At 40.4% G+C, this 57,671-nt stretch carries 49 protein-coding genes and 1 pseudogene (1 of these 50 running past the window's edge); 11 read left to right on the forward strand and 39 right to left on the reverse strand.

The features are described 5' to 3' along the window. The first annotated feature begins 294 nt into the window (after positions 1 to 294). Together EP737_RS18075 and EP737_RS18080 are read left to right on the forward strand one after the other, a co-directional pair. Complete coding sequence (locus EP737_RS18075) at positions 295 to 474, forward strand: H-type small acid-soluble spore protein (protein WP_129729543.1); 180 nt, start codon at positions 295 to 297, stop codon at positions 472 to 474. Positions 475 to 649: 175 nt separating this feature from the next. Then, positions 650 to 1,405, forward strand: coding sequence for a (S)-benzoin forming benzil reductase (locus tag EP737_RS18080; protein WP_129729545.1), 756 nt, complete (start codon positions 650 to 652; stop codon positions 1,403 to 1,405). 410 nt (positions 1,406 to 1,815) lie between these two features. On the opposite strand, the gene EP737_RS18085 is transcribed toward EP737_RS18080, so the two are convergent. The 4 genes from EP737_RS18085 to EP737_RS18100 form a co-directional block, all read right to left on the reverse strand. Further along, on the reverse strand, positions 1,816 to 1,998 hold the full coding sequence (locus EP737_RS18085) for a hypothetical protein (RefSeq protein ID WP_129729547.1): 183 nt from the start codon (positions 1,996 to 1,998) through the stop codon (positions 1,816 to 1,818). A 630-nt stretch (positions 1,999 to 2,628) separates the two neighbouring features. Then, the gene (locus tag EP737_RS18090; protein WP_129729549.1) at positions 2,629 to 2,862 is read right to left on the reverse strand and encodes a hypothetical protein; all 234 of its coding nucleotides are present in this window, start codon (positions 2,860 to 2,862) and stop codon (positions 2,629 to 2,631) included. 27 nt (positions 2,863 to 2,889) lie between these two features. Further along, positions 2,890 to 3,159, reverse strand: coding sequence for a DUF5132 domain-containing protein (locus EP737_RS18095; RefSeq protein ID WP_129729551.1), 270 nt, complete (start codon positions 3,157 to 3,159; stop codon positions 2,890 to 2,892). Positions 3,160 to 3,219: 60 nt separating this feature from the next. Then, complete coding sequence (locus tag EP737_RS18100) at positions 3,220 to 7,449, reverse strand: cation-translocating P-type ATPase (protein WP_129729553.1); 4,230 nt, start codon at positions 7,447 to 7,449, stop codon at positions 3,220 to 3,222. 162 nt (positions 7,450 to 7,611) lie between these two features. Here EP737_RS18100 and EP737_RS26060 point away from each other — a divergent pair, with 162 nt between their 5' ends. Next, positions 7,612 to 8,163, forward strand: coding sequence for a hypothetical protein (locus EP737_RS26060; protein WP_205650970.1), 552 nt, complete (start codon positions 7,612 to 7,614; stop codon positions 8,161 to 8,163). Between the two features lie 170 nt (positions 8,164 to 8,333). On the opposite strand, the gene EP737_RS18110 is transcribed toward EP737_RS26060, so the two are convergent. Both EP737_RS18110 and EP737_RS18115 read right to left on the reverse strand, forming a co-directional pair. Next, positions 8,334 to 8,651, reverse strand: coding sequence for a hypothetical protein (locus tag EP737_RS18110; protein WP_129729555.1), 318 nt, complete (start codon positions 8,649 to 8,651; stop codon positions 8,334 to 8,336). A gap of 185 nt (positions 8,652 to 8,836) precedes the next feature. Continuing rightward, positions 8,837 to 10,999, reverse strand: a complete 2,163-nt coding sequence (locus tag EP737_RS18115; RefSeq protein ID WP_129729557.1) for an RNA degradosome polyphosphate kinase — start codon at positions 10,997 to 10,999, stop codon at positions 8,837 to 8,839. Positions 11,000 to 11,252: 253 nt separating this feature from the next. On the opposite strand from EP737_RS18115, the gene ytaF reads away from it, so the two are divergent. After that, positions 11,253 to 11,924, forward strand: a complete 672-nt coding sequence (gene ytaF, locus EP737_RS18120; RefSeq protein ID WP_165350852.1) for a sporulation membrane protein YtaF — start codon at positions 11,253 to 11,255, stop codon at positions 11,922 to 11,924. Positions 11,925 to 12,593: 669 nt separating this feature from the next. Here ytaF and EP737_RS18125 read toward each other — a convergent pair. The 10 genes and pseudogenes from EP737_RS18125 to EP737_RS18175 form a co-directional block, all read right to left on the reverse strand. Then, a complete protein-coding gene (locus EP737_RS18125; protein WP_129729561.1) occupies positions 12,594 to 13,535 on the reverse strand; it encodes a tetratricopeptide repeat protein in 942 nt (313 codons plus the stop codon). A 25-nt stretch (positions 13,536 to 13,560) separates the two neighbouring features. Continuing rightward, complete coding sequence (locus tag EP737_RS18130; RefSeq protein ID WP_129729563.1) at positions 13,561 to 14,283, reverse strand: glycerophosphodiester phosphodiesterase; 723 nt, start codon at positions 14,281 to 14,283, stop codon at positions 13,561 to 13,563. Positions 14,284 to 14,299: 16 nt separating this feature from the next. Beyond that, complete coding sequence (locus tag EP737_RS18135) at positions 14,300 to 15,121, reverse strand: inositol monophosphatase family protein (protein WP_165350853.1); 822 nt, start codon at positions 15,119 to 15,121, stop codon at positions 14,300 to 14,302. A 28-nt stretch (positions 15,122 to 15,149) separates the two neighbouring features. Continuing rightward, positions 15,150 to 16,265 (reverse strand): ABC transporter ATP-binding protein, encoded by a 1,116-nt coding sequence (locus tag EP737_RS18140; protein ID WP_129729567.1) that lies wholly within the window; start codon positions 16,263 to 16,265, stop codon positions 15,150 to 15,152. Further along, on the reverse strand, positions 16,262 to 17,158 hold the full coding sequence (locus EP737_RS18145) for a carbohydrate ABC transporter permease (protein ID WP_129729569.1): 897 nt from the start codon (positions 17,156 to 17,158) through the stop codon (positions 16,262 to 16,264). Before EP737_RS18145 ends, EP737_RS18140 begins: the two co-directional genes overlap by 4 nt. Positions 17,159 to 17,174: 16 nt before the next feature. Beyond that, complete coding sequence (locus EP737_RS18150; RefSeq protein WP_129729571.1) at positions 17,175 to 18,071, reverse strand: carbohydrate ABC transporter permease; 897 nt, start codon at positions 18,069 to 18,071, stop codon at positions 17,175 to 17,177. 141 nt (positions 18,072 to 18,212) lie between these two features. Further along, positions 18,213 to 19,598, reverse strand: a complete 1,386-nt coding sequence (locus tag EP737_RS18155; protein WP_129729573.1) for a sugar ABC transporter substrate-binding protein — start codon at positions 19,596 to 19,598, stop codon at positions 18,213 to 18,215. 331 nt (positions 19,599 to 19,929) lie between these two features. Continuing rightward, a complete protein-coding gene (locus EP737_RS18160) occupies positions 19,930 to 20,955 on the reverse strand; it encodes a LacI family DNA-binding transcriptional regulator (RefSeq protein ID WP_129729575.1) in 1,026 nt (341 codons plus the stop codon). 168 nt (positions 20,956 to 21,123) lie between these two features. Further along, positions 21,124 to 21,671: pseudogene (locus EP737_RS18170) on the reverse strand (alpha-amylase family glycosyl hydrolase); the annotation flags it as partial. 151 nt (positions 21,672 to 21,822) lie between these two features. After that, on the reverse strand, positions 21,823 to 21,954 hold the full coding sequence (locus EP737_RS18175) for a YuzL family protein (RefSeq protein WP_129729577.1): 132 nt from the start codon (positions 21,952 to 21,954) through the stop codon (positions 21,823 to 21,825). A 168-nt stretch (positions 21,955 to 22,122) separates the two neighbouring features. Here EP737_RS18175 and EP737_RS18180 point away from each other — a divergent pair, with 168 nt between their 5' ends. Continuing rightward, on the forward strand, positions 22,123 to 22,278 hold the full coding sequence (locus EP737_RS18180; RefSeq protein WP_129729668.1) for a YfhD family protein: 156 nt from the start codon (positions 22,123 to 22,125) through the stop codon (positions 22,276 to 22,278). 51 nt (positions 22,279 to 22,329) lie between these two features. Here the strand turns inward: EP737_RS18180 and EP737_RS18185 are convergent, their stop codons facing one another. The 4 genes from EP737_RS18185 to EP737_RS18200 form a co-directional block, all read right to left on the reverse strand. After that, complete coding sequence (locus EP737_RS18185; RefSeq protein ID WP_129729579.1) at positions 22,330 to 22,752, reverse strand: divergent PAP2 family protein; 423 nt, start codon at positions 22,750 to 22,752, stop codon at positions 22,330 to 22,332. Positions 22,753 to 22,935: 183 nt separating this feature from the next. After that, a complete protein-coding gene (gene rarD, locus EP737_RS18190; RefSeq protein ID WP_129729581.1) occupies positions 22,936 to 23,856 on the reverse strand; it encodes an EamA family transporter RarD in 921 nt (306 codons plus the stop codon). A 363-nt stretch (positions 23,857 to 24,219) separates the two neighbouring features. Then, the gene (gene msrB / locus EP737_RS18195) at positions 24,220 to 24,657 is read right to left on the reverse strand and encodes a peptide-methionine (R)-S-oxide reductase MsrB (RefSeq protein ID WP_205650971.1); all 438 of its coding nucleotides are present in this window, start codon (positions 24,655 to 24,657) and stop codon (positions 24,220 to 24,222) included. Positions 24,658 to 24,726: 69 nt separating this feature from the next. Next, complete coding sequence (locus EP737_RS18200) at positions 24,727 to 24,972, reverse strand: DUF1294 domain-containing protein (RefSeq protein WP_379949284.1); 246 nt, start codon at positions 24,970 to 24,972, stop codon at positions 24,727 to 24,729. A 333-nt stretch (positions 24,973 to 25,305) separates the two neighbouring features. On the opposite strand from EP737_RS18200, the gene EP737_RS18205 reads away from it, so the two are divergent. Then, positions 25,306 to 25,959, forward strand: a complete 654-nt coding sequence (locus EP737_RS18205; protein ID WP_205650972.1) for a hypothetical protein — start codon at positions 25,306 to 25,308, stop codon at positions 25,957 to 25,959. 449 nt (positions 25,960 to 26,408) lie between these two features. Here the strand turns inward: EP737_RS18205 and EP737_RS18210 are convergent, their stop codons facing one another. From EP737_RS18210 to EP737_RS18225, 4 genes are all read right to left on the reverse strand, one after another. Then, positions 26,409 to 29,774 carry a tubulin-like doman-containing protein gene (locus EP737_RS18210; RefSeq protein ID WP_129729584.1) on the reverse strand — a complete coding sequence of 1,122 codons (3,366 nt, stop codon included), beginning with the start codon at positions 29,772 to 29,774 and terminating at the stop codon, positions 26,409 to 26,411. A gap of 16 nt (positions 29,775 to 29,790) precedes the next feature. Next, positions 29,791 to 31,917, reverse strand: coding sequence for a vWA domain-containing protein (locus EP737_RS18215; protein ID WP_129729586.1), 2,127 nt, complete (start codon positions 31,915 to 31,917; stop codon positions 29,791 to 29,793). A 592-nt stretch (positions 31,918 to 32,509) separates the two neighbouring features. Then, a complete protein-coding gene (locus EP737_RS18220; RefSeq protein ID WP_129729588.1) occupies positions 32,510 to 32,836 on the reverse strand; it encodes an AzlD domain-containing protein in 327 nt (108 codons plus the stop codon). Continuing rightward, entirely contained in the window at positions 32,833 to 33,540 is a 708-nt protein-coding gene (locus EP737_RS18225; protein WP_129729672.1) for an AzlC family ABC transporter permease, read from the reverse strand. The genes EP737_RS18220 and EP737_RS18225 overlap by 4 nt, the downstream gene beginning before the upstream one ends. Before the next feature lie 134 nt (positions 33,541 to 33,674). Here EP737_RS18225 and EP737_RS18230 point away from each other — a divergent pair, with 134 nt between their 5' ends. Then, positions 33,675 to 34,229, forward strand: coding sequence for a helix-turn-helix domain-containing protein (locus tag EP737_RS18230; protein WP_129729590.1), 555 nt, complete (start codon positions 33,675 to 33,677; stop codon positions 34,227 to 34,229). Between the two features lie 472 nt (positions 34,230 to 34,701). On the opposite strand, the gene EP737_RS18235 is transcribed toward EP737_RS18230, so the two are convergent. Next, positions 34,702 to 35,037 carry a hypothetical protein gene (locus EP737_RS18235; protein WP_129729592.1) on the reverse strand — a complete coding sequence of 112 codons (336 nt, stop codon included), beginning with the start codon at positions 35,035 to 35,037 and terminating at the stop codon, positions 34,702 to 34,704. A gap of 196 nt (positions 35,038 to 35,233) precedes the next feature. On the opposite strand from EP737_RS18235, the gene EP737_RS18240 reads away from it, so the two are divergent. Next, the gene (locus EP737_RS18240) at positions 35,234 to 35,530 is read left to right on the forward strand and encodes a hypothetical protein (RefSeq protein WP_129729594.1); all 297 of its coding nucleotides are present in this window, start codon (positions 35,234 to 35,236) and stop codon (positions 35,528 to 35,530) included. Positions 35,531 to 35,615: 85 nt separating this feature from the next. Here the strand turns inward: EP737_RS18240 and EP737_RS18245 are convergent, their stop codons facing one another. The 3 genes from EP737_RS18245 to EP737_RS18255 all read right to left on the reverse strand — a co-directional run bounded on the left by EP737_RS18245 (position 35,616) and on the right by EP737_RS18255 (position 38,653). Further along, entirely contained in the window at positions 35,616 to 36,329 is a 714-nt protein-coding gene (locus EP737_RS18245) for a class I SAM-dependent methyltransferase (protein WP_129729596.1), read from the reverse strand. 141 nt (positions 36,330 to 36,470) lie between these two features. Then, positions 36,471 to 38,138, reverse strand: a complete 1,668-nt coding sequence (locus EP737_RS18250; protein ID WP_129729598.1) for a peptide ABC transporter substrate-binding protein — start codon at positions 38,136 to 38,138, stop codon at positions 36,471 to 36,473. A gap of 299 nt (positions 38,139 to 38,437) precedes the next feature. After that, positions 38,438 to 38,653, reverse strand: a complete 216-nt coding sequence (locus tag EP737_RS18255; protein WP_205650973.1) for a hypothetical protein — start codon at positions 38,651 to 38,653, stop codon at positions 38,438 to 38,440. A 648-nt stretch (positions 38,654 to 39,301) separates the two neighbouring features. On the opposite strand from EP737_RS18255, the gene EP737_RS18260 reads away from it, so the two are divergent. From EP737_RS18260 to EP737_RS18270, 3 genes are all read left to right on the forward strand, one after another. After that, positions 39,302 to 39,733 carry a DUF1641 domain-containing protein gene (locus tag EP737_RS18260; protein WP_246040301.1) on the forward strand — a complete coding sequence of 144 codons (432 nt, stop codon included), beginning with the start codon at positions 39,302 to 39,304 and terminating at the stop codon, positions 39,731 to 39,733. Positions 39,734 to 39,772: 39 nt separating this feature from the next. Continuing rightward, positions 39,773 to 40,951, forward strand: a complete 1,179-nt coding sequence (locus EP737_RS18265; RefSeq protein WP_129729604.1) for an NAD(P)/FAD-dependent oxidoreductase — start codon at positions 39,773 to 39,775, stop codon at positions 40,949 to 40,951. Between the two features lie 199 nt (positions 40,952 to 41,150). After that, complete coding sequence (locus EP737_RS18270) at positions 41,151 to 41,318, forward strand: DUF4021 domain-containing protein (protein WP_129729606.1); 168 nt, start codon at positions 41,151 to 41,153, stop codon at positions 41,316 to 41,318. 49 nt (positions 41,319 to 41,367) lie between these two features. On the opposite strand, the gene shc is transcribed toward EP737_RS18270, so the two are convergent. From shc to parE, 11 genes are all read right to left on the reverse strand, one after another. Further along, positions 41,368 to 43,260 (reverse strand): squalene--hopene cyclase, encoded by a 1,893-nt coding sequence (gene shc / locus EP737_RS18275; RefSeq protein WP_129729608.1) that lies wholly within the window; start codon positions 43,258 to 43,260, stop codon positions 41,368 to 41,370. A 364-nt stretch (positions 43,261 to 43,624) separates the two neighbouring features. Beyond that, a complete protein-coding gene (locus EP737_RS18280) occupies positions 43,625 to 45,244 on the reverse strand; it encodes an ABC-F family ATP-binding cassette domain-containing protein (RefSeq protein ID WP_129729610.1) in 1,620 nt (539 codons plus the stop codon). 409 nt (positions 45,245 to 45,653) lie between these two features. After that, on the reverse strand, positions 45,654 to 46,826 hold the full coding sequence (locus EP737_RS18285) for a Gfo/Idh/MocA family protein (protein WP_129729612.1): 1,173 nt from the start codon (positions 46,824 to 46,826) through the stop codon (positions 45,654 to 45,656). Positions 46,827 to 47,233: 407 nt separating this feature from the next. Continuing rightward, on the reverse strand, positions 47,234 to 47,626 hold the full coding sequence (locus EP737_RS18290) for a gamma-glutamylcyclotransferase family protein (RefSeq protein ID WP_129729614.1): 393 nt from the start codon (positions 47,624 to 47,626) through the stop codon (positions 47,234 to 47,236). Positions 47,627 to 47,741: 115 nt separating this feature from the next. Next, a complete protein-coding gene (locus EP737_RS18295; protein ID WP_129729616.1) occupies positions 47,742 to 48,443 on the reverse strand; it encodes an ABC transporter ATP-binding protein in 702 nt (233 codons plus the stop codon). Positions 48,444 to 48,460: 17 nt separating this feature from the next. Continuing rightward, positions 48,461 to 49,234: an ABC transporter ATP-binding protein gene (locus EP737_RS18300; protein ID WP_129729618.1), complete on the reverse strand. Its 774-nt coding sequence runs from the start codon at positions 49,232 to 49,234 to the stop codon at positions 48,461 to 48,463. A gap of 16 nt (positions 49,235 to 49,250) precedes the next feature. Then, positions 49,251 to 50,531: a branched-chain amino acid ABC transporter permease gene (locus tag EP737_RS18305; RefSeq protein WP_129729620.1), complete on the reverse strand. Its 1,281-nt coding sequence runs from the start codon at positions 50,529 to 50,531 to the stop codon at positions 49,251 to 49,253. 10 nt (positions 50,532 to 50,541) lie between these two features. After that, entirely contained in the window at positions 50,542 to 51,528 is a 987-nt protein-coding gene (locus EP737_RS18310) for a branched-chain amino acid ABC transporter permease (RefSeq protein ID WP_129729622.1), read from the reverse strand. 109 nt (positions 51,529 to 51,637) lie between these two features. Next, positions 51,638 to 52,846, reverse strand: a complete 1,209-nt coding sequence (locus EP737_RS18315; RefSeq protein ID WP_129729624.1) for a branched-chain amino acid ABC transporter substrate-binding protein — start codon at positions 52,844 to 52,846, stop codon at positions 51,638 to 51,640. A gap of 447 nt (positions 52,847 to 53,293) precedes the next feature. Beyond that, the gene (gene parC / locus EP737_RS18320; protein ID WP_129729626.1) at positions 53,294 to 55,720 is read right to left on the reverse strand and encodes a DNA topoisomerase IV subunit A; all 2,427 of its coding nucleotides are present in this window, start codon (positions 55,718 to 55,720) and stop codon (positions 53,294 to 53,296) included. Then, a protein-coding gene (gene parE / locus EP737_RS18325) for a DNA topoisomerase IV subunit B (RefSeq protein WP_129729628.1) crosses the window boundary here: on the reverse strand, positions 55,698 to 57,671 show its 3' portion. Its footprint extends 9 nt past the window's final position; only the last 1,974 of its 1,983 coding nucleotides appear in the window; its start codon lies off the right edge, out of view; it ends in the stop codon at positions 55,698 to 55,700. The genes parC and parE overlap by 23 nt, the downstream gene beginning before the upstream one ends.

Raw genomic sequence — 57,671 nt, forward strand, 5'->3', positions numbered from 1 at the left:
GACAGAGGCGTAGTTGCACTTACACTGTATTCCTAAAATTTCCGGCTACGTCGAATGACCTTCTAGCTGGAAATTTATATTTTCCTCCAGTGTAAAGAAAACTCGCCGACTGGCAAGCCCCGCCCTTGGGCGAAGACAGAGATGTACTTGCATCTATATTATATTCCTAAAATTTCCAACTGTGTCAAATTCACTTCCGGCTGAAAAGTTATCGTTTTTTACAGTGCAGAATAAGCATAACATACTGGTTTCTATGCCATGCTAAGAAAAATAACTTAGCAGGAGGACAGGTTCATGAATATTGCACGCGCAAAAGAAATTGCTGAAACGGGAAAAACTGTTTACGTTACATTTCAAGGGACGCCGGTCATGATTCAACATGTAAATGAGCAGGATGGGACAGCACGTATTTATCCTATCTCTCATCCAGAGCAGGAGCAGACAGTTACTGTTAACAGCCTCCAAGAACAATAAGAAGGTCAGCCTCAAACGGCTGACCTTCTTATTGCCATAAAATTTATGCGCCTTTCTCTTATTTCAAGGCCTCCATTCCTCACTAAATTTAAACCGTTCATTTGCTTATAGAATATTCCGAATTTACACTTCATTCGTTTAATGTTATGTTTGTGTATAGAGGAGGTGATTTTTGATGAAATATGCAATTGTTACGGGAACATCCCGCGGTCTAGGGGAGGCTATTGCGAAACAGCTGCTGGAAAAGGGTGTCATTGTGTTTTCAGTCGCTCGTCATCGAAATGCGTTGTTGGAAGAAACAGCAAAGCAAGCAGGGGTGTTATTTTATCCGCTTAGCTTTGATTTACATAATCTGCAAGATGTAGAAGAAGTAATGAAGGAAATTTTTGCTGCTATGGATTTAGATAGTGCATCTGATCTTTATCTCGTGAACAATGCTGGTATGCTCGACCCGATAAAACCGGTAGAGCGTGCCGAGAATGAACTGCTTGTTCAAAATGTTGAAGTAAATCTCCTTGCACCAATGCTGCTTATTTCCGAGTTTTTAAAACGCACAAAGGATGCGCCATTAGAAAAACGCATCATTAACATTTCATCAGGAGCTGGTAAAAATCCTTATTCTGGTTGGAGTGCATATTGTACAACAAAAGCTGGCATTGATATGTTTACTCGCTGCGTCGCACTTGAAGAGGAAGGAAAAACCTATCCGACCAAAATCCTATCCTTTGCTCCTGGCGTTGTAGACACAAGTATGCAAGAACAAATTCGGAATACAGACAAGGAAGACTTTATCCATATCGATCGCTTCCTTTCTCTAAAGAAAGAAGGAAAATTGCTCTCCCCTTCCTATGTAGCACGCGTAATTGTTGATTTGCTAGAAGCAGATCATTTTGAACAAGGCGGCGTAGTCCGCATCAATACCCAACAATAAAAAGCAAGGAGACCCCCTTGCTTTTTATTTAGACCATATACATACGTTCATACGGTCTTAAGTCGAATGAAACCATAGATTCACGCTCTTCTATCAGATAGTTTTGAAGTACTAGATTATCAGAGGAGAGTATAATTCCCTCGTATTGATACGTTGCTGTACGATTTGTCAAATTGGCGATAATGACCGCTCACTTGCTCTCCAGCGCTCTAATCATAAATTTGCTTATAATCTGGCAAAATCCGCTCATACACTCCATAGGTAAGACAGCTCATTGCCCTTACACAGATGAATCATTCATTTAGAAAAGTTTAAAATGGATTTTGGCTCAAACCACTTCCATAAATTCCTCATAAGGCGTGACCTTTTCACTTTCAATCAAAAAAATGAGACGCCCAATCTGTGAATATTTAGAGTTTTTTTGTGAGTTTCTTCTTTCTCCGAACGATGTGCTCAATCTTTACAATTGGAACAATTTCAACTGATAACCAATTATCGAGCTCAGGAATTCCAATTTCTACAAATCCATTATCAAATATGTGAACAACTATATAGTGTTTGCCATTATAAAAAACAGTATCACCTTTCCTCATGTTTCTCCCCCCTATTATTCTGTACCTACTTCATTTCACAACGAATCATAAGGAATACCTAATATTACGAATCATTATACTATATAATAAATCCAGTTCAAAAGCTGTTACTTTGGTCACGAACGTATTGAAAAGGAATTCATTTATATATAGGAGCTTTCAGAAGGATTGCTGTATGTGGTGTAACGAGACGAGCTATAAACGGAGGGGAATCGGATAAAACCTCTTGCTCCATAGCTGACCTTAAGACTCAACTTCGTAAGTGTACGATCATTTTGACACTCTGGCAGATACCCTTTGTGTTCTAACGTAATTAGCTGATTGACATGTCTCGCTTGAAGATACAAAATATTGAATGTTTCATCTCTCATCCTATTTTTTCGCTACTTTTAAAGTATTCAGAAAAAAGAGGAAATATTAACAATTTTTGGAGTAAAGCAATTAAAAATATCTATAAACTAAAAGCCGATACTTACTTCTTTTTTATGTTAAGTTAAAAAGGGTAGAAACCTTAATTATTCAGAAGTGGGGCAAGGGATTTTGAGTTGATAGACACATTCCCAAATCCTTTTAAAAGAGAAGACTGACTCCAAAAGGCCACATTTTTTGACCATTTGAGTCAGTCTTAAATTAAAATCTCCTTAATTTTGGAAACGAAATGAGACTTAACAGATTGATGTTATTCTCCTTCCCTTTTGCCCGAACCTTTCCAAAAAATGTTCCTAAGAATTCTTCCCAAATAGCGCCCGCGCTCTTTTTAAATTCTGGACGTTCACGCAGTGATTGAATAGTCATATTCAGCGCTTGGTCCAAATGAGAAAGTGCTTGTCTTAAATGATAAATCATGTCATTTTGTTCGTTCATACGATTCCTCCTCTCGAATATACGATTTTAACGAAACATCGCTTCGTTTCTTTCTACTATTTCTACCTCGCAATCGATAAACATATCCTTATCGAGTTGTGCCTTCATTCGTTCAAATTTAACCTCGGCAACGACATCTTCAATCCCTTCTTTTGCTGATACAAGAAGAAACTTCATTTGTCTTGATAAATCTCTTGCAACAGGTCTTAACACTTCTTTAGCTATCGGTAACAAGGCTGATGTAGCGATGACAAGAGCAGATCCTACGATCACTCTCTGTATACCTCTTTGTACCATTATATTCCTCCTACAAAAAACGTTATTATTTTAGTCTGGTCAAATTTTTCCTTTTTATACCTATGCAGCTGCCTGAAGTGCAATCCTATTTGTTTTTTTACGAGTTAACATATTTACAACCGGCTTTGCTACAATTGCGGCACTGCTCGCAACCGCTAATATTGGAACCCATGAAATAATCGGTAAAGAAACTGTGCTAAATACACCATGCAACGGGCCGATATAAATAGTCGCCAACAATGCGAGCCAAGAAACTCCTAACGCGCCTACCAAGAAACGATCTTTTGACCAATCACGAATATTTTCTCTGGACCCTGTTTGTCTCCATGAGAAAGTTTGGATTAATTGGCCTGCTACTAACGTTGCAAATGCAGTTGTTCGAGCTACAGCTAGAGAAGATCCGCGACTTAAGCTTAATGCAAACAGACCTAATGATCCCGCACCTAATAGAACTCCGCGTGTAACAACTTGCTTATATAGGGACGAATCCACAATTTCTTGACGTTTTGTCTGTTTTGTTTTATTGCCCGGATTAACAGCCAGCACCATCGCAGGGAGCGCATCTGTTAAAAGATTCATTACCAGGATTTGAATCGGCACAATCGGAAGCGGCAGTCCTGCAATTACAGCAGCACCCGTGACAATAATTTCAGCCAGATTTCCGCTTAATAAGCACCCGAGCGCTTTACGAATGTTTCCGATGATAGTTCTTCCTTCTTTTACTCCGTCTACAATAGATCCAAAATGGTCTTCCTTTAGAACCATATCTGCTGTTTCCTTTGTTACTTGTGAACCGGTTTGCCCCATTGCAATTCCTATATCTGCCCTTTTTATAGCAGGAGAGTCATTTACGCCGTCTCCTGTCATCGCCACAACATGTCCTTGTTGTTGTAACATCGTGACAATGCGAAGCTTATGTTCAGGAGTGACCCTTGCAAAGATACAAATATCGTTGATGATGTTTCTTAACTCCTCATCCGACATCCGGTCTAGCTCGTTGCCGACGACAACTTTCTTTCCTCCGTTGCAAATTCCTATTTGCTTTGCAATGGCCAATGCAGTAACAGGATGGTCGCCTGTAATCATAATTGGTTTAATTCCTAATTCTAGAGCTTCACGGATACTCTTTTCTACATCAGGCTTTGGAGGATCTATCATACCGACCATGCCAACATAGATTAATCTATCATTCATATCATCGAAGCAAGTATCTTCGCCGTTATGATCAATTGGACGATACGCAAACGCTAAAACACGGAGAGACTGCTCAGCATATTTTTCATTTTGCTGTAAAATTGCCTCCTTTATTTCATCTGTCAACACGTATCTTTGTCCATGTTGCTGATAATGGGTACAACAGTTCAAAATCTTTTCCACTGAACCTTTTGACATAACAAAACATTTTCTTTTGTCTTCTTCACTCTTGCAAGCAACTGTCATCATGCCTGAACTTGAATCAAAAGGAATTTCGTGAATACGCTTCCAATGTTTGTGATTTTCCAAATGGAAATTGCGTTTTGCAGCCAATGTCACAACGGCACCCTCAGTCGGGTCTCCTTTGATTCCCCAGCGTTCATTTTCAAAGTGCAATGAAGTGTTACTGCACAATAATCCAATTTCCAAAAGCTTATCCAGTTCCTTAGATTTTTTTTCTACTCCATTTTTATCAATAATCTTTCCTTCTGGAGCATATCCATCTCCAGTTGCATGGAATTCAGTATCAATCGTTGCTATTTTCTTGACGGTCATTTCATTTTTCGTTAGTGTTCCTGTTTTATCCGAACAAATAACCGTTGTTCTTCCTAACGTCTCTAAAGAAGATAAATTTTGGACTAAAGTTTGTTTCTTTGCCATGCGGAATATACCAGCAGTTAAAGCAATCGTAATCGTCATCGGAAGTCCTTCAGGAATCGCCGATGCCGTCAAAGCCAAAGAAGTAGTAACCATTTGTGAAATTGGGTTTCCTCTAAGCAAACCCACAACAAATACAACAGCACCTGCTGCTAAAGCACCCTTCATAAATGTTTTACTAATGGAAGTTACTTGTTTTTGCAATGGTGTCTCTGTATCATTTTCCTCACTTAATAGCGACATAAGATGACCTATCTCAGTATCTCTTCCTGTTTGTACAACAACCGCGAGAGCTTTCCCCCTCGTTACATGCGTTCCCATATACAGCATGTTTATCCGGTCAGAAAGAGCCTCTTCTTTCGAAAGCTTTCCAGCAGTCTTTCTAACAGGCAGCGATTCACCTGATAGAGAAGACTCATTCACTTCCAGATTCCATCCTTGAATTAATCTCAAATCGGCAGGAACACGGTCTCCTGCTTCGAGCACTACAACATCGCCTGGAACGAGGTCTTCTGCAGGTATTTCTGCTTTCTCTCCCTTTCGAATTACATGACAATTTGGCGGTACGAAGCGGGTCATCGCTTCAACAGCACCTTCCGCTTTCCGTTCTTGCATCGTCGAAATCGCAGCATTTAACAAAAGAATCGAGCCCATTGCGGCTCCATCAAATACATGTCCAGAAACGATGCTTAATAAAGCGGTTGTCCCTAAAATAATCGTCGTAAACTCCTTGAATTGGGCTAGATAGCTTTTTATCCAATGAGGTCGTTGCTTTGTCTGGATTTTATTCGAACCATAGGTATGCATAGCTGTTTTGATTTGCTGTTCACCTAAACCATATAGTTCATCCGTTTTCAGAAGATGAAGAATTTCCTTCTCATCCATTGCATGCCAAGGATGGCCATCCGCCTTTCCTTCGCCATTCCCTCTTGCTTGCCCTTTCGCTTGTTTTCCTGCCCCGATATGCTGCTCCGTCCATTTTTTTATTTTTGTTAAGAAGCTTAGCGTTAACGTGTCCGCAATCAAATTAACTACCGGCGCAGCTACAAATAGCGGTGCAGCAATTGCTGTTCCAATCAAATTCCATAAAGATGTTATTTTTGCATTTGTATGGACAAGATTATCCAGCTGTTCGGCATGCTGATAACTTTTTGCAAGTTCTGGCAATTGCCCGATTCTTATAGAAGGGTAAAAAGACAAGATATTTTCTGTTCCATTTGATACATCATCTGTAACAAATAAGATTTCATCCCTTTGGGCTGGGAAAGGTCTGGTTATTTCTCTAAATTCCAGATTAAAATGTTTTGCTAAAAAGCTTGATAAGTCTTCTAGATTTACATCATTCTGATTGGTTTTAGCATCTATTATAGTTCCAGGACGCAATCGCTTAAATAACGCTGCCGCTTCTTGTCTTATTGTTCCGTTATCAGCAATTAAAGAAGCATCTTCAAATACAACCGCTTTTGTTTGTGATAACTGATACATCGATCCGTTCTCCGGGATACACTGTTCATGTTCCCTTGCAACATGCTCTGCTTGCTTCCAAGCATACTCGGTAGAGGTTAAAACTGGACGAGGATTAGCTGCCAATAAAACACCTAGTGCAGCCATAGGATTTCTTGTCAACGCAAAACTAGCCCCAGCCGCGACTAAACCAAATCTGCTTGCGCGTCGGCTGTAAGCTTCAATCTGAGGCGATACGCATGGCTGGTCTAATAGATCTGTTTTCACCTGTCTGCGTTTCCAGTTTAAATATTGGAGAATACTAATGCCAGCTAAAACAACTAAGTTTTCCCGAACGAGCGCCAATCCTAACGAACTGACACCAAGTAATAAATCTACATTCAGCTTTTTCTTTTGTTGCATATTATGCAACCCTTTTTTCAAAAAGGGGTATCCAGTACCAATTGCTATCGCACTGCTAAGGAAAAAAGGAAGAGGATGTCTTGCCAAAGCAGACCTTCCCCAAAATAACTGCTTAACTCCTAAAATCCCCAGTCCCGCTATCGATAAAGTAAGCGGCAAGGGAACTCTTTCTTCATCTATAGCCGTATTTTTTGTATACGGAATAGATTCAAAATAAGAAGGTGCGATTGCACTTTCAGCGGTTGCAGCAACTTCACTGTATATAACAGCATGTTCTTCTTCATTTCCAAGTGCAGTCTCTTCCTCAGTTATGTGTCGTTTCTTAAACAAAACTTCTTCAAATTTTTTGATAAATAACAAAAGAACGTTTAGACTTACTTTATTTTCATTAAACACTAACAATACTTTCCCTGAATCGCTATTTGCACAAACAGATGTGACCCCTTTAATAGAAGAGAAAATTTCTTCAAACTTCTCAGCTATCTCAGGGTTATGTTGTAATCCAAATAGTTCAAATCTAGCTCTGCCAGGGAGAATATGAAAAGATCGCGGTTTAAACGATATTTCATGCATTCTCTTGCCACCTCCCTTCTTGCTATCCTAATTTTTTATACAAATAATATTTTGGACGGATTTTTTGTATTATATTCATGATTAAAAACACACTTTTTGTAGATAATGAAAATAAATATAACCAAATTTGGGTAAAATTCGCATTATCAAGGAGGTTGAATTATGCTTAAAAAGTTTTTTTCTTTTAGTAATCCAGTTGGTCTAATTATCAGTTCTGCAGCGCTTATATTAACGGTATCTCCAGAGGCAAGAAAAGGAACTAGAAAGCTGCTGGTTAAAGGGGCAGGCGCAGCGATAGCACTGGGAGATCAAATGAAAGGGCTCACGACTGGCCTACAACAGCAGTTAGGGACGTTTGTAGAAGAAGCAAAAGCAGAAAGGAAAACGATGATGCTGCCTGATATGACTCAAATGGTCAAAAAAGGAGGCAATATGGTTAAACACAGTTTTGAAGAGGGAGTTGCAAAAACGGAACAGGTAATGGATACTGCAAAAGATTCTGTTAGAGGTTTATTTGATGATGAAACGGTCAATTACAGTTTCGAAGAAAGAGATACAAAAAAACTGGCAATGGAAACTCCAAAGGAAGCTGTTGCTACAGGCTTATTTGACGATATAGAGCCGGCTCCTAACCAAGAGTTTACTGCCTATAATGTTTTAGACGATCATTCTATTCAAATGAAATTACATGAGATTGAACAAAAATTATATTAAAGAGACTGACTCAAAGTTAGTCTCTTTCTTTTATGCTTACAACTGCAACGTTTGTCTTCTCATTTTTCAGTTTAATGAACGATTAGCTTTTTTATAATCACTAGACATACAGAAAAAGGAACTCCTCACAAGAAACACACTCTACTTTTGGAGTTCCCTGTTTGAATTATTTATTGTTCTTGCTGTTCAGGGTTTCTGTTAAATAGTAAATTTCCAGCCGTAGCTCCAATCGAGCTTCCGATTCGATTTCCGACCATATATCCGGCAATTGAGCCAATAACTGTACCGATTCCGGGAAGAATCATCGATCCTGCTATTGCGCCATATTCTACCCCGGCCATAATTCCTGCTGCTCCTGTTACATTTTTTACTGTACTGGCAGCCAGGTATTTACCATCTCTCTCCCCTTGTATATAAGATTGGACATCTTCAACCTGCGAAATTCCGCCGGCTACAACTCCTGACCATAATGGTGCACCTTTAAGCATAACAATTCCTCCTTTAGTTTTTGTTTAGTATGTCCAAAGAAAAAAATGCTAGTACAGCTGTACTAATTTACTATGTGCAAACGTTTAATACGTGACCGTTCTTTTTCAACTGTTTTGACATATATCTTTTAAAGAAATGAAAAAACTACCCCCAGGAGTCTCTCACTTCGAAAGATTTAATGGTATCAGCATTTTCCTCGCAGGCACTTTTTTATCCGCTTTTTCTGATGAGATCGTGTAGCATTGTATATCATGTTATATATTTCCAATTGACTATTAACTATTGTATCTTCTGCACGCTTTACATAATGATAATTTCCTTCGGAATCTTGCTCACGGGCTTTTACATTATCCGCTAACATCAGCGATAGCCAATTTTGAATTCGTTTCTTTAAACGTGAATCTAAAATGGGAAATAAAATTTCTACACGGTTTTCCATGTTTCGCGTCATCATATCAGCTGATGATAAAAAAATTTTTTCCTCACCATTATGATGAAAATAATACATACGGCCATGCTCTAAAAAGCGGCCAACAATACTGCGAACTTTAATATTTTCGCTAACTCCTTTGATGCCTGGTCTTAAACAACAAATGCCTCGTATAATTAAATCAATTTTCACACCAGCCTTTGAAGCTTCATATAGCTTCATGATTAACGATTTATCTGTTAACGCATTCATTTTCGCAATAATGTGACCATTTTTATGCTTTTTATGAAAAGTAATTTCTTCATTAATTAATGCAATAAAATCTTTACGAATATTAAATGGTCCCACTGATAAATGATGGTATTCCGGTTTTTCAGTAAATACACTTAAATAATTAAAGAAGTTTGTAGCATCAATACCAAATTTTTCATCCGATGTAATCAATCCTAGATCTGTATAAATTTTTGCTGTTGCATCATTATAGTTTCCTGTTCCTAAATGGACAAAGCGTTCAATCCGTCCGTTTTTCCGACGTACAACAAGAGTAATTTTACTATGTGTTTTTAAATGAGTCATTCCATAAATAACATGGCAGCCTGCTTGTTCAAGCTCTTTTGCCCAATGGACATTATTCTCCTCATCAAATCGAGCCTTTAACTCAACAAGAACTGTAACTTGCTTTCCGTTTTCTGCCGCACATTTTAATGCTTTAATAATTGGGGAGTCACCACTGACACGATACAATGTTTGTTTAATAGCTAGAACATCCGGATCTTCCGCAGCCTCAGATATAAAATCGACTACTGGCCGAAACGATTCGTATGGATGATGAAATAATATATCCCGTTTTAAAGCTTTCTCAAAAATATCTTCATCGGATGCTAAATCTTTCGGTCGCTGCGGAATCAGTCTTTCATCGACAAGGTATTCATGTGTTGCTTCAATACATTTATAAAAAGAGAACAAAAATGTTAAATCAAGCGGACCATCAATGATATAAGTATCTTTCTCATGAATTTCCAGTTCTGTTTGTAAATATTCCAATACATTTTGATCATAATTCCGGCCATCTATTTCCACTCGAATTTCAGTACCCCATTTTCGTTTCTTTAGCTCTTTTTCAATCTCCCGAAGTAAATCGCGTGCTCCCTCTTCATGAATGGTCATATCAGCGTTTCTCGTAATGCGAAATGGTGTAACGCTTTTGACCGTATACCCTTTCAAAAATTTATAGATAAAAGCAGCAATGACGTCTTCAAGCAGGACAAACGTTCTTGTTTCAGACTGAGTTGGCAATTCAACATAACGCTGTAATACTCCTGGAACTTGTATAATTACTAACTTACTGCTTGACTGCCTGATTTGACTGTCCTCTTCTGTAGTTTTTTCAATACTAATCGCTAGGTTTAGACTTTTATTCAGCAACATTGGAAAAGGGTGGTACGCGTCAATAGCCATTGGAGTTAACACAGGGAAAATCTCTTCTTTAAAATATGTTTCCAAAAATGAAAATTGGTCTGCACTTGCTTGTCTAATCGTGATGATTGAAACACCTTCACTTTCTAGCTTAGGCAGAAGAGATTGTTTATAAGTGTTGTATTGTAATTTAACCAACTCATGTGTTGTTTTGGATATAAGCGATAATTGTTCCTTTGGAGTCAAGCCAGCTTTATTTTCCGGTTTGTTAAATCCTGCTTCGACTTGATCTTTTAAGCCGGCCACACGGACCATAAAAAATTCATCTAAATTTGAACTAAAGATCGCAAGAAACTTAAATCGTTCTAATAAACGATTGTGTCCATCGATCGCTTCTTCTAATACACGTTGATTAAACGCCAACCAGCTTAACTCACGATTGTTATAGTTTACAGGATCTTCTAGATGTTTTATTTTTGCCGTTGCACTCGTTGTTTCCACTGTAAACGCCCACCTTAAAAGAAAATGTCATAATTAAAATTTGTCCAAAACGCTCTAATTTAAACATTGTTCTACATACTACACGTTTTTTAATCATGTTTATATAAAAATTTACAAATTAAGAACTAATATGAAATTTCCGCACCAGAATCATTTGTTAGAACAGGTGATTCTAGAGGGAGTACACGCATATACCTTGTGAAGTTTTCATAAGATGGATATCAGCCGTTATTTGACAAAAGGAGGGATACTTATGTTATCTCTGCTTGTATTAATTATTTTCTTAGGGTTTGTATTGAGTATCGATAGTTTTGGGGTAGGCTTCACGTATGGTGTTAGAAAAATTTTAATTCCTACACGTTCGCTCTTTACAATTATGATTATTACCGGAGCAGTTCTCTTTATATCCATGAGCATCGGCCACGGAATATCTCGCTTTATTTCTCCACATTTTGCACAAATGCTGGGAGGATTATTATTAATCGTTCTAGGTTTTTGGACTCTTTATAATTTTTATAAAACAAACAATGAGGATATAAACGAAACCATTGCAGCTTCGCTTTCTCAGATAACTAGAAAGCAACCTGCCAAAAAAACCATTCAACTCAAAAACTTGAGAATTATAATTGAAATCTTGGAAACACCGATGAAAGCAGATGTTGACCAATCAGGATGGATTTCTATTAGGGAAGCGGCTATGCTAGGCACAGCACTCTCACTAGATGCTTTTGGTGCAGGGATTGGAGCTGCCTTCTTGGGTTATCCTATTTCATTAACACCAATCATCATTGCCATAATGAGTGGAACTTTTGTTTATTTAGGAGTATTAGCAGGAGCTAAGTTTGCAAATCTAAAATGGGTGCACCAACTGCGTTTTCTCCCGAGTTGCTTATTAATCATAATAGGTATATATAAATTCTTCTAAGGGGGATGAGGTAACTCCAACAAAATATGTACTACCATTACTACATTAATATATTTGATTATACTTTACTTTTTATTTATGAATTATCATTCAAACAAACTAAATTAAATTCCTAGAAAACCTAAGCATATATACCATGGCTAATCATGTAGGCTATCTTCTCCTCTCCCTTGTTGCCCCTTCTGCGTCTGGTTAGGTAATAAATAAAAGCAATCTAAAAATCCAAGTTTCTTCCATCAAGCTTCTATCATCTTGTCCCACTACTCCGAAAGTTTACAACCTTCCTGAAAACGGACCTTTTTATTCTAAGAAAAACTAAACATGGGTAGCATGATATTTTTAGCCTGTGATGGAGTTTGCTGTAACATACATTAACGTTAGCAGCTCTAAAACCATTCCCATAAAAACCTATACTCTTGCTAAAACTAATTAGCAGGAACATTCAATATTTTTGGAATCGCTCCTGCTGATTAGGACTATCTAAAAGAATTATTTAGCATCATGTAAGCTCTTTAACTGAAAATGTTTCCACCAACCGCTTCCTTGGTTCTATGTAAACCAAATTCTTATTGTTGGAGCAAATGTTTAAATCCGAAAACTGCACACAAAACATTTCAAAAACTATCGGAATTGATTTACTAAATGGTTACTTACTTAATCCTACTTATACTATAGTCCTGTATCACTTTGGAGTTCTTGTGCTATGGACTGATAAAATCGATCTGGCCACTCCATTTTAGGATGAAAATTGTAAAGTAATGCATGGGTAAATATAGCTGCGTTTACCCATCTTGTCTTGAAAAGAAGAGGCTTTTTCCGCAATAATTCCAATGGATCTATTAAAACTGAAAAGTCAATGTATTCCTCAAAAGTCCCGTCAAATCCTTTAGGCCAGAATTTCTTTAACGGATGATCAGATACCCTACCTCCACTTTTCACATGATCATAAGTTTCTCTTAACCATGTTGGTAAAAATACCCCTGTTAACGGTTCTTGCATACTTTCCCACCCGCAAAGTAATGACCCATGCTTGCCCCATTCAATACGAATGATCGCCCGCTGCTGATTGGCCTGTGCTTCTTCTACTGCTGCCTCCGATTCCAGTACACGGGAATGAAACCAACACATAACATTTGTCACTTCTTCTTTTTCCTGGTCATACTCCACCCAAACCTCTTCATGATCGCATGGTTCATAGTCATCTGGAAAATCATAGTCATCTTCCCAAAACAAATGATAGCCAATCAATGGTTTTACTGGATGATGCACTGCGACTATATCCTTGAGCGGGAAACATTCTTTGGGGGTAATGAAGAAAATAGGACAAAATTTTTCAATTAGTCTCTCTTCATCTTTTGTAAGAGGGAGAAGCGGGTCCATCTCCAGCACCTCATTGTATCGCAGTCCAGCTCTACGTAAATTGCCATCTAAATGATAGAATTCCGCTTGACGTGATACATAAGAAGGATGATTCGGATCCGCTTTTTTTAATAGCTCAAGCTGCATAATCGCCAACTGGTACAAATCAATTCCAGAAAGTTTATTTCCCTTTACGAAATCAGTGATTTTTTCGTTTCCTTGTTTAAATTCATACAAAAATGTATCAATCAATGCCTGTCCCCCCTAACGATTCCACTTATATGCGCATATCTCTTAGCTCCGTCAATATTCTTACTTCTTGCGTAGTAATAGAGTGCACTCCCATGTCTAGAAACTTTTCCATTACATGCGAATCATCCACGGTCCACACTAAAACAGGAAGGCAGCGTCTAGCGGCAACATTCAATAATTCTTCTTGACATAAGTGATAATTAATATTAATTCCACAGCATGAAGCGGCTATTGCATCCTGATACGTTTCTTTTACGAAATCGGCATAATTCTCTTTCCTTTGGTTAAACAAGCTCATACTTGCATTCAATAATACTTGATAGGTTGGGTAATGTTTCTTTAGGTGCAATGCCCTATCTTTCTCACATCCAGTAATGATGGAATAGTCCTTCATGTTATATTCTTCAATAATTTTGATCATAGGATCGATAGCAAGATCTTCTTTCACATCTAAATTTATGATTCGATGACTTTCACGAATAAACGTTAAAACTTCCTGTAGCTTGATGATAGGGGCATCCTTTGTAAAACTATTCAATTCCTCAACAGACAAATCAGCTATTCTTTTAACACCATGTTCTGTACTTATATGCTCATCATGTGCTAGAACGATAACCCCATCTTTTGTTGCTCGAATATCTACTTCAATAATATCTGCCCCTGCCTTTATTCCCTCTATCACGGACTCGATTGAATTCGGCCTCGTATTCATACATCCAGTATGAGCTGTTATCAATGGTCTTTTCAACTGTACCACCTATCCTTCAAGGCTTTATTGTCTTTAGGAATTCATCATGTATTTTACCGTTAGACGCGACTAAGGAATCATGGAACAGGCAATATGGGTTCCCTTCCTTATCTGTACTATTTCCACCTGCTTCAGCTAGAATTAATATTCCCGCAGCTGTATCCCAAGGATTAAGACCCTCATGCCAGAATCCAGTTATCCTGCCAGACGCAATGAAGCATAAATCTAAGCTTGCTGCTCCTAGCATACGAATGTTCCTGCTTTTTCCAGCCAATGCATCGATTTGTTTGACTACCCGCGACCCTGCTTTAAAATCGCTCGCTTGAAACCCTGTTGCCACAACCGCCTCGGCTAATACAGATTCGTCTCCTACGTGGATACGCTGCCCATTTCTATAGGCTCCAAATGATTTCCTTGCACTATATAACTCATCCGTCATTGGATTATATACAACGCCAATGATAGGCTCTCCATCCTTCACAACCGCTATGGATACCGCAAAATGCGGAATCCCGTGAATAAAATTAGTCGTGCCGTCAATTGGGTCAACAATCCAGCCATACCCTGTTTTATGACTTTTAAAAGTTTCATAGGAATCCGCCTGACCACAGTCTTCCTCTGACAAAATCCAATGCTTGGGATACTCCGTTTGAATCTTATGACGGATATAATCCTCACTCAACTTGTCAACCTCCGTTACAAGATCAGAAGCATTCTTTTTCTGTTCAACCTTTCCCATATTTCCCAAACGATCCTCAATTAGCACACCCGCGTGCTTAGCATATTCAATCGCGGAGTTACATAAACTCTGCTCTAAACTATGTTGTACTACCTCCATATTCACCCTATCCTTTATTTCTGTTCTGTTAATTGTAGATGAATGTCTCAACATTATGCTTCTTTAAGCTTTCCCCTGTAGCTGCATCGAACAAATGAATAGCTTCAATGTTAGCAGTCAACATAATTGCACTTCCATATTCCAATTTAATATTTGGTTCAACAAAACAACGAATATATTCATTACCAACCTTCACATTAACCATTTGAGAATGTCCGATAGATTCGATTAAGCTTACAGTACCCTCAATACAAATATCGCCATCATTCTCTAGCTTCAAATCATGAGGTCGAATCCCTACATTTACGTCCTGCGATTTTTCTCCTGCATAGGAATCTAATAATGTATCAGTTACATCAATTATTAACTCATTTATACGAACGTTGGATTTCTTATCCACTGAAGATAGCGTTCCTCTTAAGAAGTTCATCGGAGGCGTACCTACAAACTGAGCAACAAAATAATTTTTAGGCTTATTATATAGCTCCATAGGATTACTATATTGAATTAAATGTCCTTCCTTCATAACAGCAATACGATGTGCCATTGTCATGGCTTCTTCCTGGTCATGGGTAACTAAAATAGTCGTGATGCCTAATTCCCTCTGAATGCGGGAAATCTCTTCTCTCATTTCAATTTTCAGCCTGGCATCCAAATTGGATAATGGTTCATCCAACAGAAGCACCTTTGGTTTTTTTACAATTGCACGCGCTAAGGCAACACGCTGCTGCTGCCCCCCTGATAATTGACCTGGCTTGCGATCTAATAGATGTCCCAGCTGAACCATTTCAGCAGCCTGTTTCGCCTGTTCATACCGTTCTTCTTTCGCTACTTTCTGCTGCTTTAAAGGAAAAGCGATATTATCTAAAACAGTCATATGCGGATACAAAGCATAACTTTGGAACACCATTCCAATATTTCGGTCTTTTGGCTCTAAATCATTTACTATTTGGCCGTCAAAATATACTTCACCGCTATTTGGCTTATAAATACCTGCTATCATTAGCATGGTTGTAGATTTTCCACAACCACTTGGTCCAAGTAAAGCAACAAATTCACCATCTTCAATTGTTAAATTCAAATTGTTAATCGTATTGCTTTTGTTATTAAATGATTTAGTAAGATTCCTTAGCTCTATTTTCATACCCGCTTTCCTCCCCCGGCACTTACCTGCATTAACGATTTTTGTGTGAAAATGAAAAACACTAAGACTGGCAGCATATAAAATAGTGACACTGCACTTAATAATCCGTAATTAATCATATTAGGATCACTAATTAATTTTTGGAGATAAGAAGCCAATGTAACGTTATTATCACTAACAGTAAACGTATATAATAATAGAAATTCAGACCATCCCGATAAAAAAGAAAAAATGCTGATTGCTGCAATGCCAGGCTTAATAAGCGGGATCACAATGGTGTACCATACTTGGAAGCGACTGCAGCCATCAATCATTCCCGCCCATTCTACGTCCCAAGGCACGTCATCAAAAAATCCTTTTACAATCCAAGCTGTCATTGGAATTTGCAAAGCCGTTTTTACGAGAACAACTCCCCAAATAGAATCAAACAATCCCATAAAATTAAGGATGTAAAATACAGCAATAAGCAAAGCCACACTAGGAAAAGCATGTAAAAGTAACGTCATTTTCATTATCGTCTGACGTCCAGTGAACTCAATTCGAGCTAACGCGTACCCAGCCATAATTCCGATAATTACTTCCAATATGGTAAGAGAACCGGCGAACACAAAAGAATTCCATGTAGCTGTCCAAATACTCGGAAGCTCGCTTCCTCCATGCTCCACATTGGACCATAAGAAGCTCCAGTTCTCCACTGTAAATGAAGTAGGAATAAAACCAAATTTCATTTTCTTAGAAAATGAGCTTAATAACAGCCATACGTACATAAGAATGATTGGCAAAGTTGTAATCCCTAATATTCCATAAGCAACCAAATAAGGAATTCGCTTTTTCCATTTGGATACGGGATGTATTGTGGGTATTGTTAGCTTTTGATAACCTGTTGCCTCCATTTTAGCAACTCCCTCTCTACTCAATTTTTGATGAACCGAGCATTTTTTCCATTCTAAAAAATTTCCACATAACAAAAGAGAACAGCAAAGCAACTATAACAAGAACAAGGGAAACGGCTGCCCCATAACCAAATTCAAAATTTTTGAAGGCGCTGTGGAAGGAGTATAATGCCAATACTTCACTGTCAAACAACGGTCCTCCTTTTGTCAAAAGGAGAATATATTCATACGATGTAAGCAATGACAAAAATTGCCACAACGTTACAAACATCAACGGCCAACGGACAGCTGGGACAATAATATCCCTGATAATTGCCCAGTGAGACGCTCCATCCACCATCGCAGCCTGAAATAAATCACGTGGAATAGATTTAATAGCAGATGAAAAAATAATCATTCCATAAGAGGCCCCGATGACCCCATTTGCTAAAATAATTGCTGTCATCGGATGGGTTGTTAACCAATCAACAGGTGACATATGAACAAGAGCCCTTAAACTGTTTAACACACCATAGGCGCTTGGATCAAAAAACCATAACCAAAGCAATGCATATACAACTGGCGGAGAGATCCTTGGCAACATCCAAATTGTTCGAAAAACTAGACCGACAGATTCTTTTTGGACGAAATAAGTAGTAAGAATGCCTAGGGCCAAACCAAAACCTACATTGATTAATAGCGTAAAACCGAGATATAAAACAGTGTTCTTAATAATTTGAACAATATTAGGGTCAGTCACAAGCTTATGAAAATTTGTTAAACCATTAAAGGTCCAATTCATGGCTGAATCCATATTCGTAAACGCTATAATTGCTATTAATATGACGGGAAGAAAAAAGAACAGGAAAATCAAAATCACAAACGGACCTAACATAATGGCAGGCAATTTCCACCTTTTTAAAACAGTACCCACTATTAGACCTCCTTGAAAAGTTGATACCTAGCATAAAATTGCTAGGTATCACTTCTTTAAAGAATTTATACATTTTGAGCATATCCAGCTCCAGCGCCCAGCCCCTCACAGACTAAGCAGGCTGTTTTCACGTTTCTTAACTTATTCAATAATTTGCAATTGATCTCCTAAATCATTTTTCAGCTGTACTTCTAAATCTTTTAAAGCTTCCTCAGGCTTCTTCTTGCCCAGTTCTACAGCTTGAATCGCACTGAAAACAGCTTTTGAATATTTTGGGAAACCATTGCTATTTGGAAGGAACGTCGTATAATCAGACATGTATGCCACATTCCCTAATGTTATATCCGCCTTAAAGTCCGGATTTTCTTCGCCGCTCTTTGTTACAGGCAAGTGGGCTGTTTTTATAGCATGATCAGCCTGAAGTTCCGGATCAGCTACAAGCTCCAATAAACGCTTTACTAAATCTGGGTGCTTTGTATGTGCTGAAACTGTATAAACAAACGGATGAGAAAGAGTAAGTGGTTTTCCACCCTTCTCCGCTGCAGGGATAAGCATCATACCGAAGTGTTCGTTAACCCATTTAGCATCAACTTTTCCTAATTGATCATGGAAATTACCTTGGCTCCAGTTAAATACGTTCCAAATTCCTCCATAATAGAATAATGTTTGTCCATTCACAACCATTTTATGGATATTATCCCACTGAATTGAAGTTAAATTATCTGGGATTAATTGCTCTTGTGCAATTTCATAGTAGTAGTTCAATTGCTTTGCAACAGCCTTCTTATCGAATACAATCTTATTTGCAGAAGCATCGTATACTTTTCCTCCAAAATCATAAGCCAATGCTTGAAAATCCGGACCCTCTACCGGGCGGTGAACAATACCGAATTGCGCTGCTCCTTTAGACTTTGCCTCTTCAGCCAAATTTGTCATATCCTCAAGTGTAAATTCTCCCTGCTTAACTTTTTCTGGAAGACTATTAATCTGTTCATCGCTCCAGCCAAGTTTCTTTAAAATATCTTTATTGTAAAAAACAGGACGTGCTTCAGTATCTTGCAGGGCACCCCATATATGGTTTTTATACTCTGCTGCCTTCCAAAGAGTTGGGACTACATCTTTATATTCCTTTGATTTTTTCAAATCATCTAAAGAGAGAATATAATGTCCATCAGCTAACCACCCAATATTTTCATGTCCTGTCGCATAAATATCCGGCTCCTTTTTCGCCTGGAAGGCTAGCATAAATTGCTTTGCATAATCGTCCCAACTACCAGAAAAACTATTTGTTTCAACCTTAACTTCGATATTTTCCCCTTGATCTTGTAACTCTTTATTTAACTTTTCAGAAGCTGCTACTAGATTATCTACCCTAGTTATTTCCGCCCCAGCTGTTTGAGCTTTAATCGTAACAACTTCAGGCTCCTTTGCTTGACTTGCTGCGGACTCATTTCCATTTGTACATCCAGCTAAAATACCCATTCCCAGAACTACCGTGGACAATACACCTGCTGTAACCTTCTTCATTTTTCCACCTCTATCATTTTGTTTATATAGCCTAAGAAAATGTGGGAACGTTCCCAGATAAGAACCACCTATGTGGAAGCTTTAATATTTCTACTAAAGTCTAAATTTCGTTCCCTCTCTATCTGGTTATTAATATACATGCCCAATGTTTAGTATTTATTGTGAGAGTCTTAAGTTAATGTAAAAGGGTTTTTAACTCAACTTTACAATACAATCATTTGCACTGACTTCACTGAGTAATAACCCCCTATAATTACACCTGCTATAATAGGCTTAATAGGCTTAATAGGCTGCATAAATGATACACCAATAATCACGGTCTATCGTCCAGTCACTTTTCATAGTTCAGTCCTTTAGTAGATTCTCTAATGATAAGCTTTGGTTCATATTCCATATATAGAGGATTAATATCTTCTTTCCTGATTAAACCATCCAATAAAACAACCGCCTCTTCTCCCATCCTTACCTTGTCAACATGTACTGTTGTTAAAGGAGGATAAGACATCTTGGCATAATCGATATTATCAAATCCAACTACTGCTATATCGTTCGGGATTTTCCATCCCTTCCCTAGCAGAAACTGCATAGCACCTAAAGCCAGCATGTCATTTGTAGCAAAAATAGCCGTTAGTTTCTTGGCAGAAAAACGATCCCAATTGGCAGCTATACTCTTATAACCGTCATCAAATGCTGAAGTAGGAGAAAAATATACATCTTCCTCTGAAATTTCTCCTCCCAATTCAAGTATACGTTCACAAAAACCTTGAAGACGCAATTTATGACTGCGATGCTCCTGGGGACCCGCAATAACTCCAATTCGATGATGGCCCAATTGACTTAAATGATCCGCTACAAGCTGTCCTCCCTGATGGTCCTGATTCACTATTTGAATGATGTCATCCTTATCTGTTGTACCATTTACAATCAAATAAGGAACATTAAATTTATCAATATAACCAATCACTTCTTGATTAAGACGACTTATAAGAATAAGTCCATCCACTCTCTTTTCCAACATAAAATCAGCAGAATTTAAGGACATTTCCTTATCAGTCATTACAAAAACAGAATAATTAAGCTGCTCTGCTTTTTTGAGAATAGCATCCAATATTTTCCCGTAAAAAGGATGCGAAGCAATTGGATAATGTTGTCGGTAAATAATAACACCAAGATTATTGGTACGCTGTAAAACCATGGCCCTAGCTATACCATTTGGTTTATATTGCAGTTCTTGAATTGCATTTAATACCTTGTCCCTTGACTTTTGACTAGTGTAACCCTTCCCTGAAATCACACGTGAAACCGTGGACTTGGACACTCCCGCATGCAAAGCTATATCTTTAATATTCAGGCTCAATGAATTATCCTCACCTTTCGTAGATTAAATAGGACTGTAACATCTGTTTATCTAGTAGAATATAGCCTATATTCATTAGATATATGTTGATGTTTTATTAAGAAATTGTTAATACGGTTCTAGTACAAAAGTCTATGGAATTTACACCAAACAAAACCGGAACATACAATGAGCGCCAAAAGCAGCCGGAGTTGCATCTGTCACTTGAGCTGTTGTAACAAGTCCTGTTGATCTCCCTGACTCTTTCGCCAGTTCTAACACACTCTGAACTGGTTTTCCATTCACATCTACCCCAATTGCACCATTAGTAGTTTTTACAGCTGTAGCTTTGAATGTAACAAGGTCTACTGCACCACTTTCACTTTTATCCCATAAGCTTAAATGTTCAAATTGGAAAATCATATTAAACTTCCCTTTTTCCTCGCTAACCCAATCAGCAGCTTAATCAATTCTCACTCCATTTGCTTCACCGACAGTCATGATGTCTATTTCGAAAATGTTTCTTTCTTCAACTCAGAAAGAAGGTCGTTGATTCTCTCAACGTTCATCCTATAATCCCATGAAGGAACAACATATAATTGTTTTAGATTTGGCAAATTGGGGAATCCTGGTTCCTTCTTAATGTGATTAATCATATCAATTTGGCATCCATCAATTCCTTTGTCCAACCACCAGTTAATCGTTTTGTAAACAGCTTCCCTAGCTTCTTTATTTTCCTAGTTTATATCCCCCTTAAAATCGAAAATCCTATAATGTGTATAAAAACCCGCTTTTAAAAGGGGAATTTTTTTAAAAATAATGTTTATCAGTTATATTCAACAGATTAATGAGAACTACAGTAAAAAACCCACAGTATATACTGTGAGTTTACGGCTGCTTTTTCGGATGGCGAGAAGAATCCGCTTTAATTGTGCCTGTTTCTGTATTTGTTGTGCCTTGACCTTCCACATGAGCAGAATTCAGCTTTGATTTGGATGGATCAGCTTTTTTGTTTCCCATCTCATTCACCTCCGTTCTTACCTTTCCCCCACCTATTCTCTTTATACATGCACAAACAGCAGAAAGATAACTTCATCAAGACTTCTTTTTTCTGATAAAACAGAACATAAAACAAAGCAGCTTTACAAAAGCTATATTTGCATTTCATATAATAAGGAGATGTTGATGATGGTAAAAAAGAACTTTTCACAAAGTAAGATGTCTGACGGGCGCGATATTGAATTTTCACGTGAATTGGCCGATCAAGATGATTTAGAAGCATTGGAGCGTTCTAAGGCAGCAGACGAACGCATGAAGAGCAAGCCGCCAATGAAAAACAAGTAAAAACAAGAAGGCATGGCCTTCTTGTTTTTCTTTCTCTAACTGTGAGCTGCTTTAGTAATAAAATCCCGCGACAACAACCCCAAGAGCCGCTCCGACAATGACCTGATACGGCGTATGTCCAACTAGTTCGTTCAATTGTTTATAATTCTTTGCTTTCCCATGAAAAAAATCATTAAGAATTTTTGCCTGCTTACTGACGGCCAGCCGAACACCGGATGCATCATACATAACAATAATCGCAAAAATAAACGTCAGAGCAAACAAAGAACTATCAACCCCATGTTCAATACCAGTGGCTGTAGCTAAAGCTGTTACAGTAGCTGAATGGGAGCTCGGCATACCGCCCGAGGCAAAAAACTTTGCCAAGTTAATCTCTCTCGTTTTAATTAATACATGTATTACTTTTGCAAGTTGAGCCAAAAACCACGCAAGTACTGCACAAACTAATGGCCCATTGGCAAGCAAGTGTTCCATGGAACGCCTCCTTCTCAACGAAAAACTTTTCCTCTTATGATAGTATTTGACAGAGAAAATAGCAAATGTTTCTTTCTAAACAAAAAACACCCTTTTCTTCCATTGTCTTGCAACGGAAGAAAAGGGTGTTTCATCAGCTTATAAATACCTTCCTTTACATGTTTAGGACATCTTGATCCGTTTTTACTTGCCAAGCCTCGGTTGTCTCTTAACCATGAATTTTGTTTTAGCAAATGAAAACGTAAGAAGTGCTGCCCAAATAAAGCCAAATGCAACGGCATGCGCACTTGTGAAACGTTCCCCATATAAAAAGACTCCGATGCATAGGCTAATAGTTGGGGCAATATACTGCAAAAACCCAATCAAGGTGAGCGGAATTAATTTTGCTCCTTTGGCAAAATATAATAGCGGTACAGCTGTTGCCGCCCCTGCTCCTATTAATAAAAGAGTAACAGAAGGAGAGACCGTTCCAAATGCAATTTCCCCATTCATCTGTAGGCTAATTAAGTATAGAAGTGCAAATGGTGTAACAACAATCGTTTCAAACGTTAAACCAATTGATGCATCAAAGTTTATCAATTTCTTCACCAAGCCATACAAGCCAAAGCTAAACGCAAGCGTAAGCGCAATCCAAGGGAATGCACCATACCGAAGTGTCATCATGGCAACACCAACCGCTGCGAGGCACACCGCAACAATCTGCCACACATTAAGCCGTTCCTTTAGCACGACCATCCCTAGCAAAATACTAACAAGCGGGTTAATGTAATATCCAAGGCTAGTCTCAATAATATGATTATGATTAACTGCCCAAATGTAAAGAAACCAATTGATGCTAATTAGTAAAGATGCAATAGTTAACATTATGAAAGATTTAGGATGTTGCAGAAGCTTCTTACATTGCGTAATAAACTCTCCCCACTTCCCAGTAAACAGCAGGACAACCACCATAAAAATAAAAGACCAAAATACACGCTGCGCTAAAATCTCCTCAGCCGACACATCTTGCACAAGCTTCCAATATAACGGCAAAATCCCCCATATAAAATATGCTCCACCAGCGTATAAAATACCTTCCGTCTGTTTTGTTATTTGTCTCCCCATTATGCTCCTCCGATTTTTCTTTGCTGACTCTCTTCATCTGTTATAGTAGGATACATCTCTTCCTAGCACTTCCTTCCATAAAGTACCCTCCCCCCACATAAAGGAAAAAGTGCCTTTAGTGGAGGGAGAACATGCGGAAGACTTCATGAATCAACTGGGCCAGAATCACCCGGGTTGTTTTGCTACGGGAGCAAAGGCATGCCGTGCCTATATTTTCTTATGCTTTAAGAAAATATAGGTTTCCAGCTAGAAGCCATTCGACGTAGTCAGAAATGTTAGGAATACAATATAAGTAGGGCTCGCCAATCGTCGAGTTTTCTTTACAAGATAAAGTATAACTTTTCAGGGCGATGTCCGCTTTTCTTATTCAAACAGCTTTTTATATTCTCCATAGCCCTCTTTCTCGAGCTCTGCTTTCGGAATGAAACGGAGCGCTGCTGAATTGATGCAGTATCGTAAACCGCCTTGATCTCGCGGTCCATCGTTAAACACATGGCCTAAGTGAGAGTCTCCCTCTGCACTGCGCACTTCCGTACGAATCATTCCATGGCTAAGATCCCGTTTTTCTTGAATCCGTTCATTATGAAGCGGCTTTGTAAAGCTCGGCCAACCACAGCCGGAATCATATTTTTCTAACGAGCTAAACAGTGGCTCTCCTGACACAATATCCACGTACAGTCCTTCTTCCTTATGGCTCCAAAATTCATTTTGAAACGGTGGCTCTGTACCATTTTCCTGTGTAACCTTATATTGCATCGATGTCAGCTTCTGAATCACTTCCTGCTTTTTAGACTGCTCCACACATCATCCCTCCTAAGTATCATCGCATTCATTATAGCGAAATATATTGCGTAAGAAAAATGATGCGCCTTACATTTGCAATACAATGACTAGAAAAAGAAGGGCAAGAAGAGGCACTCCAACTACAAATGCCCGTTTGCGGGTTTTATGCCGAAATGTGTACATACCGATCCATATCCCAAATACTCCACCAGCTATCGCCGTCATAAATAAGCTTCGTTCGGGGATGCGCCGCAATCCTGCTCTTGCTCTTCTTTTATCAATTCCCATGAAAGAAAACGCCAAGATATTCACGGCGATTATATATAGCCACATCACACCAATCCCCTCCTTTACGCATCTAACGACTATACCACAAAAAGAAGCATACAGGAATATCCTGTATGCTATCGGTTTTGTAGATATACTTCTATGTGATTAACAATTTCCTGCTCGTCATCCCCCTCTGTACGGATTTGATAGTGATCTCCATTTAATCTTTCTTTTCTTCACCGACTCTTTTTACTTGTTTTGGAATTCCCCAAAAATTCCCACAAAAAATTTACCCCCATTTATGATTTAGGCTTATGTACTTAGTTATATAACCATTCATAAAAAAAATAGTCACATATCCTAACATTATATTTTCAGAATGAAAGGGCAATGTGTATGTACCATAATGGGTATGCGAATTTAAGTGGACAAAGACAGCCACAGGGTAACCAATATTTAGTGTCTCCATTTATTATTCAACAGCAAATACCTGAACCTAGACAAAGAGCAGGTTCTGGAGGATGGAGCAGTCCTGGTGGTCCTGGTGGATGGGGCGGTCCTGGTGGTCCTGGTGGTCCTGGTGGATGGAGCGGTCCTGGTGGTTCTGGAGGATGGGGCGGTCCTGGTGGTCCTGGTGGATGGAGCGGTCCTGGTGGTCCTGGTGGAGGGGGCGGTCCTGGTGGTCCTGGTGGATGGAGCGGTCCTGGTGGTCCTGGTGGAGGGGGCGGTCCTGGTGGTCCTGGTGGATGGAGCGGTCCTGGTGGTCCTGGTGGAGGGGGCGGTCCTGGTGGTCCTGGTGGATGGAGCGGTCCTGGTGGTCCTGGTGGATGGGGCGGTCCCGGTGGTCCTGGTGGTCCTGGTGGTCCTGGTGGATGGGGCGGTCCTGGTGGTCCTGGTGGATGGGGATTGCTTGGCAGTTTACTTGGTGGTGGACAAGGAGGTCTAGGTGGGCTGGGGTTGCTTAGCAGTTTACTTGGTGGTGGGAAAGGAAGTCTAGGTGGGCTGGGGTTGTTTGGCAGTTTGCTTGGTGGTGGAAAGTGGTTGTATTAAAATGAAAACATGGAATGGCTGAGGGCACTGAAAAAGTCCATTCGAAGAGAAAAAGAAACTAATCACCTACTATATATAGGTGGATAGCTTCTTTTTAATTTCTGTATGTTGATGAAAGACCCTATCACATATTCAAAGAACGCAAAAAAGAAGCTGTACAAAAATGCAGACAACTCATGAAAAATGTTTGATTTTTCACCCAATGTTGGCAAAAAGGACTCTCTGTAACGAAGAGTCCTTTATTTATAAGGATTTATTATATTGATTACATCATACGCATCATGGTTTAAGTCAGATTTAGTACCTATTGCACTTGGAATCACATCACTATTTAATAGACTTGTTATTAAAGCTGCCGCCGATATACAGATTGTTATCATCCTCTAACGCTATACAAAACACCCTCTTTTAGTTGTTCTATCTAAAAGGGTGGCAAAACAGACTTGCTTTTATGCAAGTTCCTCCTCTTCTTCTACTATCTCCTCTTGCACACCAAGCATATGAATCCATTTTTTATAGGAAGCGCTGTTTTCATCGACAAACTCTTTTGCATAGGAACGATTCCATAACTGCTCCGTAAAAATTGCTGCTTCTTTTCTCGCCATTGCTTCGGCACCTGCCCCGTAATAAGCTTTAAAGTATTGTACAATCTCATCAAGCAATAATCGCAGCAGTTCATCTGATGTTTCCTCGAGCGTCCCATCCCGCTTTGCTTCGCTTCCGTACATCAACACAACATCGAGTATATTATGGATAAACTCCTTTTTCAGCCATCGTACATCCTGTGCTCCGATTAAAAACGGATGTGTGTACAAATGGCCTCCCATTTGCAGCGCTTTTTCATGCTCTTGTTCAAAGCGGGTAATGATGTTTTCATATATAAACGGATTATGCAAAAGGGCCCGATGCAGCTTATAGCCTTCGTATGTTACATTTTTCCCCATCGACTGAATGAGAAAGCTGCGCCCAACTCCGTTATATTGATAGACAAATTGCTCCTCCACCCTTACGAGGCTAATCCAGCGATATATGAATGCATACAAATAAGCGCGATTACACTTTTCATAATCCATTTTCGTTTGGGTGGCGTTCAAATCCGGCATAAACGCTGGTAAATGCCAATACTTATCAAGATGCGGCGTTAAATTTGATTTCCGAATGTTCAGCTTGTTAATGCGGCGGTAATATGCCTGAAAATAGTCCCCCTTGCTATCTTCATACCCATTATGCGAATGCCCTGACGACAGCTTGGGGAAATCCTGAAGAGACAAGCCGTAATGAGCGCGGTAGCAAATGATTTCATATGGTGAAAATGCAGCATCGACTGTTTCCTTCTCTTGAAACACCTGCTGAAGCAGCTCATCGCTCACATCGCGCCTTACATTCGGATGGATGCCCCAATACTGCAGCTCACGATGATGCGGAACCTTCGGGATAAACGGACTCGCTAAATGTACAAGGTCGTCAATCTTTCTTTTTACATATTCCTCCCGATCCTCATTATAAAAGTCCGCTTCTTTCCGCAGCGCCTCAATAATGGTAAAATCCAATTTATCCCGATAACGCGTACGCAGCTCCTTCCGGCAATAGGAGAGAATATGGATGCGATAAAAGTCCTCAACCTTTTCCTTTATCTTCTCTTCTCCGTTCTCCTCTTGGCAATATGCGCGATATAGGCTTAAATAAATTTCACTAGAAATTTCATGCGGCAGCAGTCCGTTATCTACACTCTGATAAATTTGCTTCCACACCTTCTCCTGCATATCCTGTTCAGCGAGTACGTACACATTCGTCGGATTTGTTTTTCCTTCAAACTCCTTTGAACGCTTCTGAATTTCTAAGAGCAAGCTTTCCCTCGTCTCATATAAATTATCAAAAAAGCGTTCCCAATGCTTAATCATCTTATCAATCGCCTGATATAACGATTGATAGACAAGCTCAAGCAGCATTTCCTTTCGGTACTCGTTCAGCTTGTGTACATATTGCGTAATAATGTCCTGAAACTCCTTACGAAAGGCTCTCTGCTCATTATAAAACAACTTACCAAACCACCCTTGCTGCTCTGCCAGCTCAATGCGCCGCACTGCAGTCACAGTCCCATCAATATTTCCAACATTAAATTTTTTATCATAGTTTTGAATCATTGTCCGCTTTTGTTCGTTATTTTCCTGCAGACGTCTCATCCGCTCTGAGAGCAGCTTGCGAATTTCATACAGCATAAACCGCGCAGCTACCGGATGGACAGGAGACGGACGTTTCAAAAACCATGTATTCAGCTGATAGGACTGCCCCTCGGACCCGACTGGAGAAAACTGATCAGACTCCATCATATCGTACACAAGTGTTGTAACATGATCATGCACACGACTCGGAATGCTGTACGCGTATAGCCGTACCGCATGATCCAGACGGGCAACCTCCCCCTTTATCTGATCCTGTATCTTTAGCTTTGCTGTCGAAATTTTACATTCCCGCTGGAGACGATTTAGCTCCTCATCTTTTTGGATTGTACGCTGAATATAGCTCTCAACTGCTTCTAAAAACTGTTTTGTTTTTGAGAGGCCGCTTTTGCCTGCTTCTGCCCCTTCACGTGTTTCCTGGTAAATGCTCCGATAAAACGGATGGGCACGTTCCGGCCGATTTGCTAAATGCTCTAAATCCTCTAAAAAGCTTTTGCCGCGCTCCGGCTTCTCGCGCTGAATGCCGCGGCGCACATCCTGCTCATAGCGCAGCTTCTTTTCCTCATACAGCTTATCAAGATGAAGCCATGACTCATCGAGCCCCTGCACCGCCCATTTTAACGCGCTATATTCGAGCACATGCTCATACGGATAAATGATCCTTGCCGCCCCGGCCCCGCAATAGCGCGCCTTTCCGTTCGAATCGGCGAGCTGCTGAATTTGGTTATCCTCTTGCGCAAAATGGTTAGAGGAAAGAGGGCTAAACAGCTGCAAGTAAATCGTATTTGTCATTTGCTCCATATAATCTGAGAGACTTTGTAAATGATGACCATGCAAATTTTCATAGTCGTATAAGAAGCAATAATTATATGGCAAATGCTTTTGCGTAATAATATGATTGGTGCGCCCCTCTTCATCTACTTGATCAGGACGATATTCCAATTCAATTGTCACGCCGCCGCGCTGGGATAATTCCCCTGTTGAGCCAAGCGTAATAGCATGAAGCTCTTTTAACGATGCATAGCCATTCGCCTGCACAGATTCATATTCCTTGGCACTAATTGTTCTCGTTTTCACTAAAGCATCCGGCATCAAAAAAGCACCACGGATGAGAATATTATTATGATGCAGCTTTTTCCGAAGCATTTCCCGTAAATATAAAGCAATTTGTAAAAACATGCCTGATCCGGTCCCACCAGCAAGTGAAGTAATAATAATAACTCGGACCCCATACTCTGTCGTGTCAGTCGTTACTGGAAAAATTTTTTCGATTTCCTGCCAAAAGCTCGTTAGCTTATCGTCCTTCATTGCTGCCCGCAGCGCAAGCCGGGAAATGACGCGAAGCTGCCCTGCCCCGTCTGTAAGCGGTTTGTCTAAAATCGTCGGGTCATGTGGAAACCAATCGGTAATAGTTTGATCCTCCGCAATGTACTCTCTTGGTGTTTTACTCGAACTTGTTTGCGTCACGAATTTTCGAATATGCTGGAACTTGCTTACAGTATGGATATCCGTATCAAACACGTGCATCGCCACGCGTTTCTTTGCATCGCTTGGAATTTTTTCATATACATTATGAGTGATGGTGCTGCCGATGCCGCCGAGGCCGATGAGAATTGTAGGAACCTGCATGTTCATGCTTACCACACCCCTTTTAGTCGCATTCATAGCGGTATACTTCCTTACCGTATCCCTTATCGATCACAACCGTTTCATTTGGGTACAAGGTTTTATGCTCTTTGCCGATCTCCCCCTCCTCTAAAAATGAACCATCAATCATCATGCCTTCCACCTGTGACTCCTTCGCAATCCAAACAGCCTTTGTACCTTTTTTGGCAATGAAGATAATAGATTGGACAGTTCGCCGCTCACTGCGATACGGAATCCCTAGATAGTGACGCCACCAAGGATTACGAAGAAGCTGCGGCTCCGCCTCGTGAATCCAATCCTCAGAGATTGACTGGTCCAACTCATAATAGATTAATCCCTTCCTTTGAAAGCGCGGCCGTACCACCCATCCTACCAAAATGATAAGCACAACAAGAGCTGCTGCACCGACTGGAATAATAAAACGAAAAATAACAGCATACCTCTCAAAAAGGGAAACATCCTCGATTCTGAGCGTAACCTTTTGTTTTACCTCCTCGAATGCTGGATCCCGTAACGAAATCGTTGCCTCTACTAAACCCGTATCTGTAAAATTTAACGTGTCAGAGATATACGGACGCGGATATAAATAAAGCTGATTTCCATGCTGCTTCCATTCGTAGTTTATATGTTTATTAAAAGTGACAGAGGCTGATTCTAAAAGTCTAGCTACCTCAGTATCTTTCATCTCTTTTCCATTCAACAGCGGTTGGATGATAATCGGTTTGCTTTCTGTTAAATGGTTCACTCTTTCGTTCCAATCATTTGTTAGAACAGCGATAGAAAGCTTTGGCTTCGGTACAGGGGTAATACGAAACTCTTTTGACTGCCGGTAAAATCCCTTTATATTCATATGGATACTGCCGCGCACTGGCGCCGCACTCAATTTTATTTCGTACTGAAAGGCTTTGCGCTTCTCATTCCACCTCATAGAAGCAGAATTGCCATTATACTCAATTGACGAAGAAAAATAGAGCGCATCTACAGGCAAATCGTTTGGTTTTGCCTCGATTACAACCGTACTGCCCGCATACAGCCCATCCTTTGCCTCAACCAGGCGATTCTCTTCTTTCTTATATACATGCATTGTATAATCAAGAGCAGGTTCAGCAAGAACCTTCCACCTCACTGATGAGGAAACATTTCCTTGAAACTGTAATTCATAATCGCCCGGCTTCATCACATCTCCGGTTTTCGGTACAACATGAATGATAGAACCGGTAATCATATTATTTTCGGGTGTCTCCGTTTGAAACGGACCGTCGATTCGAAGTGATGGTGTATTTGCTTCCTCAAGACGCGGCAGCTGTTCCTGCCCGTTCGTCTGCTGGACTATCGTGAGCCGTCTGAGCGGAAAGGGGGTCGATACCTTCAACTTTTCGCCGTCCCGCTTCACCTGAACATAATCCTCAGCGCCGGAAAATGGATCTCGATTCGCAATCAATGCTGCTGCTTGATCAACACTTTTAATAATTCCATCCTCTTCTCCTGCCGTAAGCACCATCCCATTCATTGTATCCTGCCAAATTTGCTGAAAGGCATCCATTTGCGCCTTCTCCTCAGCACTTAAATCCTGGTCCATTGTAATTAAAACGCTATGGACTGACGCGTTTTTTCCTTCCATCCACGCCGCAAAAGACCGCATTGTGTCAGTAATTCTTTTTTTATTTGCATCGTATTGCGCACTTTGGGGCGACTCCAATTCGTTGAAAGCACCATCCGTTAACACAATCAACCAAAATTCGCCATTTGCATCCGCTGCAACCTGTCGTTTTATGGAAGCTATCGCCGTTTCCACTGCTGTAAACGGTGTATTTTTATACTGATTCCATTGACGAATGCTGTCAATTTCCTCTTGCCTCTTCGCCTTTGAAAGATCCATCGTTATTTCCTGGGAAGGCCGACTCATCGGAATGAATGAAAAAGAATCCCTCTCATCTAACAATCCAATAAAGCTTTGCAGTGCATAACTCGCATACTTCCAACGATCTTTTCCGTTTCTCATGCTGCCCGAATCATCATATACAAGCGCAACCGCTCTTTTCTTTGGTCCCTCCTTCTCTGCTAATCCTTGGATGGGCAACAGAGAAAACAACAACAATAAGATGCATGTGGCTATCAGCTGTTTTTTCATGATGGCTCGCCACCTTTACCATAGGATAGTCCTATGTTTAAATCTATGATGTCCCAGTGGATATATGACTTATGTTTTGAGGAGTTTTCTTAGTAGATAGCGTTTGATACTATGCACTTATTTTTCGTATTTATTTGTCTTTATTTTAGAATATTTTCATAGAAGTTGGTGTTACTGTCCATAATTGAATTGACTAACAAGAACGCATCCTGCATACTCCATGCATGTGAAATTGAGATAATTCTTTATTATTGGGAGTTAATATATCTAGGAGAATACTAAAGGCCCTTTGGTTAACCTAAAGGGCTTTTATGTTCTACTTTGAGAAAGTATAAATTTCCTAGCTGGAAGCCAATTCGACGTGGCGAGAAATTTTAGGAATAAAGTATAAGGGCAACTACGCCTCTGTCTTCGCCCTAGGGCAGGGCTCGCCAATCGGCGAGTTTTCTTTAGTATAATGAGTGATAGCAGGAAATGATAATTCCTATTTTAGTTTTTTTGGGAATTCGGAAAGCTTACACATTAAACTCTATCATTAATATATACTAACTTAAAAATTATCATCAGAGGCTTATATACATTATCATGATTGCTATGAAACAATAAATCGTAAGACAGCCATTAAAACGACACCACTAACGACAGTAATTGACAAGCTTTTTGTTCGGATTGCAATCAAAAGAGTAGGGATGCTCACGATAATAACTGGCCAGTTAATTTTTAAAGAATGGTCAGTTTGAATAATAAAATTCTCTACTACAAGAGCTGTAAGAATACAAACCGGTACGTAAGACAGCCACTTTAACACAGGTTGGGGTAAAGTCATATTCCGAACCACTAGAAATGGAACAATTCGTGGAATAATGGTTACTACCGCACATCCAAGTATCACCATCATGATTGTTAAATGGATGCTCATTTCTCTGTCACCACCCCGATAGTCGCTACGATCACGGTAGCTATAATAACGGCTAGGTGAGATGGCATAACAAACGATAAAATGATCATAGCTATGGTCATATACATAATCAAACATAAGTAATGCTTTAATTTGGAGGATATCACGCTCTCTAGCTGTAAGATGAGTAAAGCTAAAAACATTGCCGTTAAAGCAAAGTCTAAGCCAAACATTTCCGGATTAGAGATCCAATTCCCAAAGGCAGCCCCGATTACGCAGGATATAATCCAACAAATATAGGCCGTTACATTTAAACCGTTCATCCAACGAGCATTAATTTGTTCACCTTTTATAATTTTATTAGAGGCAACACCAAATGACTCATCTGTAACAAGTAAGCCAATGCCTACATTCTTCACCAAAGAATAGTTTTTGAAATGAGGGGCAAGAGTTGCACTCAAAAGAAAATGTCGTAAATTTACAATAAAGGTTGTTACGATGATTGCTGAAATGGAACTATGAACCGCTAATAAAGCACATATGATAAATTGAGCTGCCCCGGCATAAACAAGCGTTGATAATAAAGCAACTTCTATTATGCTCAGATGAGAGGATACACCTACTACGCCAGCTGCCAGCCCTATACTGATATATCCTAACAATGTCGGTATACAATCTTTCATTCCTTGTACGAATGTTGGGCCCAGCTCCTCTACACTGTCCATTGCTTTTTCTGTACTCACTATATCTCCTCCTTTTTCATCATATTATACACACGTCTGTTATAACATACAACAGTTTGTTAAAACAGACAACCGTATGTTATCATATAAGCAATACTATTTGAGGGAGAGTCATTATGGACGCTATACAAACTATTATTTCAGAGAATCTCGTCAAACTCAGAAAAAGCAGGAATCTCACTCTTGATCAAGTTTCTGAATTAACAGGGGTTAGTAAAGCTATGCTGGCACAAATAGAAAAAGGCAAATCCAGTCCAACTGTTACAACTCTTTGGAAAATTGCCAATGGTCTTCAAGTATCTTTTTCTGTATTTCTGAGAGAAGACAAGCCACAAGTAAAGAAAATAAGCATGGAACAATTAGAGACTCTTACAGATAATGAAGGACAGTATATTGTCTATCCTTTTTTTCCTTATGATCCAGAAAAAAAGTTTGAAATTTACATAGTGAGCCTTGAGCCAGGATGCATACATGACTCAAAAACACATTTAGGAGAAGAGTATATATTAATAAAAGAGGGGGAACTGACCGTTGATCTTGAAGGGGAGCAACATGAACTGGTTTCAGGAGATGGCCTGCAATTTACAGGAACAATCGCACATAAGTATATAAATTCCTCAAAAAAATTAGCAAGCTTTTTTCTACTGATGTACTACCCGGATCCAAAATGATAAACACTCAAAAATGCTATACTTTCGTACAATGCAAAAAAGCCCTCTGGTTAAACTGGTCTGAAGGGCTTTTGTATTTACATAATCTGATATATTCTAAATCGAACAAAGAGCCTGTGATATACACCAACATAGCCGCAAAACTAAATCGTTTCTAAGAAATCATGCTAAAATTTGCTTAGCCAGTAGATATTTTCGTTAAAATTCATACTGAGACTCCATAAATAAGCTTAGGAAAGTACATTTTCTATATAAACTATCAAGATATGGCTGTCACCTACTACACTAAATCTTGTAATTCATTTACATAACTCATTGATGATACATGCCTGTATTTTTCAGGAAATGATATATACGATAATTTTATTATGTAAACCTAAAATCATTCTGCTTAGACGTAATTGAAGAGCAAAAAAGAAAGGTGACCCCATCAGGTCCCTTTCATAGACAAACCCATCCGTATTCATGCTTCTTATTGTTTCACGTATACCTCTACAACTGGATTTTGCTTATGATCAGCATGAAGACGAATATTCTCCTCTGGTGTGTTGTAAATCTCCGATAACAGCATAATGGTTAACACATTTGGAAGTGCGGCATCTGTGCCATACTTTCGCTCCAATGCATCTTTCAAATCAAAATCCAAATCCCCCTGAATATATGTGTATACTTCAAAGCCGTCTTCTAAATCGCAAACAATCCGGTCAACAATGTCAGCGCCAATCTGCTCCTTCATTTCGCTGCGCAGCGCATCGGTAAAATCGTTCCATGGAACTTCATATACTTGAAATACATCAGACCCATTCACTGTAAACTCCTCCTACCCTTTTTCTTCTAACGGTAGGTTTTCCTGTTTTCTAGAAGATATTCGTCTGAACAAAGAATCGCCACCCCTGAAAGATAGGAGAAAACTTTCTTTTCTAGTTCGGCAGCTTCTTACTAGTGAAGTCGCACAGGCAAAGCTTGTACAAGTTCATATACTGTTACGAAAAGGGGGGATCCTCATGAATCCTAAGCAATGCTATAGCTTATGCTGCCAATACCACGGCAAGGTTGTCCGCATCCACGATATTAATGGTCAAGTCCATCTAGGGCGAGTTGTAGACGTCACTGACGAAAGTGTATGGCTTGAGCCAATGGACTCGCGCGCATTCGATCTCGGCTTCGGCTACAACGGCTATGACGATTTCGGCCGCGATTACGGCTATGACTATGAATGTGACTTCGGTGCAGGTGCTGTCATCGAATTTGCGTTTGGCTTTATTATCGGCATCGCTCTTGCTGCGTTATTTTTCTTCTAGGCAAAAGGGCAGGCTCAGTCTGCCCTCTTTATGGGAAATACGGACAGACTGACAAAAAAGAGCCGAAACAATGCAAAAGAACACTCTAAGGTTTACATAGAAATACACGATGCCCAAGCAGATGACCGTACGTTCTAATAATCGCTTCATGCTGAGCCCATACTGTGTATACACTCGGCTCGATTTGCGGCGATAAATCCCAGTCAGGCAGGTCTGCATACAAATGCATTTGCTGCTCTATAGTTCCGCCTCCCATTATTTCTGCATGCGAGAATCCCGCCTCCTGCAGCTGCCTCATCCATTCTTCCTCGGTTAAAATTTCTTTTGTGCCGTATAAGGAAGCAATATCCTCTTTCTCCTGCGTGGATAATGGTCGTTCTACAGTCATTTCTAGCAACACCGCAGTACCTTCAGGCTGAAGAACGCGGCGCAGCTCTCTAAGCGTTTTATTGATATTTGTAAAAGCAATGACTGATTCAGACATTACATGTGAAAAAGATTGGGATGCAAAAGGCATCTCCTCTACGCTTCCATGCACAAGCTTTACAGTAACACCTTCTTTATTCATACGCTTCTCAGCTTTTTGCAGCATTATGGGGTGGCTATCGATTCCTGTAACAGAGCAGCCGTATGTTTTGGCAATATACGCGGCTGTGCGTCCCGTTCCGCAGCCAGCATCTAATACACAAGCTGTAGAGTGAACGGGAATATGCTGCAATAAATACTTCGTTAACGCAAACCCGCCCGGATGAGCGCTTCCTACTCCAATTAAGGCAAGTAAGTCAATGTACGAGTACATATACAGTCTCCTCACTATGGTTTACTGCATATGTATTCCTAAAAAGAAAAAAATGTGAGAAAAAGCATTGCACTGCTGTGAAGACCAGATAAAGTGCAATATAAAAGGCAAAGAACAACCTATCTGTCCTCTGCCTTTTGTTTACTTTGCTTCTTCTTTCTCTAACACATAAGCCCATTTATAAGAATAGTCACCGCCAAAATTATGTTCTACAATCCCTTTTACATACGGGCGCTGTACGAAAGCTACACCTTTTTGATATAACGGAGAAATTGCTGCATCTTTAAATAATAATTTCTCCGCTTTCGCCAGTGCCTCCCAGCGCGCCTTTGTATCTGTTAGAAGCTCGCCCTTAGCTGCTGCTACAAGTTCATCGTATTTCGCATTCGAGTACCCCATTTGATTATGAGCTCCACCAGTTACGAACAAATCGATGAATGTCATTGGATCTGGATAATCCGGCCCCCAGCCAGAGAAGGAGAAATCATAGTCACCCTTTGTTTCCAAATCAAGCTTTTGCTTAAACGGCTGCGGCTTAATGTTTACCGTTAACCCCGGCAGATTCTTCTCCAGCTGCTCCTTCAAATACTCGCCGACCTTCTTGGAGCTGTCACTGTCATAGTTTAAAAACTCCAATGTAAGTTTGTCTGTACCAAGCTCCTTCTTTGCTTCTTCCCATAGCTTTTTCGCTTTTTTCACATTCGTTTTATTCATATTTCCATTTATGTTACGGAAATCGTTTCCCTTTTTATCTGTAACAAATTCAGCCGGAACCAAAAAGTAAGCTGCTGTTGAACCATTGTTTAGCAATACATTTGCTAATGCTTCTTTATCCTGTGCTAAGCTAATCGCTTGCCGAACCTTCAAGTTAGCCAAAGGCGTGTTTTCCCCAAGACGCTTTTGGTTGAACCGCAAGAAATACATAGACATATCCTTCGATGTGTGGAACTCATCGCTAGATGCATACTTGTCCACAAATTCAGCTGTTAAGCCTGTGCGGTCTACTTGACCAGACTCATACAAATTCACCATTGTTCCTTGTTCTTTGACGACACTAACATTAATTTGATCGAGCTTGACGGAGTCTTTATCCCAATAATTAACATTTTTCTTGTAAGTCCATCCTTGCTCTGTTTTCCAATCCGTTAGTACAAATGGCCCATTGTAAACAATTGTTTCAGCCTTTTTGCCAAATTGCTCCCCCTGCTGTTTGATAAATTTCTCGTTTTGTGGGTAAAACGTAGCAAAAGAAGTTAACTCCAGAAAATAAGGAATCGGATTTTCCAATTCCACCTCAAATGTATGCTCATCTACTGCCTTGACACCCAAGGAATCGACAGGTGCTTTTCCCTCATTAATTGCTTTTGCATTTTTTATATCAAACATAATATAGGCATATTCAGCAGCGGTCGCCGGATTCACCGCACGCTTCCAGGCAAACACAAAATCGTTTGCTGTTACAGGATCACCGTTAGACCATTTAGCATCTTTACGAAGCTTAAAGGTATACTTCTTTCCATTTTCACTCTTGGTATATGATTCAGCTACACCCGGTGTTGGCTTTTGATCCTTGTCGAGACGATATAGCCCTTCCATTACATTGTTCATTACAATAAAGGAAACTTGATCTGTCGCCTTTACAGTATCCATCGACGGAATATCAGACGCTTCTAACAGGTTCAACACTTGCTTTTTAGCTAGCTCTCCCTGCGTTTCCTGCTTATCTGCATTGTTTCCGCCACATGCAGCTAAAGCGAGGCTGGCTGCCAAAGTTAAAGCTATACTAGCTAATAACTTTTTCCCTTTCATATTTTGTGCCCTCCTATTCCTGTATAAAATATCCAATTTCTGTATATTCCAGTATGTCTCATCCATCCTTTTTCTATGTAAAAGAGAAAAGAACTTCTTTCCACAAGGAAGTTCTTTTCTCCATACTATTAGGAAATTTTAGGAATACATTGATATCATCCGTATGTATCGAATCATTCTGCAGCTAGTCCACAAAAAGGTCGCATCCAAACATAAATTCCTGCGCCTTTTTTGGATTAGGGCATCAGGAGGTGATAGTATCTTTTCAAAACCACACTGCTCTTTCCTATGATTTTCCGCTATTGTTTCTCCGTTATCCCTAACCCCTCGCCAATTCTCCATACGAGCTCCTCACGGCGTTTCTTGTCACTCCCGACTATATGAGACTGGTCACTAGGAGCTGGATCCACCTGTTTATGAGCCGTTGCAGCGGGGTTGCTATGAAAAGCTGAACCAATATTAAGGGAAGAATTGCCGGCCATGTTATTGATTTTAATGGAATGAATATGAATCATACAGGACACGTCCATCACCCTCTCCTTTCCATCCTCCGATTCCATTGTATGTAGAAGGACTGTAAAACGTTAATGTTGCCTGCACCGAACCTTTGTAAAAAACAGATTGTTACGTGTATCTTATATATTAAACATACTATATTAATTAAGGTAAATATTGGATATACAGGGCGTCTGCTCCCCCTATCAAGAACTTATCGCATACTATTTACCAAGCTGGAGGATTGGCATGTAACAGGGGTGCAAAATCAACTAACATCCAAACTAAATAATAAATCCGTTCATACGGAAAAATATAAAGAGACACCTCAAGCATTTCGATATGCTTGCACATTTTTCTCTAAATTAAAATTATGTTCTAATAACGGCTAGGTGATTTTCGTATCCCTTAACGATTTTCAATAGGTTTTCAATTTGTTCAAAAATCTGACATAATTCAATTTTTATCGGGAAATAATAAATTTAAAAGTAGACTTATTGCAAGATTTATTTTAAGATTTATTTTGATGCTTCTAAATTTTTGAACCACAAAAAATTATCCCGAACTCTTAAGAGCTTGGGAGCCCTACGGGGGATAGGTCTTTTTCTTTCATTATCAAATGCAAGCGATATTGTTTTTAAAAAGGAGAATCGGATATGTCAGGAACAATGACTCAAACAAAAGAAACACAAGAATTGCCGAATGTATCTGCTAATCTGGAACAGCTTGATGTACTGGATCAGCTATTAAAACCAGAGGTTCAGCAGTCCCTAACTGTTTTAATCGAACAGTTGCCAAAATTGACTGAACTTGTAGGCATATTGACTAAGTCTTATGAATTTGCCCAATCAGTCGCTACTGATGAAGTATTGAAAAGCGATACAGTTGGAGCGATTCAAGAAATTATGGATCCTGTAACACATACTGTGAAGAACATTGCAGCTACTGCTATCGAAGCGAAGGATCGTGCTGAAGAGAGCAATGAAGTAATTGGTCTGTTTGGTCTTTTAAAAATGCTGAAAGACCCTCAAGTACAGAAACTATTCCGTTTTGTAAACGCTTTTCTTCAAGTTAGCAAAGAACAAAGTATCCAAAAATAATTCTTTTACATTTTGATCAGTAAGGACGGAGGATAAACTATGTCAAAGCATATTGTCATCTTAGGAGCCGGCTATGGCGGACTTCTAGCAGCTTTAAATGTTCGCAAATATTTAAGCAAGGCTGATGCACAAGTTACAGTAGTAAACCAATACCCAACACACCAAATTATCACGGAGTTGCACCGTCTTGCAGCAGGAAGCATTGCTGAGCCAGCGATCTCTATCCCATTGAAGAAGCTTTTCAAAGGAAAGGATATCGACCTTAAAATTGCAAAAGTGGATTCTTTCTCAGTAGATAAAAAAGAGGTAAAGCTTTCAGATGGCTCTACTTTAACATACGATGCTCTTGTTGTCGGATTAGGAAGCAAAACGGCTTACTTTGGTATTCCAGGACTTGAAGAACATAGCCTTGTGTTAAAGTCAGTAGAAGATGCTAACAACATCTACCAACATATCGAGGATCGCCTTCGTGAATATGCGAAAACGAAAAATGAGGCTGATGCTACTATTTTAATCGGCGGCGGCGGCTTAACAGGCGTTGAGCTTGTTGGTGAGATTGCGGACAAGCTTCCTAAGCTTGCTAAAGGCTACGGAATCGATCCTAAAGAAGTGAAGTTACTTCTTGTAGAGGCAGGTCCAAAAATTCTTCCAGTTCTACCGGATGTACTTATTGAACGTGCACAGACTAGCTTAGAAGCACGCGGTGTTCAGTTCCTATTAGGTCTTCCTGTTACAAATGTTGCTGGAAATGTAGTTGACCTAAAAGATGGTCAGCAGATTGTAGCGAATACTTTCGTTTGGACAGGCGGAGTACAAGGCAGCCCTATAGTAGGAGAATCTGGCCTTGAAGTGAATCGCGGACGTGCAACTGTGAACAATTATCTTCAATCCACATCTCATGAAGATGTATTCGTTGCAGGTGACTGTGCTGTGTTATTTGCTCCAGATGGTCGTCCATACCCACCAACTGCACAAATTGCTTGGCAGATGGGAGAACAAATCGGCTACAATCTATATGCATACCTAGAAAACAAAACTTTTGAAGAGTTTAGCCCAATTAACTCCGGAACACTTGCGAGCCTCGGCCGTAAAGATGCTGTAGCTACAATTGGAGCGAGTTCCACTCAGCTCAAAGGACTTCCAGCAACTTTAATGAAGGAAGCGAGCAATATTCGTTACATGTCACATATTCATGCGTTATTCAGCTTAGCTTATTAAACCGAGCGAATATTAAATAAGGTAAAAGAACAGCCTTGTTTATCTGAATAACCCTACACAAAAAGGCTTCCTCACCCGAAGCCTTTTTGTTATGCTCAAAATTATACATACCCCTCCATTGAACTTTACCGAGATCAGTATGCCAAGTTTGCATACTGATTGCATGGTTTGGGCATTTTAAAAATTGGAGGTGATAGCTATGAATAACCCATACTCTAGAAAAGAAGAACAGAGTGATACTCAGGATAAAAATCCGCATCGAAATCGAAGTGAAGCTGCCATTGGTCTGGATATGGATGAGCAAGCCATGAACGGATTATATGGACAACCAGAAACTGATATCGAAAATAACAGTCATACAAAATGAAGAGTTCCCAAGCATAGCTGCTAAGTTATGCTTGTTTTATTTAACTAAGTTACGGACTATATTTCTGCCTATAGCGAACTAGTGTCCATAACGGCCAAATATATTCATAACTATGATAATGGATATAAAATATTCCTGCTACCCCTCTTCCTTTTGGATAGTCTGCAGCCCAATCCTCTTGCTTTCCGTCTATTAGAAATCTTACACCCCGCTCAATTGCAGGCGTAACCTGAGTTGAAGTCATAAGCAGGGTATCTAGCGCCCATGCAGTATGTGTACGCGTACTTGCCCCTAATGGCACATACCGTTTTTCTATATCACTTTTGCAAGATTCTCCCCATCCTCCATCCGGATTCTGAATTTCATGCAGCCAATTCACCGCCTTTTGAATAGCAGGATCAGCTGCTGGCATACCTATAGCAGACATTCCTGTTACAGCAGTCCACGTTCCGTAAATATAACAGCTTCCCCATTGTCCATACCAGGAGCCATCTTCTTTTTGATTATTTAATAGCCAGTCTACTCCACGTTTAATGATTTGATGATTTTTGTTCAAAAGTGTGCAATCCCCAAGAAACTGCAATGTCCTCCCCGTTATATCAGCCGTTGAAGGATCCATCAGAATGTCTTCCCCTCCCTCAAGAGGCAACCAAGTAAGAAATGGTTTATTAGCATTTCTTTCAAACGCAGGCCATCCACCATCATCATTTTGCATAGAAATGACCCAATTGATCCCTCGGTCCCATGACTCGTGATAAGGATCCTGTTCTGTTGCAAACACCCGCATCGCTCTTAGAGCAGCGATTGAGTCATCCACATCAGGATTAATCGTATTAATGTTTGAAAATCCCCAGCCGCCTGGCTTTGTATTGGGATTACGAATCGCCCAATCTCCATATTTAGAATGCTGACGGGAAAGTACATATTGATCCGCTTGTTGAATCACCTTTGCTGAAGAAGGAACTCCTGCTCCTTGCAAAACGGAACTGATTAACGCTGTATTCCAAACAGTTGCCGTTGTATATTGTACGTGCAGATCCCCTCTAATTTGACAAACCATCGATTTTAATCCCTGAATTGCATGAGTGATGATCGGATCACTTTTTGAATAACCCCTAGCCAATAAAGCAAAAATCATCAAAAAGGTTGAGCTAAAATAACTATAAAATGTTCCGTCTGGTTCAATTCGCTCTATCATATATTGCTCTGCTCGCCTTAATGCCATCGAGCGGAGCTGCGCCGGTAAATTTTGGAATATTCCCATTCCTTGTTTCATTAGTGTTAAAACAGATTGCCATTTGAACTCTCGATCTTCATTCCAATCGATATTTTTTACAAAGAGAACCTCGCTCTCCTGAAACAAATCAGATATATCCGGAGCATGCTTTGTTTTTATGCTAAATCGATGATGGACAAGAATTAAAATCGGAATAAGGTTTGCCCTGCCATATATAGACACATCAAAGAAGCTGACTGGAAATGACGCCGGAAGCAGTATCACTTCAATCGGGACAGGAAAATCACTCGGCCAGTCAGATTGTCCGGTGATAGCTAACATAACTTTTGTAAACATATGCGTCTTTGCAACGCCGCCCTTAGATAAAATAAATTGTCTCGCCATTTGCATGTTCTTGTCGTATTTATCTCGATAACCCGAATAAAGAAGAGCATAATACGCCTCCACCGTAGCGGTTATATTTCCCTCCTCCTCATCACGAAATAACTTCCACGCCCCATTTTGTTCTTGCCTGCCCATAATTCTCCCGACTAACGCCTTAATCAATTCTTCATCCTTGATTTCCAATGTTCGCAATAAGATAATCATATAACAATCTGATACAATACCAGTCTCAAACGGATAGTTCCATGATCCATCTGGTGATTGATCCTGAAAAAACACATTCACAATTCGGTTAATTTCAGCCTCCACCTTATGCAACATGCGCTCTCCATCCTCTCCTTATCAAAGCATATACCCTCATAATATGTATTCCTTAAATCGCAGGGAAATTCATCTGATAAACCTTCTGTAGTTTGGTAGGCATAAGCGCAAACTTACTTAGCTAAAGGAATAGATGCCTTTCAGAACATGCAAAGCAAACTCGTTGATTGGCGAGCCCTGCTCTTGGACGAAGACAGAGGCCCTACTTATACTGTATTCCTAAAATTTCTGACTACGTCAAATCATTTCTAGCTAGAAATATATACTTTCCTACAGTGCAAAAAAGACACCTATAAATAAGGTGCCTTCCTGCAATTACATAGCTCAGATAGAATCACTCTTCTGATTTGTAATCTTGTACTATCTATGCATACATTTGTTCTACTGTTTTTTGCAACTCGCTGTTTTCTAGATACTCATCGAATGTTGTTTGCTTATCCATAATGCCGTTTGGCGTAATTTCGATTACACGATTCGCAATCGTTTGAACAAACTGGTGATCATGTGATGTGAAAAGCATTGTACCTTTAAAGCTAATTAAACCGTTGTTGAGCGCTGTAATAGACTCTAAGTCAAGATGGTTCGTTGGGTCATCAAATAGAAGTACATTCGCACCGCTGAGCATCATTTTCGATAACATACAGCGAACTTTTTCGCCTCCGGATAATACACTCGCTTTTTTAAGCACTTCTTCTCCGGAAAACAGCATTCTGCCCAAAAATCCACGAAGGAAGCTTTCAGACTCATCCTCCGGAGAAAATTGACGAAGCCATTCTACTAGGTTTAACTCGCTATTCTCAAAGTAAGCAGAGTTATCGCGCGGGAAGTACGCTTGAGAAGTTGTCACGCCCCACTTGTAGGAACCTGCATCCGGCTCCATTTCTCCTGATAAAATCTTAAATAATGTTGTATGTGCAATTTCACTGCGGCCAACAAATGCGATTTTATCGCCTTTATTCACCGTAAAGCTTACATTATCAAGCACTTTCTCGCCATCAATCGTTTTCGTTAAGCCTTCTACGCGCAGTAAATCGTTTCCGACTTCACGGTTTGGCGTAAAGCCTACAAACGGATAGCGACGAGAGGATGGTCGAATATCATCAAGTGTAATTTTATCAAGCAATTTCTTACGAGACGTTGCTTGCTTTGCTTTTGATGCATTTGAGCTAAAGCGTGCGATAAACGCTTGAAGTTCTTTAATTTTCTCTTCCTTTTTCTTGTTGGCATCCTGTCCGATTTTAAGTGCCAATTGACTGGACTCATACCAGAAATCGTAGTTACCCACATAAATTTGGATACGAGAAAAGTCAAGGTCTGCCATATGTGTACACACCTTATTCAAGAAGTGACGGTCATGGGACACAACGATTACTGTGTTTTCAAAGTTTAACAGAAAATCCTCTAACCAACGAACAGCCTTCATGTCCAAGTGGTTCGTCGGCTCATCCAAAAGTAAAATATCCGGCTTACCAAATAGAGCTTGCGCCAGCAATACCTTTACCTTTTCTGCACCTGACAGTTCAGCCATTTTTTTATAGTGAAGATCCTCGCCAATGCCTAAGCCTTTTAAAAGAATGGCTGCATCAGACTCAGCTTCCCATCCATTCAGCTCAGCAAATTCACCTTCAAGCTCTGCCGCGCGCATGCCATCTTCATCTGTAAAATTTTCCTTCATGTAAATGGCATCTTTTTCTTGGGAAACCTTCCATAAACGAGCATGACCCATAATAACTGTTTTCAGAACCTCAACCTCTTCATATTCGAAGTGGTTCTGTTTCAAAACAGCAAGACGCTCGCCTGGCGTAATAATTACATCGCCTGTATTTGCCTCAATTTCACCAGATAAGATTTTCAAAAATGTTGATTTCCCAGCACCGTTCGCACCAATCAAACCATAGCAATTTCCTGGCGTAAATTTAATATTTACATCATCAAATAACTTTCTATCACCGTATCGTAAACTTACATTACTTACTTGGATCAAATTGTGTTCCTCCAGACAAACCTAGATTTGGCAATGATTTTGCCATGTATGTTATGACAATCTTAATGCGGGATCAAGATTGCACCTTACCAATCACAAATTTTAGACCATACTATTATATAGCACTGTGTTTAACAAGTGCAACTGTTTCAGCATATAAATCCTTCCTTGCGCTTTAAGAAAGCATAAATTTCTGGCGGGGAGACTGTTCGACGTAGTGAGCAATTTTAGGAATAAAGTATAAAGTGCAGCTACGCCTCTGTCTTCGCCTGACAACTTGCCAATCAGCGAGCTTTCTTTATGTATGAAAAAAGGAAAACACTTTAGGCTTCCTAGTAATAATGTTAGTGACTTACATAAACATTAATTAGGATGCTTCACATGTTTTCCGTGTTATCGGATAAGCTGTCTATCCTTCACTTTGAGGGAACTCAATAGATAACGGTTCAGGTCGCTCAAAAGTACTTTTTACATGATAAAAACAACCTTCTTTTGCAGATTTCAGCAATCCCTCCATAACTTCTAAAGAGTGGAACGCCATTTTTCCGCTCGCCCGTTCTTCCCTTTGATCTCTAATGGCATATGCCATATCCACAAGACCGATTCCTCGACTGTTCTCTTGATGGCTGATTTCATTAAACGGATGAATAACTGGAACTTCTTCCCAATCGCTGAATGAGCTTTGTCTCGGAAGCCCTTTCCATCTGTAGTTCTCTTTTGTTCTTAGAAGAACAGGTCCGCCAAAAAGGTTTGGTCCGTCTAAAGGATCAATATCATTTATGCAAATTGTTCCCTCTGTACCATAGATTTCTATTCTAGGAAGCTCTGAATCCCAAACATCAAAGCTAGTAATAACCGTTGCGATAGCGCCATTCACAAATTCAAGATTTCCTGTTATATGTGTATCTACTTCAACTTTAATGGTTTCACCTCGTCTAGGTTCACTTTCAATAGTTCTTTGATCAAAAGTTCTTCTGGACATAGCACAGCAACTTTTTACTGGTCCAAGTAAAGATAAGAGTGCCGTTATATAATAAGGACCTATATCAAGCAATGGTCCTCCACCTGGTTTATAGAAAAACTCTGGATTTGGATGAAACCATTCATGACCATGGCTAACAACAAAGGCACTTGCTCCAATAACCTCTCCGATTCTCCCTTCATCTATTATTTTTCTACAAGTTTGAAGACGTCCGCCTAAAAAGGTATCAGGAGCACAACCTACATAAAGACCTTTTTCTTGAGACAAAGCGAGAATTTTTTCACCCTCTTCAAGGGTTGCTCCTAATGGCTTCTCTGTATAAACATGTTTACCAGCTTGTAGAGCCTCTATTGTTAGCTGAGCGTGGACTTCTGGAACAGTTAAGTTAAGAATAATATCTATTTCAGGATCTTCTATCAGTTCTCTGCTAGTTGCATATGCCTTTGGAATATTATGTTGATTTGCTTTTTTACGCGCTTTTTCAAGATCCCTCCCTGCACATGCTACCACGTTAACGATGTCATACTTCTTTAAGTTATTAAAGTAAACATCACTAATATCCCCAATTCCTAAAACACCAACATTAAATTTTTTCATCATGAATTAGTTCCCTTCACAAATTCCATTAAACCGCTTACATGAATCCGCATCAAAATTATACCTAATTATAACAAATATGGATAGTGATACACTTACATGAAATTCCTTATCTAATAAAAGCAGTAATGTTCTTCATTTTACGGTGAGCCATAGTAAAACCCCAATGCGAAGATTCCGTTGATAGAGATAACAAACTTTTTATTTTGAATTCAATAATTTTAATACAAAAATAAAAAGACGCCTATGTACATAGGCGTCTGCGTATTGCGGCGAAAAACCGTAAGGCCACATCCAAACGTTTTGCTTTATAAGCATGTTCTTCGACTTATGCAATTCAGCTCATCGCTTTATTATCATACCATAGAGTATATGAAGAAACAAGCTTTTGTACAAACTTTATCGCCCAATCATATACGCTTCTTCCTATACTCCACCCAGTCTCCACTCTGAATACAGTCTGTTAAATCATTGAGCGAAGCGCCTGCAACATATACAAGAGCCTCGTATTCCCTGTCCTCTGCAAAGACCTGTATATGTATTCTTTCATACAAATTTTCGTTTCTTTCAGGCCGATATCCCTCTAGACGGTCTACTATCCGCAGCATCTCATCATCAATCCTATACAATTCCCCACATACCTTCTGGCTGGCGTCTAACCGAATGGCTGGATAACCAGCTCCTGTATCATACATCGATCCAAATATATATACATTTTGTTCTATACACTCCGCCTTGCGAATTAAATAATGATTTTTTTCCCCCTTTCGAAGCGTTCCATATACGAATAAAAGATAATCCATTATCTTCTTCCTTCCTTAAGACATTCTACTTCTCTTTGTTTTATCAGCAGCTATTTTCTTAATGCCCTTTTTACAAAAGCCAACAGCCCCTCCATTCACGGAGAGGATGCTTATGTCAAGCCAAGTATGCTTCTTTTACGATATCATCATTGATTAACTCTTTTCCCAAGCCAGCCATTTTAATTTCACCCGTTTGGATAATATAACCGCGATGTGCGATTTGAAGTGCTTGATAGGCGTTTTGCTCAACAAGTAAAATCGTCATGCCTTCTTTGTTTAACTCCGTAATGATTTCAAAAATTTGCTCTACAACAATCGGCGCGAGTCCCATAGAAGGCTCATCTAGCATAAGTAAATCCGGTTGGCTCATTAACGCACGGCCGATTGCAAGCATTTGCTGCTCGCCGCCGCTCATCGTTCCGCCTTTTTGACTCAACCGTTCCTTTATACGCGGAAAGTAGTGAAACACCCGCTCCATCCGGTCCTTGATAACCTTCTTATCCTTTACAGAAAAAGCACCCATTTCGAGATTTTCAAGTACGGTTAAGCGAGGAAAAATGCGGCGGCCTTCTGGAACGTGCGCAACTCCTGACAGCGCCGTAAGATGCGGCGGCTGTTTCGTAATATCCCCTCCATGAAACAACACTTTTCCTGTCTTAGGGATAACCTGTCCGCTAATTGTCTTCAATGTAGTAGATTTTCCTGCTCCATTGCTGCCAATTAGCGTAACAATCTCTCCTTTCTCCACTGTCATATTCAATCCTTTTAATGCATGAATTCCGCCATAATATGCATGGACGTCTACAAGCTGTAACATAAAATCCCTCCCGTTCTTTACTGCGCGAGCGCGTTTTTTCCAAGATATGCTTCAATCACCTTAGGGTTGCTGCGGATGTCGAGAGGCCCTCCTTCAGCAATTTTCTCTCCATGATCGAGAACGATAATATGCTCAGAAATTTCCATAACCAGCTTCATGTCATGCTCAATTAGAATAATTGTTACATCAAACTCCTTCCTCACACAATAAATTAACTCTGTCAGCTCTTTTGTTTCCTTCGGGTTCATTCCTGCTGCTGGTTCATCCAGCAATAACACCTTTGGCTTTGCGGCAAGAGCGCGAGCGAGCTCTAGGCGGCGCTGCGCACCGTAAGAAAGATTTTGCGCTTCTTCATTCAAAAATTGCGCTAATCCAACGTATTCAAGCAAACGATAGGCTTCCTTTTGCGCTTCCCTCTCCTCACGGCGAATGCTCGGTACATTCAGCAATATTCCAAACAGCCCGCCTTTGATATGATTATGCAAGCCCACCATCACATTTTCAAGTACCGTCATACTGCCAAACAAACGAATATTCTGAAAGGTACGAGCGATTCCGCGCTTTGAAATATCATGCGCCTTTAAACCAACAAGCGATTGGTTTCCAAGCCAAATTTCTCCCTCGTCTGGTTTATATACCCCTGTAATCATATTAAAAAATGTTGTTTTTCCGGCACCATTCGGACCGATCACCGCGGTAATAGACCCGTTTTCGACTGTCATCGAAATGTCTTTTGCAGCGACAACACCGCCAAACCGCTTTGTCAAATGGGATACTTGTAAAATGGACATATACTTTCCCTCCCCCTTAGGATCCAAAGACCTTATCTTCTACTTTTTCCACTACCCCTACCTTTGCGCTTCCCTTTAGCTCTGCTTCGTTAAAAACTGGATTCTTTGCCGGAATAAGCCCTTGCGGACGATAGATCGCAAACAGAATTAAGATACCGCCAAAGATAAAACGCTGCATTTTAGCTGGAGATAAAGCTTCGGGAACTGCGAAAGCACCAGATTGGCTTACTTGATTCAGCCAATTTGTCAGCTCTGTTAGTACTTGCAAATTCAAAATAGTCATGATAGCGGCGCCCAAAATAACACCTGGCACACTGCCCATGCCTCCTAAAATTACCATAACAAGAATCGTGATAGACTCCATGAGCGTAAAGCTGGTCGGGTCAATAAATGCTTGTTTACCAGCAAATACAACACCCATCATGCCGGAGAAGGAAGCACCGATGGCAAATGCAAGCAGCTTTGCACGCACAAGATTGATGCCCATCGCTTGCGCAGCAATTTCATTTTCACGTACAGCCTTCCAAGAACGGCCAATTTTAGAATGCTCCAAGCGTCTGACAGCAAAAATAACGAATAACAAAATAGCAATTACAACGTAATAAAACTGACTTGAATTATTCAAGGTAAGACCAAACAAGGATGGTGCCTGAATCGAGGAAAGCCCCATTGCGCCGTTTGTAATGTTGACTGGCTTGTCTAGGTTATTGAACACAATGCGGATAATTTCACCAAAGCCAAGCGTTACAATCGCTAAGTAATCACCTTTGACACGAAGAACCGGAATCCCCAGAAGTACCCCAAATAATGCTGCAATCAATCCGCCAATCACAAGAAACAGCCAAAAGCTTTCTCCTGAAAGCGGGTATTCTCCAAACGGCATAAAATTCTGGGCTTGTCCTGTCGCAAAAATACCGTATGTATAAGCACCAACCGCAAAGAAAGCGACGAAGCCCAAGTCTAAAAGACCAGTAAAGCCGACAACAATGTTTAGTCCGAGAGCCATTGCTACATAAATACCGACTAAAGTCGCTACTTCCATGTACGATTCATATGCCGGACCAGCACTTGCCGTAAATGGAAGCAGTACAATCATTACGAACAATCCTAGCGCCCACTTTATCTTTACTGAAAACTTTGTATAATATAGCAGCAAAAGCGAGAATAATAGAAGCAAAAAAGCTGTCACTGATTTTTCCGCTAGATAGAGACTAAGAGAAGTAATCACAATGTATAGCGTGAGTACAATCATCTGCAAGATTGCACTTTCTTGTAATTGTTTCAGCAATGTTTTCATCCGCTCTCACCTACACTTTCTCGATAACTGCTTTACCGAAGAGTCCCTCAGGCTTAAAGATAAGGACAATGATTAAGATCGCAAACGCGAAAACGTCCTTGTATTCTGCGGCTAGTACACCGTGAGTAAGCACGGATAAGTTAGCGGATGCGAACATCTCGATTACACCGAGTAAAACACCCCCAACCATCGCACCACGAATATTGCCAATACCGCCCATAACTGCGGCTGTAAAAGCCTTCATCCCAAGAATAAAGCCGATATACGGATCGATTGTTCCATATTGGATAGCAAACAAAACGCCTGTGGCACCGCCAAGAGCAGAGCCTATAAAAAACGTGAGCGAAATTACTTTATTCACGTTTACAGACATTAACGCTGCAGTTTCACGGTCCTGTGCCACAGCACGCATTGCCATACCCCATCTTGTTCTGTTCACAAAGAAATCGAGCGCAACCATCATCACAATAGCTATCATAATGAGAATAAAAGAGGATGACCTCATTTGCGCATTGTTAAAGACTGATAGCATAGAAGATGTATGAATTGTAACTTGGTCTGTAAATAAAGAAGGAGCTGTAATAATATAGTTCCCTTTCTTAAATTCTGTAATAAAACGAACTATATCCTGCAGCAAGAAAGAAACTCCAATAGCTGTAATAAGCGTGATCAGTTTTGGCGCTTTCCGAAGCGGTCGATAAGCAACTCGCTCAATTCCCATTCCTAACACTCCCGTTACGATCGATGATGCTACAAGAACTAGAATAAGCGCAAGAATTGCTGGCATGGCTCCAATCCAGCCGAATCCTGCCATCGTGAGAAAAATTGCTGTTCCAATAAAAGCACCCGTCATAAAAATTTCCCCGTGCGCAAAGTTAATGAGCTCTAGAATTCCATATACCATCGTATAGCCCAGTGCGACGATGGCATATACTGTACCTAATGTTAAGCCATCAAGCAATACTTGCGGTAACGTATGAAGTACTTCTGCCAGCATGTTCTCCCTCCTCTTTTAATGATTTCTCTATTTTTCACACCACCAAACAACTTCGGATGAGTGGATAATGGAAAGAGGCATGGAATACTTTCCACACCTCTTTTTTGTTTTATTTCGTATTGCTTACCTCTCCTTCTTGAGTGCCAGGATATTTCGATTCATTTAATTTATAAATATAGATTTTTGAAAACTTATTATCTCCTTTTTCGTCAAAGCCTACCTTCGTTACAGCACCTTCATAGTTTTGAATGCTGCGAACAGCATCGCGCACCTGCTCGCGAGTCGGAAGCTTATTATCGTTTGCCGCAATTGCATCTTTAATTCCCTGTAGAACAACCCCCGCAGCATCATAGCCGTAAGCAGAGTACCCTTCAACCTCTTTGTTAAATTTCTTTTTGTAATCCTCAATAAACTTTTTGCCTTTCTCTGTTTTTGCTGGGTCAGCCGCAATTGACGTATAAAATGTATTTTTTGCTGCTGTTCCTGCGATTTCTACTAGCGTACCAGAATCTAAGCCATCACCGCCCATAAACGGAATTGTAATACCTTTCTCACGCGCCTGCTTCAGGAGCAATCCACCTTCCGCATATAAACCGCCGAAATAAATTAAGTCAGGCTTTTTCGCAAGCACTTTATTCAATACACCGTTAAAGTCCTTTTCACCCACTGTAATCGATTCATAACCTGCTATTTGTGCACCAAGCTTCTCGGCAGCCTTCTTAAATGCCGTTGCCAATCCTGTACCGTAGGCTGTTTTATCATCAATAACAAAAATATTCTTTGCCTTCAACGTTTGGACTGCGTATTCTGCACCCGCTGGACCTTGGAAATCATCACGGGCACAAATGCGATTTACCGATTTTAATTTACGGTCTGTAACCTCCGTTGCTGTATTTGTTGGAGATACCATAACAAGGTTGTTCTTCTCATATACTTCTGAAGAGGGAATCGCTACTCCGGAGTTCATATGCCCTACTACACCGAGAACAGCTTTATCTGCACCAACTAACTGGGCATTGGCTACGCCTTTTTTCGGGTCGGCTTGGTCATCATATGGAACGAGCTGCAGCTCAAATCCAAGCTTTTTAAACGCCTCTTTTTGTTCCTCTATTTGTAATTGCGCTCCAAGCTTAATTGCTTCCCCTTGCGTTGCAGATCCGCCTGATAATGGAGACTGCGTCACAATCTTAATGACCTTTCCGTCACTGCCTGACGATGTGCTTGCTCCCGTTTGCTCTGTCTTACTAGCACAACCTGCCAAAACTCCAAATACCAGCGCTGCGGACAAAGCTAGTGCCATTCCTTTTTTAAAAGCCACCCTGTTACCCCCTTGTTTTTCTGAATTTTATAAATATTTAGTTAAATGATACAGGAAGCATCTCATTTGTACAACCTACTATCATTCTAGATTTTTTTGCGTTTCTCGACATTGGTTCTGCAAAATGTTACAAATTTGTGACAAAAAAAGGCAGCGTTATACCTTTCGCAGGAATTAACACTATTTTTCCGAACATGGAGGGCTTCCGTATATTCTGGAGGCTGGAGCAGACCGCGGGGGCTGGACAACGCCCTGGAAAGTTTATTTTATAAAGAAAACCCGCCGATTGGCGAGCCCTGCCTTTGGGCGAAGACAGAGGCGTAGTTGCCCTTATCCTTTATTCCTAAAATTTCTCGCTACGTCGAATTGGCATCCAACTAGAAATTTATACTTTCCTAAAGTGCAAAGAAAAAACTCCTGCCCGAATTCCTTCGGACAAGAGTTTCTTCAGCCTTCCTGTTTAGCTACCTTCCAAACTTCTGTAACGGTACCAGCTTCATTCACATCAATCATGAGCGTACCATTGCTATAACGGTCTTTTTCTTTTAACGATTGTATATCAAGTTCTTCAGCGCCTCGTCTCTCTAGCTTCACGAACATCCTATAAGCATCATCCGCTATTTCCACTCCGACAATCCGATAAGGATTTGCCTTTAGCTCTTTAAATATTAAATGTCCACGCTTCGCCCGAGACGATAGTTCAATTTCAGATACCTTCATTTTTTTCACGCCTCCGCGCTGTGTAACAAGAATAAGGAAATCATCAGCCGATTGCAATGTAAGGCCACTCACTACATAGTCGTCTTCCTTTACATTCATTCCTTTCACACCCGCGGCACGAACACCAACAGCACTCGCTTCCCCCTCATGAAAGCGCAAAGCATACGCACTGTGCGTAATAAGTACAAGCTCCTGATTTCCATCCGTCAGCAGTACATCCACTACTTCATCACCGTTTTTCACGTTCACAGCAACGAGCGCTCTAGAATAACGCTGCACCTTATACTGCTTGAGTTCTGTTTTCTTCACCATTCCGTTTCTTGTCACGAATACTAAAAAGCGGTTGTCTTCCTCGAAATTCTGCACCGGAACCGCAGCAACCATAGTCTCATCTTTTTCCAGGGAAACAATGTTCGCAACGTGCTGACCTAAATCCTTCCATCGTATATCCGGCATCTCGTACACAGGCAAGTACAAATAATTCCCCTTATTAGTGAACAAAAGAACGGTATCCGTCGTGTTAATATCGAGGCGAGCAAGCAGACGGTCCCCTTCCTTCATACCAAAATCTTTTCCATTCGAAGCATTATGGGAACGCCAGCTTGTTCGCTTCATATAACCTTCTTTTGTAATTGTAACGATGACATCCTCCTGCGGAATCATCACTTCCATATCAATCTTAATTTCTTCAATTTCCTCTTCAATCAGCGTACGTCGTTCATCCGCATACGTTTTTTTAACACGCTTTAAATCTGTTTTAATGACTTGAAGAAGCTTTTTTTCACTATTCAAAATGAGCAGCAGCTCTTTGATTTTTTCATTGAGTTCTTCTGCCTCTTTTTGCAGCGCTGTAATGTCTGTATTGGTTAAACGATATAGCTGCAATGAAACAATTGCCTCCGCCTGTGCCTCTGTAAATGCGAATTTTGCAATTAAATTGTCCTTCGCATCACGCTTATCTTTTGACGCACGGATTGCTGCAATGACTTCATCCAGAATGGAAAGTGCCTTCATCAGCCCCTCCACAATATGCTGACGATCCTGCGCTTTTCGCAGTTCATACTGGGAACGGTTTGTGACTACCTCTTTTTGATGCGCGATGTAAGCATCCAATATTTGTGGCAGGCTGAGCAGCTTCGGACGGCGGTTATGAATCGCAACCATATTAAAATTATACGGGATTTGCAGTTCTGTATTTTTGTACAGATAATTTAAAATCCCCTCCGCATTTGCATCTTTTTTCAGTTCAATGACAATGCGAAGACCAGTGCGATCTGTTTCGTCACGCACCTCTGAAATGCCGTCCAGTTTCTTCTCGATACGCAAATCATCCATTTTTTTGACAAGATTCGCCTTGTTTACCTCATATGGAATTTCCGTTACAACAATTTGCTGCTTGCCGCTGCGCATATGCTCAATAGCGGCCTTGCCTCTAATAATAATTTTCCCTCGACCTGTCTCATATGCCTTTTTAATCCCTTCCAGACCTTGAATAATGCCCCCGGTCGGAAAGTCTGGCCCTTTCATAACAGTTAGCAGGTCATTGACTGTACAAAGCGAATTATCCATGCGCATGATCACAGCATCGATTACTTCCCCAAGATGATGAGGAGGAATCTCTGTTGCATATCCAGCGGAAATCCCTGTAGAACCGTTGACAAGAAGACTCGGAAACATAGCTGGCAAAACAACAGGCTCTTCACTCGTATCATCAAAATTGGGAACAAATTCAACCGTTTGCTTATCGATATCGCGCAGAAGCTCAGACGCGATTGCTGATAAGCGAGCCTCTGTGTAACGCATCGCTGCGGCCGGATCGCCGTCAATGCTTCCGTTATTGCCATGCATCTCCACAAGCACATTGCGCACCTTCCAATCCTGGCTGAGGCGCACCATGGCTTCGTAAACAGAAGAATCTCCATGCGGGTGGTAGTTACCGATTACATTCCCGACTGTTTTTGCCGACTTTCGAAACGGCTTATCTTGCACATTTCCCTCTACATACATCGAATACAGAATACGCCGTTGTACCGGCTTTAAGCCGTCACGGGCATCCGGCAATGCCCGATCTTGGATAATATACTTACTGTAGCGGGCGAAGCGGTCGCCCATTACATCCTCTAACGGAAGATCATGAAATTTCTCCGCCTGCATCCTGCTCCACCTCCGAAATCATCTCATTTTCCAAAATATTTCCTTCTTCCTGTAAACCGAACTGTACATTTCGCTCAATCCACTTTCGACGCGGCTCTACTTTATCACCCATGAGCGTGGTCACGCGGCGTTCAGCACGTGCTGCATCATCGATTTTGACACGAATGAGCGTTCTTGTTTCCGGATTCATCGTCGTATCCCAAAGCTGATCTGCATTCATTTCTCCAAGACCTTTATAGCGCTGAATTGTATAGCCTTTGCCAAAGCGTTTTGTAACTTCTTTTAGCTCTTCATCCGACCAGGCATATTCAATCGTTTCTTTTTTGCCGGTTCCTTTACTCACTTTATAAAGCGGCGGGAGCGCAATAAAAACCTTCCCAGCCTCAATAAGCTGCTTCATATAACGATAAAAAAATGTCAGCAGTAACACTTGAATATGTGCACCGTCCGTATCAGCATCCGTCATAATGACAACCTTGTCATAATTAATATCCTCAACAGAAAATTCCTGTCCAACACCGCCGCCAATGGCGTGAATAATCGTATTGATTTCTTCGTTTTTAAAAATATCCGCCAGCTTTGCCTTTTCTGTATTAATAACCTTTCCGCGCAGCGGCAGCACGGCCTGAAAACGTCGATCTCGACCTTGCTTGGCCGAACCGCCGGCAGAATCGCCCTCTACAAGGTACAGCTCATTTTTTTGCGGGTTGCGTGATTGTGCCGGCGTTAGCTTCCCACTTAAGGATGCCTCCGAACGCTTTTTCTTTTTCCCGCTGCGCGCTTCCTCCCGTGCCTTTCGAGCAGCTTCGCGCGCCTGAAATGCTTTAATTGCTTTTTTCACAAGCAATCCGCCAACATCTGGATTCTCCTGTAAAAAGTAAGCTAGATGCTCCGATACAATCGAATCAATTGCAGAACGAGCCTCACTCGTACCAAGCTTTCCTTTTGTCTGACCTTCAAACTGAAGCAGTTCCTCTGGAATACGAACCGATACGATTGCAGACAAGCCCTCGCGAATATCGGCACCTTCCAAATTTTTGTCCTTTTCCTTAAGCGCCCCAACCTTCCGCGCATATTCATTGAATACACGTGTCATCGCCGTCTTAAAGCCTGCTTCATGCGTTCCGCCATCCTTTGTACGGACGTTATTTACAAACGATAGAATGTTTTCTGAATAACCATCGTTAAACTGAAATGCCAGCTCTGCCTCGATGCCGCCCTGCTCACCTTCAAAAAACACAACCTTGTGAAGCACATCTCGCTCTTCGTTCAAATAGGATACAAACGCCTCGATTCCCGTTTCGTAATGAAATATATCCTCTAAATCGTTACGCTCATCCTTTAAGGCAATTTTCATACCCTTTAATAAAAATGCAGATTCTCTAAGACGTTCGCACAACGTCTCATATTGGAAGTTCGTTGTGCTAAAAATGGTCGCATCCGGCTTAAAATGAATCTTCGTTCCCGTCTGTTTCGTTACGCCTATTTTTTCAAGCGTTGTTACCGGGTTTCCTCCATGCTCAAAACGCTGCTGATACACAAAACCATCACGCTTAATGGTCACGACAAGCCATTCCGATAGCGCATTTACGACCGATGCGCCTACACCGTGCAATCCGCCGCTCGTCTTATAGCCGCCCTGTCCAAACTTTCCGCCAGCATGAAGCACTGTGAGAATAACCTCCGGCGTTGGCTTCCCGAGCTTATGCATGCCGGTCGGCATACCGCGCCCCTTATCCTCTACGCTAATACTGTTATCTTTATGTATCATAACCGTGATTTCACCGCCAAAGCCCGCTAGCGCTTCATCTACGGAATTATCCACAATCTCGTATACTAAATGGTGCAATCCTCGGCTATCTGTGCTTCCAATGTACATACCAGGTCTCTTTCGTACTGCTTCTAGACCTTCAAGCACTTGAATTGCATCCTCGTTATATTGAAACTGATG

Origin of the sequence: Ectobacillus funiculus (assembly GCF_004138295.1) — a bacterium.
In the GTDB taxonomy this organism is placed as follows: Bacteria; Bacillota; Bacilli; order Bacillales; family Bacillaceae_G; genus Ectobacillus; species Ectobacillus funiculus.

Coding starts and splice junctions, on each gene's coding strand:
- EP737_RS18075 (WP_129729543.1), top strand. CDS start 295: ATGAATATTGCACGCGCAAAAGAAATTGCTGAAACGGGAAAAACTGTT.
- EP737_RS18080 (WP_129729545.1), top strand. CDS start 650: ATGAAATATGCAATTGTTACGGGAACATCCCGCGGTCTAGGGGAGGCT.
- EP737_RS18085 (WP_129729547.1), bottom strand. CDS start 1,998: ATGAGGAAAGGTGATACTGTTTTTTATAATGGCAAACACTATATAGTT.
- EP737_RS18090 (WP_129729549.1), bottom strand. CDS start 2,862: ATGAACGAACAAAATGACATGATTTATCATTTAAGACAAGCACTTTCT.
- EP737_RS18095 (WP_129729551.1), bottom strand. CDS start 3,159: ATGGTACAAAGAGGTATACAGAGAGTGATCGTAGGATCTGCTCTTGTC.
- EP737_RS18100 (WP_129729553.1), bottom strand. CDS start 7,449: ATGCATGAAATATCGTTTAAACCGCGATCTTTTCATATTCTCCCTGGC.
- EP737_RS26060 (WP_205650970.1), top strand. CDS start 7,612: ATGCTTAAAAAGTTTTTTTCTTTTAGTAATCCAGTTGGTCTAATTATC.
- EP737_RS18110 (WP_129729555.1), bottom strand. CDS start 8,651: ATGCTTAAAGGTGCACCATTATGGTCAGGAGTTGTAGCCGGCGGAATT.
- ytaF (WP_165350852.1), top strand. CDS start 11,253: ATGTTATCTCTGCTTGTATTAATTATTTTCTTAGGGTTTGTATTGAGT.
- EP737_RS18135 (WP_165350853.1), bottom strand. CDS start 15,121: ATGGAGGTAGTACAACATAGTTTAGAGCAGAGTTTATGTAACTCCGCG.
- EP737_RS18140 (WP_129729567.1), bottom strand. CDS start 16,265: ATGAAAATAGAGCTAAGGAATCTTACTAAATCATTTAATAACAAAAGC.
- EP737_RS18145 (WP_129729569.1), bottom strand. CDS start 17,158: ATGGAGGCAACAGGTTATCAAAAGCTAACAATACCCACAATACATCCC.
- EP737_RS18155 (WP_129729573.1), bottom strand. CDS start 19,598: ATGAAGAAGGTTACAGCAGGTGTATTGTCCACGGTAGTTCTGGGAATG.
- EP737_RS18175 (WP_129729577.1), bottom strand. CDS start 21,954: ATGGGAAACAAAAAAGCTGATCCATCCAAATCAAAGCTGAATTCTGCT.
- EP737_RS18180 (WP_129729668.1), top strand. CDS start 22,123: ATGGTAAAAAAGAACTTTTCACAAAGTAAGATGTCTGACGGGCGCGAT.
- EP737_RS18185 (WP_129729579.1), bottom strand. CDS start 22,752: ATGGAACACTTGCTTGCCAATGGGCCATTAGTTTGTGCAGTACTTGCG.
- rarD (WP_129729581.1), bottom strand. CDS start 23,856: ATGGGGAGACAAATAACAAAACAGACGGAAGGTATTTTATACGCTGGT.
- EP737_RS18200 (WP_379949284.1), bottom strand. CDS start 24,972: ATGTGGCTATATATAATCGCCGTGAATATCTTGGCGTTTTCTTTCATG.
- EP737_RS18205 (WP_205650972.1), top strand. CDS start 25,306: ATGTACCATAATGGGTATGCGAATTTAAGTGGACAAAGACAGCCACAG.
- EP737_RS18210 (WP_129729584.1), bottom strand. CDS start 29,774: ATGAACATGCAGGTTCCTACAATTCTCATCGGCCTCGGCGGCATCGGC.
- EP737_RS18215 (WP_129729586.1), bottom strand. CDS start 31,917: ATGAAAAAACAGCTGATAGCCACATGCATCTTATTGTTGTTGTTTTCT.
- EP737_RS18220 (WP_129729588.1), bottom strand. CDS start 32,836: ATGAGCATCCATTTAACAATCATGATGGTGATACTTGGATGTGCGGTA.
- EP737_RS18225 (WP_129729672.1), bottom strand. CDS start 33,540: ATGGACAGTGTAGAGGAGCTGGGCCCAACATTCGTACAAGGAATGAAA.
- EP737_RS18230 (WP_129729590.1), top strand. CDS start 33,675: ATGGACGCTATACAAACTATTATTTCAGAGAATCTCGTCAAACTCAGA.
- EP737_RS18240 (WP_129729594.1), top strand. CDS start 35,234: ATGAATCCTAAGCAATGCTATAGCTTATGCTGCCAATACCACGGCAAG.
- EP737_RS18245 (WP_129729596.1), bottom strand. CDS start 36,329: ATGTACTCGTACATTGACTTACTTGCCTTAATTGGAGTAGGAAGCGCT.
- EP737_RS18250 (WP_129729598.1), bottom strand. CDS start 38,138: ATGAAAGGGAAAAAGTTATTAGCTAGTATAGCTTTAACTTTGGCAGCC.
- EP737_RS18255 (WP_205650973.1), bottom strand. CDS start 38,653: ATGATTCATATTCATTCCATTAAAATCAATAACATGGCCGGCAATTCT.
- EP737_RS18260 (WP_246040301.1), top strand. CDS start 39,302: ATGACTCAAACAAAAGAAACACAAGAATTGCCGAATGTATCTGCTAAT.
- EP737_RS18265 (WP_129729604.1), top strand. CDS start 39,773: ATGTCAAAGCATATTGTCATCTTAGGAGCCGGCTATGGCGGACTTCTA.
- EP737_RS18270 (WP_129729606.1), top strand. CDS start 41,151: ATGAATAACCCATACTCTAGAAAAGAAGAACAGAGTGATACTCAGGAT.
- shc (WP_129729608.1), bottom strand. CDS start 43,260: ATGTTGCATAAGGTGGAGGCTGAAATTAACCGAATTGTGAATGTGTTT.
- EP737_RS18285 (WP_129729612.1), bottom strand. CDS start 46,826: ATGATGAAAAAATTTAATGTTGGTGTTTTAGGAATTGGGGATATTAGT.
- EP737_RS18290 (WP_129729614.1), bottom strand. CDS start 47,626: ATGGATTATCTTTTATTCGTATATGGAACGCTTCGAAAGGGGGAAAAA.
- EP737_RS18295 (WP_129729616.1), bottom strand. CDS start 48,443: ATGTTACAGCTTGTAGACGTCCATGCATATTATGGCGGAATTCATGCA.
- EP737_RS18300 (WP_129729618.1), bottom strand. CDS start 49,234: ATGTCCATTTTACAAGTATCCCATTTGACAAAGCGGTTTGGCGGTGTT.
- EP737_RS18305 (WP_129729620.1), bottom strand. CDS start 50,531: ATGAAAACATTGCTGAAACAATTACAAGAAAGTGCAATCTTGCAGATG.
- EP737_RS18310 (WP_129729622.1), bottom strand. CDS start 51,528: ATGCTGGCAGAAGTACTTCATACGTTACCGCAAGTATTGCTTGATGGC.
- parC (WP_129729626.1), bottom strand. CDS start 55,720: ATGCAGGCGGAGAAATTTCATGATCTTCCGTTAGAGGATGTAATGGGC.